At 71.4% G+C, this 57,671-nt stretch carries 44 protein-coding genes (1 of these 44 running past the window's edge); 23 read left to right on the top strand and 21 right to left on the bottom strand.

The window, feature by feature from the left end; all coding sequences use genetic code 11:
• The 11 genes from ACTHNQ_RS01525 to ACTHNQ_RS01475 all read left to right on the top strand — a co-directional run.
• Positions 1-1,707, top strand: partial view of an LLM class flavin-dependent oxidoreductase gene (locus tag ACTHNQ_RS01525; RefSeq protein ID WP_440330680.1) — the 3' portion only. Its footprint begins 522 nt before the window's first position; only the last 1,707 of its 2,229 coding nucleotides appear in the window; its start codon lies off the left edge, out of view; it ends in the stop codon at positions 1,705-1,707.
• 78 nt (positions 1,708-1,785) lie between these two features.
• Positions 1,786-4,149 (top strand): ATP-binding cassette domain-containing protein, encoded by a 2,364-nt coding sequence (locus ACTHNQ_RS01520; protein ID WP_440330679.1) that lies wholly within the window; start codon positions 1,786-1,788, stop codon positions 4,147-4,149.
• 167 nt (positions 4,150-4,316) lie between these two features.
• Positions 4,317-10,385, top strand: a complete 6,069-nt coding sequence (locus tag ACTHNQ_RS01515; RefSeq protein ID WP_440330678.1) for an Ig-like domain-containing protein — start codon at positions 4,317-4,319, stop codon at positions 10,383-10,385.
• A 58-nt stretch (positions 10,386-10,443) separates the two neighbouring features.
• Positions 10,444-11,415, top strand: coding sequence for an AAA family ATPase (locus ACTHNQ_RS01510; RefSeq protein ID WP_440330677.1), 972 nt, complete (start codon positions 10,444-10,446; stop codon positions 11,413-11,415).
• Positions 11,415-12,677, top strand: a complete 1,263-nt coding sequence (locus ACTHNQ_RS01505; RefSeq protein WP_440330676.1) for a DUF58 domain-containing protein — start codon at positions 11,415-11,417, stop codon at positions 12,675-12,677. Before ACTHNQ_RS01510 ends, ACTHNQ_RS01505 begins: the two co-directional genes overlap by 1 nt.
• Complete coding sequence (locus ACTHNQ_RS01500) at positions 12,674-15,058, top strand: transglutaminaseTgpA domain-containing protein (protein ID WP_440330675.1); 2,385 nt, start codon at positions 12,674-12,676, stop codon at positions 15,056-15,058. The genes ACTHNQ_RS01505 and ACTHNQ_RS01500 overlap by 4 nt, the downstream gene beginning before the upstream one ends.
• Positions 15,055-16,515 carry an RDD family protein gene (locus ACTHNQ_RS01495; RefSeq protein WP_440330674.1) on the top strand — a complete coding sequence of 487 codons (1,461 nt, stop codon included), beginning with the start codon at positions 15,055-15,057 and terminating at the stop codon, positions 16,513-16,515. The genes ACTHNQ_RS01500 and ACTHNQ_RS01495 overlap by 4 nt, the downstream gene beginning before the upstream one ends.
• Positions 16,515-17,372 (top strand): PP2C family protein-serine/threonine phosphatase, encoded by an 858-nt coding sequence (locus ACTHNQ_RS01490; protein WP_440330673.1) that lies wholly within the window; start codon positions 16,515-16,517, stop codon positions 17,370-17,372. The genes ACTHNQ_RS01495 and ACTHNQ_RS01490 overlap by 1 nt, the downstream gene beginning before the upstream one ends.
• Complete coding sequence (locus ACTHNQ_RS01485) at positions 17,372-18,745, top strand: FHA domain-containing protein (RefSeq protein ID WP_440330672.1); 1,374 nt, start codon at positions 17,372-17,374, stop codon at positions 18,743-18,745. The genes ACTHNQ_RS01490 and ACTHNQ_RS01485 overlap by 1 nt, the downstream gene beginning before the upstream one ends.
• Positions 18,745-20,433: a serine/threonine-protein kinase gene (locus ACTHNQ_RS01480; RefSeq protein WP_440330671.1), complete on the top strand. Its 1,689-nt coding sequence runs from the start codon at positions 18,745-18,747 to the stop codon at positions 20,431-20,433. Before ACTHNQ_RS01485 ends, ACTHNQ_RS01480 begins: the two co-directional genes overlap by 1 nt.
• Positions 20,430-21,167 carry a hypothetical protein gene (locus ACTHNQ_RS01475; RefSeq protein ID WP_018170416.1) on the top strand — a complete coding sequence of 246 codons (738 nt, stop codon included), beginning with the start codon at positions 20,430-20,432 and terminating at the stop codon, positions 21,165-21,167. Before ACTHNQ_RS01480 ends, ACTHNQ_RS01475 begins: the two co-directional genes overlap by 4 nt.
• An 18-nt stretch (positions 21,168-21,185) precedes the next feature.
• Here the strand turns inward: ACTHNQ_RS01475 and ACTHNQ_RS01470 are convergent, their stop codons facing one another.
• The 3 genes from ACTHNQ_RS01470 to ACTHNQ_RS01460 are packed head-to-tail and all read right to left on the bottom strand — an operon-like array spanning position 21,186 to position 24,618.
• Positions 21,186-21,650: a recombinase family protein gene (locus ACTHNQ_RS01470; protein ID WP_440330670.1), complete on the bottom strand. Its 465-nt coding sequence runs from the start codon at positions 21,648-21,650 to the stop codon at positions 21,186-21,188.
• 46 nt (positions 21,651-21,696) lie between these two features.
• Complete coding sequence (locus ACTHNQ_RS01465) at positions 21,697-23,523, bottom strand: cation:proton antiporter (protein WP_440330669.1); 1,827 nt, start codon at positions 23,521-23,523, stop codon at positions 21,697-21,699.
• Positions 23,524-23,577: 54 nt separating this feature from the next.
• Positions 23,578-24,618, bottom strand: a complete 1,041-nt coding sequence (locus ACTHNQ_RS01460) for a malate dehydrogenase (RefSeq protein ID WP_440330668.1) — start codon at positions 24,616-24,618, stop codon at positions 23,578-23,580.
• A gap of 95 nt (positions 24,619-24,713) precedes the next feature.
• Between ACTHNQ_RS01460 and ypfJ the strand changes: the two genes are divergently transcribed.
• The 3 genes from ypfJ (at position 24,714) to ACTHNQ_RS01445 (ending at position 28,406) form a co-directional block, all read left to right on the top strand.
• A complete protein-coding gene (ypfJ, locus tag ACTHNQ_RS01455; protein WP_440330667.1) occupies positions 24,714-25,589 on the top strand; it encodes a KPN_02809 family neutral zinc metallopeptidase in 876 nt (291 codons plus the stop codon).
• A complete protein-coding gene (gene pip, locus ACTHNQ_RS01450) occupies positions 25,586-26,611 on the top strand; it encodes a prolyl aminopeptidase (protein ID WP_440330666.1) in 1,026 nt (341 codons plus the stop codon). Before ypfJ ends, pip begins: the two co-directional genes overlap by 4 nt.
• A 208-nt stretch (positions 26,612-26,819) precedes the next feature.
• A complete protein-coding gene (locus ACTHNQ_RS01445; protein ID WP_440330665.1) occupies positions 26,820-28,406 on the top strand; it encodes a DEAD/DEAH box helicase in 1,587 nt (528 codons plus the stop codon).
• A 177-nt stretch (positions 28,407-28,583) separates the two neighbouring features.
• Here ACTHNQ_RS01445 and ACTHNQ_RS01440 read toward each other — a convergent pair whose 3' ends face one another.
• The gene (locus ACTHNQ_RS01440; RefSeq protein ID WP_440330664.1) at positions 28,584-29,165 is read right to left on the bottom strand and encodes a TetR/AcrR family transcriptional regulator; all 582 of its coding nucleotides are present in this window, start codon (positions 29,163-29,165) and stop codon (positions 28,584-28,586) included.
• A gap of 106 nt (positions 29,166-29,271) precedes the next feature.
• On the opposite strand from ACTHNQ_RS01440, the gene ACTHNQ_RS01435 reads away from it, so the two are divergent.
• Complete coding sequence (locus tag ACTHNQ_RS01435; RefSeq protein ID WP_440330663.1) at positions 29,272-30,525, top strand: FAD-dependent monooxygenase; 1,254 nt, start codon at positions 29,272-29,274, stop codon at positions 30,523-30,525.
• Positions 30,526-30,729: 204 nt separating this feature from the next.
• On the opposite strand, the gene ACTHNQ_RS01430 is transcribed toward ACTHNQ_RS01435, so the two are convergent.
• From ACTHNQ_RS01430 to ACTHNQ_RS01400, 7 genes are all read right to left on the bottom strand, one after another.
• On the bottom strand, positions 30,730-32,388 hold the full coding sequence (locus tag ACTHNQ_RS01430; RefSeq protein ID WP_440330662.1) for a GMC family oxidoreductase: 1,659 nt from the start codon (positions 32,386-32,388) through the stop codon (positions 30,730-30,732).
• The gene (locus ACTHNQ_RS01425) at positions 32,385-34,166 is read right to left on the bottom strand and encodes an aldehyde dehydrogenase family protein (protein ID WP_440330661.1); all 1,782 of its coding nucleotides are present in this window, start codon (positions 34,164-34,166) and stop codon (positions 32,385-32,387) included. The genes ACTHNQ_RS01430 and ACTHNQ_RS01425 overlap by 4 nt, the downstream gene beginning before the upstream one ends.
• A 164-nt stretch (positions 34,167-34,330) precedes the next feature.
• Positions 34,331-35,743 carry an MFS transporter gene (locus tag ACTHNQ_RS01420; protein ID WP_440330660.1) on the bottom strand — a complete coding sequence of 471 codons (1,413 nt, stop codon included), beginning with the start codon at positions 35,741-35,743 and terminating at the stop codon, positions 34,331-34,333.
• A gap of 34 nt (positions 35,744-35,777) precedes the next feature.
• Positions 35,778-37,034 (bottom strand): kynureninase, encoded by a 1,257-nt coding sequence (locus tag ACTHNQ_RS01415; RefSeq protein ID WP_440330659.1) that lies wholly within the window; start codon positions 37,032-37,034, stop codon positions 35,778-35,780.
• The gene (locus tag ACTHNQ_RS01410; protein WP_440330658.1) at positions 37,021-37,998 is read right to left on the bottom strand and encodes a hypothetical protein; all 978 of its coding nucleotides are present in this window, start codon (positions 37,996-37,998) and stop codon (positions 37,021-37,023) included. The genes ACTHNQ_RS01415 and ACTHNQ_RS01410 overlap by 14 nt, the downstream gene beginning before the upstream one ends.
• Positions 37,998-38,846: a tryptophan 2,3-dioxygenase gene (kynA, locus tag ACTHNQ_RS01405; protein WP_440330657.1), complete on the bottom strand. Its 849-nt coding sequence runs from the start codon at positions 38,844-38,846 to the stop codon at positions 37,998-38,000. The genes ACTHNQ_RS01410 and kynA overlap by 1 nt, the downstream gene beginning before the upstream one ends.
• A gap of 38 nt (positions 38,847-38,884) precedes the next feature.
• Complete coding sequence (locus ACTHNQ_RS01400) at positions 38,885-39,145, bottom strand: glutaredoxin family protein (RefSeq protein WP_018170401.1); 261 nt, start codon at positions 39,143-39,145, stop codon at positions 38,885-38,887.
• Between the two features lie 147 nt (positions 39,146-39,292).
• Between ACTHNQ_RS01400 and ACTHNQ_RS01395 the strand changes: the two genes are divergently transcribed.
• Positions 39,293-40,474: a glycosyltransferase gene (locus ACTHNQ_RS01395; RefSeq protein ID WP_440330656.1), complete on the top strand. Its 1,182-nt coding sequence runs from the start codon at positions 39,293-39,295 to the stop codon at positions 40,472-40,474.
• A 19-nt stretch (positions 40,475-40,493) separates the two neighbouring features.
• Here the strand turns inward: ACTHNQ_RS01395 and ACTHNQ_RS01390 are convergent, their stop codons facing one another.
• Positions 40,494-41,633, bottom strand: a complete 1,140-nt coding sequence (locus ACTHNQ_RS01390) for a polysaccharide deacetylase family protein (protein ID WP_440330655.1) — start codon at positions 41,631-41,633, stop codon at positions 40,494-40,496.
• 129 nt (positions 41,634-41,762) lie between these two features.
• On the opposite strand from ACTHNQ_RS01390, the gene ACTHNQ_RS01385 reads away from it, so the two are divergent.
• A complete protein-coding gene (locus ACTHNQ_RS01385) occupies positions 41,763-42,134 on the top strand; it encodes a hypothetical protein (RefSeq protein WP_440330654.1) in 372 nt (123 codons plus the stop codon).
• Between the two features lie 21 nt (positions 42,135-42,155).
• Positions 42,156-42,671 carry a glycine cleavage system protein R gene (locus tag ACTHNQ_RS01380; RefSeq protein ID WP_440330653.1) on the top strand — a complete coding sequence of 172 codons (516 nt, stop codon included), beginning with the start codon at positions 42,156-42,158 and terminating at the stop codon, positions 42,669-42,671.
• A 21-nt stretch (positions 42,672-42,692) separates the two neighbouring features.
• On the opposite strand, the gene ACTHNQ_RS01375 is transcribed toward ACTHNQ_RS01380, so the two are convergent.
• The 3 genes from ACTHNQ_RS01375 to ACTHNQ_RS01365 form a co-directional block, all read right to left on the bottom strand.
• Positions 42,693-45,521, bottom strand: a complete 2,829-nt coding sequence (locus ACTHNQ_RS01375; protein WP_440330652.1) for an SCO7613 C-terminal domain-containing membrane protein — start codon at positions 45,519-45,521, stop codon at positions 42,693-42,695.
• Positions 45,522-46,544: 1,023 nt separating this feature from the next.
• Positions 46,545-46,799 carry a helix-turn-helix domain-containing protein gene (locus tag ACTHNQ_RS01370; RefSeq protein ID WP_440330651.1) on the bottom strand — a complete coding sequence of 85 codons (255 nt, stop codon included), beginning with the start codon at positions 46,797-46,799 and terminating at the stop codon, positions 46,545-46,547.
• Positions 46,800-47,276 carry a DUF2975 domain-containing protein gene (locus ACTHNQ_RS01365; RefSeq protein WP_440330650.1) on the bottom strand — a complete coding sequence of 159 codons (477 nt, stop codon included), beginning with the start codon at positions 47,274-47,276 and terminating at the stop codon, positions 46,800-46,802.
• 145 nt (positions 47,277-47,421) lie between these two features.
• Between ACTHNQ_RS01365 and ACTHNQ_RS01360 the strand changes: the two genes are divergently transcribed.
• Entirely contained in the window at positions 47,422-47,976 is a 555-nt protein-coding gene (locus ACTHNQ_RS01360; protein WP_440330649.1) for a dihydrofolate reductase family protein, read from the top strand.
• 92 nt (positions 47,977-48,068) lie between these two features.
• Positions 48,069-48,893 carry a lysostaphin resistance A-like protein gene (locus ACTHNQ_RS01355; RefSeq protein WP_440330648.1) on the top strand — a complete coding sequence of 275 codons (825 nt, stop codon included), beginning with the start codon at positions 48,069-48,071 and terminating at the stop codon, positions 48,891-48,893.
• 62 nt (positions 48,894-48,955) lie between these two features.
• On the opposite strand, the gene ACTHNQ_RS01350 is transcribed toward ACTHNQ_RS01355, so the two are convergent.
• On the bottom strand, positions 48,956-49,975 hold the full coding sequence (locus ACTHNQ_RS01350; protein WP_440330647.1) for an aldo/keto reductase: 1,020 nt from the start codon (positions 49,973-49,975) through the stop codon (positions 48,956-48,958).
• 105 nt (positions 49,976-50,080) lie between these two features.
• On the opposite strand from ACTHNQ_RS01350, the gene ACTHNQ_RS01345 reads away from it, so the two are divergent.
• The gene (locus ACTHNQ_RS01345; protein WP_440330646.1) at positions 50,081-50,689 is read left to right on the top strand and encodes a TetR/AcrR family transcriptional regulator; all 609 of its coding nucleotides are present in this window, start codon (positions 50,081-50,083) and stop codon (positions 50,687-50,689) included.
• Between the two features lie 28 nt (positions 50,690-50,717).
• On the top strand, positions 50,718-51,215 hold the full coding sequence (locus tag ACTHNQ_RS01340) for a PaaI family thioesterase (protein ID WP_440330645.1): 498 nt from the start codon (positions 50,718-50,720) through the stop codon (positions 51,213-51,215).
• A 401-nt stretch (positions 51,216-51,616) separates the two neighbouring features.
• Here ACTHNQ_RS01340 and ACTHNQ_RS01335 read toward each other — a convergent pair whose 3' ends face one another.
• Positions 51,617-52,207 carry a helix-turn-helix domain-containing protein gene (locus tag ACTHNQ_RS01335; RefSeq protein WP_440330644.1) on the bottom strand — a complete coding sequence of 197 codons (591 nt, stop codon included), beginning with the start codon at positions 52,205-52,207 and terminating at the stop codon, positions 51,617-51,619.
• Between the two features lie 9 nt (positions 52,208-52,216).
• Between ACTHNQ_RS01335 and ACTHNQ_RS01330 the strand changes: the two genes are divergently transcribed.
• On the top strand, positions 52,217-53,368 hold the full coding sequence (locus tag ACTHNQ_RS01330) for an aminotransferase class III-fold pyridoxal phosphate-dependent enzyme (RefSeq protein ID WP_440330643.1): 1,152 nt from the start codon (positions 52,217-52,219) through the stop codon (positions 53,366-53,368).
• 264 nt (positions 53,369-53,632) lie between these two features.
• On the opposite strand, the gene ACTHNQ_RS01325 is transcribed toward ACTHNQ_RS01330, so the two are convergent.
• From ACTHNQ_RS01325 to ACTHNQ_RS01310, 4 genes are all read right to left on the bottom strand, one after another.
• The gene (locus ACTHNQ_RS01325) at positions 53,633-55,243 is read right to left on the bottom strand and encodes an amidohydrolase (RefSeq protein WP_440330642.1); all 1,611 of its coding nucleotides are present in this window, start codon (positions 55,241-55,243) and stop codon (positions 53,633-53,635) included.
• Entirely contained in the window at positions 55,240-56,787 is a 1,548-nt protein-coding gene (locus tag ACTHNQ_RS01320) for a sodium:solute symporter family protein (protein ID WP_440330641.1), read from the bottom strand. The genes ACTHNQ_RS01325 and ACTHNQ_RS01320 overlap by 4 nt, the downstream gene beginning before the upstream one ends.
• A 2-nt stretch (positions 56,788-56,789) precedes the next feature.
• Complete coding sequence (locus ACTHNQ_RS01315; protein WP_440330640.1) at positions 56,790-56,966, bottom strand: hypothetical protein; 177 nt, start codon at positions 56,964-56,966, stop codon at positions 56,790-56,792.
• A gap of 177 nt (positions 56,967-57,143) precedes the next feature.
• Positions 57,144-57,671 (bottom strand): helix-turn-helix transcriptional regulator (locus ACTHNQ_RS01310; RefSeq protein WP_440330639.1); only part of this gene is annotated, 528 nt, incomplete at its 5' end.

The following is a 57,671-nucleotide window of genomic DNA, read 5'->3' as shown; positions in this document are numbered from 1 at the left end:
GCGTACAAGCCGCGCATGCTCGCCCTCACCGGGCGCAAGGGCGACGGCTGGCTGCCGTCGCTCGGCTACCTCAAGCCGGGCGACCTCGCCCGCGGCAACGCGGCCATCGACGAGGCGGCCGCCGGGGTCGGCCGCGACCCGCGTGAGATCCGCCGGCTGCTGAACATCGGGCAGCTCGCCGCCGACGCCGGCGAGTTCGCCGAGCGTCTCGCGCAGCTCGCGGTCGACGACGGCATCGGCACGTTCATCCTCGCCGGCGACGACCCGAACCTGCTGCAGTTCTACGGCGAGGAGGTGGCGCCCGCGGTGCGGGAACTGGTCGCCGCCGCGCGCAGCGCGACAGGCGTCGCCGTCGCGCCGGCCCGGTCGTCCGTCGCGCTCGCCGCGCGTCGCGAGGGGATCGCCTACGACGACGTGCCCGCCGGACTCCGGGCCATCGAACCGGGCGACTTCGAGTACGGCGACGTGCGCTCCACCTACATGCGCGGGGGTTCCCCCGGGATCGTCCTGCAGCCGGCCACGGCCGCGCAGGTGGCGGAGGCGGTCGGGTTCGCCCGCCGGCATCCCACCATCCCGCTGTCGGTGCGCAGCGGAGGGCACGGCATCAGCGGACGCAGCACGAACGACGGCGGCATCGTCATCGACCTGCGGCTGCTCAACGCGATCGAGGTGATCGACACCGGCCGGCGTCTCGTGCGCATCGGACCCGGGGCCCGCTGGGCGCAGGTCGCCGCGGCGCTGGGCGAGCACGGCTGGGCGCTGTCGTCCGGCGACTACGGCGGCGTGGGCGTCGGTGGACTGGCGACGGCCGGCGGCATCGGCCTGCTCTCGCGCGAGCACGGTCTGACGATCGACCACCTGCGTGCGGTTGAGGTGGTGCTCGCCGACGGGTCGATCGTGCGGGCTGATGCCGAGTCGCACCCGGAGCTGTTCTGGGCGATCCGCGGCGCAGGGGCCAACGTCGGCATCGTGACGGCGTTCGAGTTCGAGGTCGACGAAGTCGGGCAGCTCGGTCACGCGCAGCTCGCCTTCCAGGTCGACGACGTCCCCGCGTTCCTCGAGGGCTACGGGCGCATCGTCGAGTCGTCGCCCCGCGACCTCACGTTGTTCCTGCTCACCGGTGCGCCGCAGCCCGGCCAGCCGCACATCGTGCAGCTGTACGGGATCGTCGACTCAGACGATCCCGACACGATCATCGCCCGCCTGCAGCCGTTCGCCGAGCTCGCGCCGCTCGTGCAGCAGCAGGTGCGGCTCACGACGTACGCGCAGGTCATGGCCAACGCCGACCTCGGACCCCAGCACGGTGCGGGCGAGCCCCACTCGCGCTCGGCGCTCGTCGAGCATGTGACGCCCGCCTTCGCCGAGGCGGTGGATCGGATGCTGCGCACCGGCGCCGTCCCGTTCTTCCAGCTCCGGGCGGTCGGCGGGGCCGTCTCCGACGTGGCCGAGGACGCCACCGCCTATGCGCACCGGTCCGCGAACTTCTCGGTCGCCGCGCTCGGCGGAAACCCCGACCGCCTGGACGCGGCGTGGCGCTCGCTGGCGGCGCATACGCGCGGCATGTATCTGAGCTTCGACTCGTCCGATCGGCCCGAGCGCATCGCCGACGCCTTCCCTCCGGCGACGCTGGAGCGTCTGCGCGCGGCGAAGGCGACGTACGACCCCGATGCGGTGTTCCGCGACAACTTCGCCGTCGACCCGGCCTGACCCCGCGGCCCACCGGCCGCGGGAATCGAGCAGGATTCAGGAAGCAGGATGTCCGGGTTGCCGGGCAGACTGGGGCGCATGGCATCCGAACCCCGCAGCGCCGCGCCCCATATCGCCGACTCCCACGAGGTCATCCGCGTCGTCGGGGCGCGTGAGAACAACCTGAAGGACGTCTCGGTCGAGATCCCCAAGCGCCGGCTGAGCGTCTTCACCGGCGTGAGCGGCTCGGGCAAGTCGTCGCTCGTGTTCGCGACGATCGCGAACGAGTCGCAGCGCCTCATCAACGAGACCTATCCGACGTTCGTCCAGCAGTTCATGGGGCAGTTGAACCGGCCCGACGTCGACGCGCTCGAGAACGTGAGCCCCGCGATCATCGTCGACCAGGAGCGCATGGGCGCCAACGCGCGCTCCACCGTGGGCACCGCGACCGACGCGCACGCCATGCTGCGTCTGCTGTTCAGCCGGATCGGACAGCCGCATGTCGGATCGCCGCAGGCGTTCTCGTTCAACATCCCCTCGGTGTCGGGCGCCGGCGCCGTGACCCTGGAGAAGGGCGGCAAGAAGGTCAAGGAGCGCCGCTCGTTCGAGATCACCGGCGGCATGTGCTCGCGCTGCGAGGGGCTCGGCGAGGTGAGCGACATCGACCTGGACGAACTGGTCGACAAGACCAAGTCGCTCCAGGAGGGGGCCATCCAGGTCCCGGGCTACAGCGCCGACGGCTGGATGGTGCGGCAGTACGCCGAGTCGGGCTTCCTCGATCCGGCCAAGCCGATCCAGGACTACACCGACGAGGAACGCGCCGCGTTCTTCTACAGCGAGCCGATGAAGGTCAAGGTGCAGGGCATCAACATGACCTACGAAGGGCTCGTCCCGAAGGTCACCAAGTCGATGCTGCAGAAGGACCGCGACGCCCTCCAGCCGCACGTCCGCGCCTTCGTCGAGCGCGCGGTGAAGTTCATGGCCTGCCCCGACTGCGGCGGCACGCGCCTCAACGAGGGGGCGCGCTCCTCGAAGATCAACGGGATCAGCATCGCGGATGCCGCCGCCATGCAGATCTCCGACCTCGCGGCATGGCTCGACACGGTGGACGACCCCGCGGTGGCGCCGCTCATGGTGGGGCTGCGCCAGACGATCGCCTCGTTCGTGGATGTCGGTCTCGGGTATCTGTCACTGGACCGCGCCTCGGGCACGCTGTCGGGCGGCGAGGCGCAGCGCACCAAGATGATCCGCCACCTCGGATCGGCGCTCACCGACATCACGTACGTGTTCGACGAGCCGACCGCGGGCCTGCACCCGCACGACATCCAGCGCATGAACGACCTGCTGCAGCAGCTGCGCGACAAGGGCAACACGGTGCTCGTCGTCGAGCACAAGCCCGAGGTCATCGAGATCGCCGACCACATCGTCGACCTCGGCCCCGGCGCCGGGCGCGCCGGCGGAGAGGTGCAGTACGAGGGCGATGTCGCCGGCCTCCGGGCCTCGGGCACGCTCACCGGTCGCCATCTCGACGACCGCGCGAGGCTCAAGGAGTCCACGCGCGCCGCGAAGGGAGCCCTCGAGATCCGCGGCGCCACGCAGCACAACCTCAAGAACGTCGATGTCGACGTGCCGCTCGGCATCCTCACCGTCGTGACCGGCGTCGCGGGCTCGGGCAAATCGTCGCTCATCCACGGCAACGTCCCGGGCTTCGACGACGTCGTGGTCGTCGACCAGTCGCCCATCAAGGGCAACCGTCGGTCCAGCCCGGCGACCTACACCGGCATGCTCGACACGATCCGCTCTGCCTTCGCGAAGGCCAACGGCGTCAAGCCGGCGCTCTTCAGCGCCAACTCCGAGGGCGCATGCCCCGCGTGCCGCGGCCTCGGCGTCATCATCACGAACCTCGGCTTCACCCAGAGCGTCGAGACCCTGTGCGAGCTGTGCGAGGGGTCCGGCTTCAGCGACGAGGTGCTGGAGTACACCCTCGACGGCAGGAACATCGCCGAAGTGCTCGCGATGTCGGCCGACGAGGCATCCGCGTTCTTCACGAAGGGCCCCGCCCACACGACCCTCACCCGCATGATCGACGTGGGACTCGGGTACCTGACCCTCGGACAGGCGCTCAACACGCTGTCGGGCGGCGAGCGGCAGCGCCTGAAGCTCGCGATCTCGATGGCGAAGAAGGGCGCGATCTACGTGCTCGACGAGCCGACGACGGGCCTGCATCTCGCTGATGTCGACAACCTGCTGGCGCTGCTGGACCGCCTCGTCGACGCCGGCAACAGCGTCATCGTGATCGAGCACCACCAGGCCGTGATGGCGCACGCCGACTGGATCATCGACATCGGTCCGGGGGCCGGTCATGACGGCGGATCGATCGTGTTCGAGGGCACCCCCGCCGAACTCGTCGCGGGTGCCCGCACCCTCACTGCGAAGCACCTGCGGGAGTACGTCGGCGGGTGAGCCCGAGGCCCGCGCATGGGTGATTGTCCCCATGCGCGGGAACAGAGGTTCCCAGATGGACCGGCTATTCTGGACCGGATCCCGTCTTCGCTGTGCATGGTGACGCCCCACGTCACCGTCGGCACGGACGACGATGCCGCCGCCGCTCCCCAGGAGGCTGACGTCCCATGAGGTCCTTCGCGTGGTTGCGCGCGCGCCCGCGCACGCTGGCTTCCGCCGGTGTGGTCAGTGCGGCCGCGGTGGCGATCACCACCCTCGCGTTCGTCTACGACGGCCTGCCGACGACCGAGGTCGACCTGCACGACGGCGGTGTCTGGGTCACCAAGCAGTCCAGCCTGCTCGTCGGGCACTTCAACCACGAGTCCGAGGTGCTCGACGGTGCGCTGCGCACGCCGAGCCAGGACTACGACATCCTGCAGTCCGGCGCCACCGTGCTGATGGTGGATGCCGAGAACTCGACCGTGTCGACGGTCGACCCCGCGAACGTCGCGCTCGCCGAGCCGGCCGACCTGCCGGGTTCTGCGGTCGTGGCCCTCGGCGGTCAGACCGTGGCGGTGCTCGACACCGCGAAGGGCGGCCTGTGGGTCGCGCCCGCCGGCGGCAGCCTGAAGGTCAAGGGCGAGGACCCTCTCGCCGAACTCGGCAAGGGCGCCGCCGTCGCAGTCGGCCTGGACGGCACCGTGTACGCGGTGTCGCCCGACAAGGGCGAGATCGTCGTCGTGCGCACCGACGCCGAAGGCGAGCCGGGCGACCCCGAGTCGCGCACGCTCGACGGGCTGAAGAAGGACGCCAAGGCGTCGATCACCGTCGTCGGCGACCAGCCGGTGGTGCTCGACTCCGACAGCGGCACGGTCTTCGTGAACGGCACGCAGGTGAAGGTCCCCGAGGCGACCGAGGTGCAGCAGCCGTCCGCCGCGACGGGCGCGGTGGCCGTCGCCACGAGCAGCGGGCTCGTGCGCGTGCCGTTCGACGGCTCGAAGCCCCAGACGACGGATGCCGGACGCGACGGGACCCCCACCGCACCCGTGTACCTCGACGGGTGCACGTACGCGGCCTGGAGCGGGTCGGGCCGGTTCGTGCGCGACTGCACCGGCGACGCCGACGACCTGAAGAGCGACGTCAAGGGCCTGGAGCCGACGTCGGTGCTGAGGTTCCGCGTGAACCGGGACGTCATCGTGCTCAACGACGTCGTGAGCGGCGCGACCTGGATGGCCGTCGAAGACCTGCAGCGCGTCGACAACTGGGATGAGATCACGCCGCCCGAGGGCGACTCCGAGGACGACGAGCAGACGACCGAGGACACGACGGAGACGACGCTCCCCAAGCGCTCCGAGATCAACACCCCGCCCACCGCGACCGACGACGACTTCGGCGTGCGCCCCGGCCGCACGACGATGCTCGCCGTCCTCGACAACGACAGCGACCCCGACGGTGACATCCTCACCGCGCGCGTGACCGGCGACGGCCCCTCGTTCGGCGAGATCCAGCAGGTCGACAACGGGCGGGCGCTGCAGATCGCGGTGCCCGACGGGGCGACAGGCTCCACGAGCTTCACCTACGAGATCACCGACGGCCGCGGCGGTACCGACACCGCGACGGTCAAGCTCTCGGTCCATGGCTGGGACGTCAACGAGGCCCCGAAGGCCAAGCGCACCACGACCGTCGCGGTCGAGGCCGGTGGCACGGTCACCTACAACGTCCTGCCGGACTGGTACGACCCCGACGGCGACGACGTCTTCCTGAAGTCGGCGTACGCGTCCGACGGCGACGAGTCGGACTTCACGTCGGACGGCCGCGTCACGTTCCGCGCCGTCGGCGGCACGCAGGGCCGCAAAGAGGTGCCGGTCGTCGTGTCGGACGGCACTGACGACGGCACCGGCGGCGTGCGCTTCGACGTGAAGCCGATCGGCTCGACGATCCCGGTGACCAACGCCGACTACGTCGTCGTGCGCGTGGGCAAGACGGCGACCGTGTCTCCGCTGCAGAACGACGTCAGCTCCACGCGCGAGCCGCTGCGCCTCGCGCGGGTCGACGAGGTCGCGGGCGCGACGATCAACCCCGACTACCCCAACAAGACCTTCACGTTCACCTCCGACACCCCGGGCACCTACTACGTGCAGTACCTGGTGGCGGCGGGCGTCGAACCCGTGCCCGGCCTCGTGCGCGTCGACGTCATCGAGGAGTCCGACGTCGACCTGCCCCCGGTGGCGGTGCGCGACATCGCCCTGCTGCCGGCCGGCGGCGAAGTGCTCGTCGACGTGCTGCAGAACGACAGCGACCCGAACGGCGGCATCCTCGTCGTGCAGTCGGTCACCGCCGAGTCCAACGCCGGCATCGGCGTCGCGGTGCTCAACCACGAGACGCTGCGCATCACCGACCAGGCGGCGCTGTCCCAGCAGGTGCGCATCACGTACCGGATCTCGAACGGCTCGCAGCAGGCCGAGGCCGACGTCATCGTGATCCCGGTGCCGGCGCCCGCGCAGCTGCGTCCGCCCGTCGCCAACGACGACCAGGCCGTGGTCCGCGCCGGCGACGTCGTGACGATCCCGGTGCTCGACAACGACTACCACCCGAACGGCGACACGATCCACGTCGCGCCCGACCTCGTCGAGCCGCTCCCCGACACCGAGCGCGGCGAGGCGTTCGTCTCGCAGGACGCCGTGCGCTTCCGCGCGTCCGACGAGCCGGGCACGGCCTACGTCACCTACGAGGTCGTCGACAGCACCGGGCAGAAGGATGCCGGCTACATCACCATCCAGGTCGTGCCGGTGAACCTCGAGACCAACGCCGCGCCGCGTCCGCGCGACATCACCTCGCGTGTGCTCACCGGCAGCCGCGTCCGCATCGCGGTCCCGCTGGACGGCATCGACGCCGACGGCGACTCGGTCGAGCTCGTCGGCATCGACTCTCCCCCGAAGAAGGGCCGCATCGTCGAGACCGGGTCCGACTACCTCGTGTACGAGGCGTTCGGCGACACGTCGGGCGTCGACGGCTTCACCTACCGGGTCCGCGACCGGCTGGGCGCCGAGGCGACCGCGACGATCAGCGTCGGCATCGCACCCGGCGAGGCTGCGAACCAGGCGCCCTACGCGGTGAAGGACGCCATCGTCATGCGCCCCGGACGCACCGTCGCGGTGCCGGTGCTGGCGAACGACTCCGACCCCGACGGCGACCGCTTCGGGCTCATATCCGACGCTCTCGTCATCCCCGACGGCTCGGGCATGAAGGCCAAGGTCCAGGGCGACCGCGTCGTGGTCACCGCGCCCGACAAGCCGATCGAGACCTCGCTGCAGTACTCCATCAAGGACGCCCGCGGTGCGAAGGCCACGGCGGTGCTGCAGATCACGGTGGCCGAGGACGTGCCGCTGCTCCCGCCCGTCGCCCGCGACGACTTCGTGCGCGCGACCGACGTCGAGGACGGCGTGACCGACGTCGAGGTGCTCGCCAACGACGAGGATCCGGACGGCACGATCGAGGCACTGACGGTGACCGTGAAGGATGCCTCGGCCCGCGTGGTGAAGGACGGCAAGGTGCGCATCACGCTCACCGACGCGTCGCAGCTCATCCAGTACACGCTCACCGACGAGGACGGCAACACCGCCTCCGCGTTCGTGCACGTGCCCGGTCTGTCGAGCCTTCCTCCCGTGCTGACGACCGTGAAGCCGATCGAGGTCAAGAGCGGCGAGACGATCGAGATCCCGCTGGCCGACCACGTGCGCGCGGCCGACGGCGGTGCGGTGATCCTGACCGAGGTCGCGAAGGTGTCCGCCGTGCACAACGACGGCTCGGGCCTCGTCAAGGATGCGAAGACGCTGGTGTACACGTCGGCCCAGGGCTACTTCGGTGACGACGCGATCACCTTCCAGGTGACGGACGGCACCGGACCCGATGATCCGGAGGGGCGCGTGGCGACGCTGACGCTGCCCGTGCTGGTGCTGCCACCCGACAACCAGCAGCCGACGTTCGCCAATGGTGCGATGGATGTCGCCCCAGGTGAGGAGCCCACCGCGCTCGATCTGACGTCCCTGACGACCGATCCCGACGAAGACGACCTCGGGGGCATGGCATACGAGATCGTGGGCGGCTCGCCGGCGGGCATGACCGCGTCGATCTCGAAGGGCGAACTGCGCGTGAGCGCGGCTGCCGACACCAAGAAGGGCACCGCCGCGACGATCAGGCTGAAGATCACCGATGGAGTGACCCAGCCCGTCGAGGGCTCGGTCACGGTCAACGTGACGGCATCCACTCGTCCGCTCGCGACAGCGAACGACGATGTGGTCGACGAGGCCCACCAGGGGAAGACGGTCTCGGTGGCCGTGCTCGACAACGACTTCAACCCCTTCGCCAAAGAAGGCAAGGCACTGAAGGTCACCGCAGCCTCGGTAGACACCGGAGACGGGGTGGCGAAGGTGTCGGGCGACAAGGTCGAGGTGACGCCCAGCAAGGACTTCTTCGGCACCATGGTGGTGCGGTACCGGATCCAGGATGCCACCGCCGACGTCGACCGCGAGGTCGAGGGCCGCATCCGTCTGACGGTGCAGGGCCGGCCCGCGACGCCCGGCACGCCGATCGTGTCGAGCGTGCAGGACCGCACCGTCGTGCTGTCGTGGACGCCGCCCGCCGACAACGGCGCCGAGATCACGGGCTACACCGTGACGTCGACGACCGCGGCGTACACCAAGAAGTGCTCGTCGACGACGTGCACCCTCGACGGGCTGACGAACAACGTCAAGTACAACTTCACCGTCGTAGCGACGAACCGGGTGGGCGATTCCGACCCGTCCGCTCCGTCGGCCGAGGCGCGCCCCGACGCGCGTCCTGACACGCCGCAGGCGCCGACGCTGGTGTTCGGCGACTCGAGCCTCACCGTCTCGTGGGTCACGCCGTCGACGCCGGGGTCGCCCGTGGAGTCGTTCAACCTGCAGATCTCGCCGGCGCCGCCCTCGGGCGTCGCCCTCAAGAAGGGCCTGACCGGCAACTCCACGGTGTGGACCGGATTGGAGAACGGCGTCTCGTACCAGGTGCAGGTGCAGGCCGTGAACCTCGCGCCCGAGCCGTCCAGCTGGAGCCCCTGGTCGGTGGCCGAGGTACCCGCCAAGGCTCCTGAGCCGCCGGCAGCCCCCACCACCAACCGCCTGGACTCGCTGGGAACGCAGTCGCAGCTCGAGGTGGTGTGGACCCCGCCTGTCACCAACGGTGCCGCGATCTCCGCATATCAGGTACAGGTCCTGCAGGGCGGCACCATCAAGAACACGATCGACGTGAGCGCGAGCTCGACGCGTCAGGTCGTCAACGTGCCGAACTCCACGACGAACTACACGTTCCAGGTGCGTGCGCAGAACAAGGCGGGCTGGGGCGGCTGGAGCGCTGCATCCGCCGAGCGGCGCGCGTTCGGCGCCCCGGGTGTGCCGACCGGCGTGACCTTGTCGACCCCCACCGGCAACAGCGCAGTCGTGGTCGCCTACAACGACGCGCCCGGCAACGGCGCGACCGCCGACGAGATCGGATACGAGTACTCGCTGAGCGGCGGCAATTGGACCGCGATGCCGGGCAGCAAGACGATCGGCGGCCTGTCCAACGGGACGACCTACACGATCCGCGTGCGTGCGTACACGTCGATGGACGGAGTCAGGTACACGGGCGAGCCGTCGGCGGCCTCCAACGGAGCCATTCCGTACGGCCCGGTGAAGACCCCGGGTGCGAGGGCGACCGCAAGCGGCACGGACATCACGTTCTCCTGGTCGCCCCCTGCCGAGAACGGGCGCGCCATCACGAAGGTCGAGACCAGCATCGACGGCGGCGCCTGGACCAACCGCGGCACCGCCAGCGGCAGCCAGACCGTCGGATACGGCTACAGCCAGACGCACACGATCCGGGTCCGGGCATGGGACTCGGCAGGCCAGGTGTCGGCCATCGCCAGCGACTCGGCCACCACGGTCGCCCCGCCGCAACCGCGGGCGTGGGTCACCAGGGGAGGCTCCGCGCAGGGCCAGGCCGGCTGCTCCAGCGCGGATTGCGCCTACTTCGTGGTCAACACGAAGGACTTCCCCGCCGGGGACTACCGCGTATCGTGCAACGCCACCGGCCCGTACGGAGGCACGCCGTTCGCCGGCGGGTCGACAAGGTCGCTGCCTGCGAACGGTTCCGTCCAGCTCGGCTGCTACTTCGGCGATGCCGGGGAGCAGGTCTGGGTGACGATCTCGGGCTGGGGCGACGGCGAGCGAAGGACCTGGTAGCTGTGCGGCATCCGCTCTTCACGAACACGACACGACGCAACGAGAGAACGAGACTCACATGACGATGACCCCCGAACAGGCGGCCTGGTTCCAGGGCACCTTCGCGCGACTTGTCGACAACGTCGACCAGGCCCTCATGGGCAAGCGCGAGGTGGTGGGGCTGGTGCTGTCGGCGATGCTCGCCGAGGGCCACGTGCTGCTCGAAGACGCGCCGGGCACCGGCAAGACCAGCCTCGCCAAGGCGCTGGCGGCCACGGTGCAGGGCACGAGCACGCGCATCCAGTTCACGCCCGATCTGCTGCCGTCGGATGTGACGGGCGTGACGATCTACGACCAGACGTCGCGCCGCTTCGAGTTCCACCGCGGTCCCGTGTTCGCGTCGATCGTGCTGGCGGACGAGATCAACCGCGCCTCGCCGAAGACGCAGTCGGCGCTGCTGGAGGTCATGGAGGAGTCGCGGGTGACCGTCGACGGCGTGCCGCACGAGGTGGGCCGTCCGTTCCTCGTGATCGCGACGCAGAACCCCATCGAGCAGGCCGGCACGTACAAGCTGCCCGAGGCTCAGCTCGACCGCTTCCTCGTGAAGACCTCGATCGGCTACCCCGACCTCGCGGTCGCCGAGCGCATCCTCGCCGGGGCGGCCGACCGCAACCCGTCGGCCCACCTCCCGGCGATCATCACGACCGGCGCGGTGGCCGACATGGCCGACCTCGCGGGGACGGTCCACGTCGACCCCGCCGTGCTGCGCTACACGGCGCAGCTGGCCGAGGCGACGCGTGATGACAGGGCGACGCGCCTGGGCGTCTCGGTGCGCGGCTCGCTCGCGATGGTGCGCATCGCCAAGGTCTTCGCCGCCGCCCAGGGCCGCCACTTCGTGCTGCCCGACGACGTGAAGGCGCTCGCGGGCCCGGTGTGGACGCACCGCATCGTGCTCGACCCCGAGGCCGAGTTCGGCGCCACGTCGGCCGAGACCGTCATCGCACGGGTGCTGGAGTCCGTCGCGGCCCCGCAGGCGAGGTCCGCGGCCTGATGACGACGGACGCACTCGGGTCGCAGGTCGCGGCGCAGGACCGCAGCGCAGGGTACGGTCGGCTCGCGCTGACGGTGCTGCGCGCGATCGGTCGCGTGCTCGGCCGCGTGTTCGGGGTCGTCCGCCCCGTCGCCTGGGTGCTCATCGCCGCGACGATCACGCTGTGGATCGCCGGGCAGTCCCTCGGCTGGTGGGAGCTCACCGTCACCGCCGTCGTCATCGGCGCCGTGCTGCTGCTGTGCCTGCTCTTCCTCATCGGCCGCACGGCGTACGACGTGTCGCTCGACCTCAACCGCACGCGCGTCGTCGTGGGCGAGCGGGCGGTCGGCGCGCTGACGCTGGCCAACACCGGCTCGCGCGCCATCCTGCCGTCGCGCGTCGTGCTTCCCGTCGGCAGCGGGCGCGGCGTCTTCGACGTGCACCGCCTGGCGCCCGGCGAAGAGGCCGAGGAGCTGTTCGCGATCCCGACGTCGCGCCGCGCGGTCGTGAAGGTGGGCCCGGTGAGCGTCGTCCGCGGCGACCCTCTGGGGCTGTTCGAGCGCGTGCACCACCGCGACGAGCCGGTCGACCTGTTCGTCCACCCGCGGACGGTGCTCTTCGACGGGCAGTCGCTCGGGTTCCTGCGCGACCTCGAGGGCCTGCCCGCCACAGACCTGTCGCCCGACGACGTGTCGTTCCACGCGCTGCGCGAGTACCAGGCGGGCGACGACCTGCGTCACGTGCACTGGAAGTCGACCGCCCGCACCGGGCACATCATGGTGCGGCAGTACGAAGAGACCCGGCGCTCGCACTTCGTGATCGGCCTGTCGACGAGCCCGGCCGACTACCGCGACGACGAGGAGTTCGAGCTGGCCATCTCGGCCGCGGGCTCGATGGGGCTGCGCGCGCTGCGGGATTCGCAGCGTGTCGAGGTGCGCGTCCAGGAGCGCGCGCTGCCGGCGGCCACGGGGAAGCAGTTCCTCGACGCGCTCTCGGGCCTGCAGCACTCGCGTGCGCGCGCGGGCGGCATCGTCGAGCTCGCGGGCTCCGTCGCCGCCACCCTGGCGCTCGCCAGCGTCGTCGTGCTGGTGTGCGGCAGCAGGGTCGATGCCAACGACCTGCGCACGGCGTGCAGCCGGGTGCCGTTCGGCGCACGCGTTCTCGCGGTCGTCGTCGCCCCGGCCGGAACCGCGCCCGCGCTGCGGCGCATCGGCGACGCGGACGTCATCACCGTGGGGGCGCTCGAGCAGCTCCCCCTCGCGCTGCGGAAGGTGCTCGCATGACCGCCCCCGCGCCCGAGGCGAAGACCCGCGCCGCCAAGCCCGTGCCCGAGCCCCTGTCGCGCCGCCGATGGATCCTCGACCTCGTGGCGGTCGCCGTGCTCCAGCTGATCCCGATCGTCGGCTTCTGGCCGACGTTCGACGGTCCCCGCTACCTGGTCGCGGCGCTCGGCGGGCTCGCCCTGGGCATGGGCATCGCGGTGCTGGGCCGCGTGTTCCGGTGGGGCATCCTCGCCGTCGCGGCCGCCACGATCGGGGCCTACTTCCTCTTCGGCGGCGCGCTGGCGCTGCCGGCCACGACGGTGGCCGCCGTGGTGCCGACCGTTCAGACGCTGGGCATGCTGGCGCTGGGGTCGGTCATGTCGTTCAAGCAGCTGCTGACGACGATCGCCCCTGTCGCGGCGGACGACGGCCACCTGATCGTGCCGTTCCTGCTCGCGCTCGTGGCCGCGGTGCTCACGACGTCTTTCGCGCTGCGGCTGCGCAGCGCCGGCTGGGCGCTCATCCCGGCCGCCGCGTTCCTGGCCGCCGAGATCGCGCTGGGCACGTCGCAGCCGTTCGTCCCGGTGGTCCAGGGAGTCGTGTTCGGCCTCGTCTCGGTGGTGTGGCTCGCGCTCCGGCAGGCATGGCAGCCGCAGGCCGCCGCCGTCTCGGTGGGCGAGGCCGCGCCGTCCCGCGCGGCCGGCGTGCGTCGCGTGCTCATGGGCGCCGGCGTCGTCGCGCTCGCGGGCGTCGTCGGCGTCGCGACGAGCGCCTTCGCCGCACCGCAGTCGCCCCGTTACGTGCTGCGCGACGTCGTGATCCCGCCGTTCGACGTGCGCGAGTACGCCAGCCCGCTGCAGTCGTACCGCGCGTACGTGCGCGACCACTCCGACGACACCCTCTTCACCGTCACGGGCCTGCCGAAGGACGCCCGCGTGCGCCTGGCGACGATGGACGAGTACAACGGCATGGTCTACAACGTGTCCGACAAGGGTGCCGGCTCGTCGGGGGCGTTCTCGCAGGCGCGCACGAACATGTCCGCCGAGGCCCAGGGGGTCGAGGCGACGGTGCGGTTCGAGATCGGCGATCTCGAGAGCGTGTGGATGCCGGACGCCGGCGCCGTGCGCAGCATCACGTTCGAGGGCGACGACGCCGACGACCTGCGCCGCACCGCCCACTACAACGAGTCCACCGACACCGGCGTGGTGACCGCCGGGCTCGGGAAGGGCGACGCCTACACGCTCGACAGCGTCATCCCGGCGGTGCCCAGCGACGAGCAGCTGGCGAAGCAGAAGTTCGCGCCCGTCTCGCTGCCGAAGCAGCAGGGGGTGCCCAAGGACCTGGCCGACGTGGCCGCGACCGCGGTGGCCGAGGCATCCACCCCCATCGAGCAGGTGCGGGCGCTGCAGCAGTTCCTGTCGCAGGACGGCTTCTTCAGCCACGGCCTCGAGGGGCAGCCGCTCTCGCGCGCCGGTCACGGCGCCGAGCGCATCTCGACCCTCCTCGGCTCGCAGCAGATGGTGGGCGACGACGAGCAGTACGCCACCGCGATGGCCCTCATGGCTCGCGAGCTCGGCATCCCCGCCCGCGTCGTGATGGGGTTCTACCCCGACGAGGACCAGGCAGGCGGCGGCGTCTTCGAGGCGAACGGCGACAACCTGCACGCGTGGGTCGAGGTCGCCTTCGAGAAGGCCGGCTGGGTGCCCTTCGACCCCACGCCGCCCGAGGACCAGGTCCCGAGCGACCAGACGACCAAGCCCAAGGCCGATCCCAAGCCGCAGGTGCTGCAGCCGCCGCCTCCGCCGCAGGAGCCCGTCGACCTGCCGCCGACGGCAGCCGACGACCGCGGCTCCGAGGACGAGGACGGGTTCGACGCCACCCTGCTGTGGATGATCCTGTCGATCGGCACCGGTGCGCTGACCGTGCTCGCGGTGCTGCTGGCCCCGTTCATCGTGATCGGCGTGCTGAAGGCCGCCCGTCGCCGCAGGCGCCGGCAGGCCGAGCGCGCCGCGGACCGCATCAGCGGCGGCTGGGACGAGCTCGTGGACCGCGCGTCGGACCTCGGCGCCCCGGTGCGTCCTGGGGCGACGCGGCAGGAGGATGCCGGCATCCTGACGTCGGCGTTCGCCGAGCCGCGCGTGGCCACGCTCGCACACCGCGCCGATGTCGAGGTGTTCGGCCCGACCGAGCCCACACCTGCCGATATCGATGCATTCTGGGCGGAGGTGGATGCGCTCGTCGGGGGGATGGGTCGCAGCCGCTCGTTCTGGCGCCGCCTGCGGGCGCGCCTGAGCATCCGCACGCTTCTCGAGGGCACGAGGTTCGCACTGCCGCCGCGCAGCGCCGCCGACGCCCACCGCGCACCTGAGCGCACCGACCCCGCAGCACAGGAGAACGAATGACCAACAGCCCGTCAGGCGTCGAGGCCGCGGCGTCCCTCGGGCGCCGCGTGGGCGCTTTCGCGATCGATCTCGCGATCGCGTACGCCCTGGGCGCACTGCTGATCGGCGTCACGATCGGCATCGTGCTCGGCGTCGGCCCGGGGTGGCGCCCCGAGGCGCTCGCGTCGTTCGTGCTGCTGGCGTACGCACTGATCAGTCTGCTGCTGCTCGCGTGGGCGCTCGTGTACTCCGCGATGCAGGGCGGTCGCGGCTCGATCGGGCAGCGTGCGCTGCGCGTGCGGCTGCAGGATGCCGCGACGGGCGGGCCCATCGGCTTCTGGAGGGCCGTCTGGCGCAACATCGTGCTCGGCGCGAGCTGCGCGATCGTCGTCGGGTACTTCACGCCCCTGTTCGACCACAGCGGTCGACGCCAGGGCTGGCACGATCTGGCCGCGGGGGCCGTCGTCGTGGATGCTGCCACCGAGGGGGCGGCTCCGGTGGCGTTCGGCGCACCTTCGGCGCGCACGGCCCCGATGGCGAACCCCTATCTTCCGGCGCCGACGGGGATGCCGGCGGCCGCGGCCGCGCCGGCCTCACCGGCCCCGGCGCCCGCCGGCGGCTTCGCGGCCTTCGACGACGCCGGCGCCACCGAGCTGCGCCCATCGACCGCTCCGGCCGCGGGCTGGACGACCCAGAGCGCCCGTGTGGCGGGCGTGACACCGCCGGCGGCCGCCGCACGCCCCCCGGTGCCCTGGGGCGTCATCGCCCAGGTGCCGTGGCACACGGCATCCCCGGTCGACGCCGCGATCGCGAAGGCGACGCCGGAGTTCCCCGAAGAGACGACGCCGTTCCCCGCGGCGACGACCACCGAGCCCCTCGATCCGATGTCGGCGCTCTTCTCGACCTCCACCGGGCACGTGTCCGACCCGCCCGTATCGCCCGTGCTCGCGCAGCGCGTGGCGCCGCCGCCCCCTTCGCCGCCGACGGTCGCCCCGCCTCACCTCGCGCCGGTCGTGCAGCCTGTTCCCGCTCCGGCGCCGTCGCCGGTCCTGGTCGCGCAGGCGGCATCCGTCTCGCCGGCATCCGGTGATGACGTCGAGGCGACCCGCATGGCCGTCGCGCCGCCGGCCCAGCGCGCCGCGCTGTATCCCGAGGCTCCGGTGATCGCGGTGCTGACGTGGGACGACGGCACCCGCATGGCCGTGTACGGCCGCACGCTGTACGGCCGCAACCCCGCCGGCGAGGAGGGCGCCGTCGCGATCCCGGTGCGCGACGAGACGCTGTCGCTGTCGAAGACGCACTTCGAGGTGGGCGGCGACCCGGCGGCCGCGTGGATCGTCGACCGCCACTCGACGAACGGCACGATCCTGGTGCGCGACGGGGCACGCATCCCGCTCGTCGCCGGTGTGCGCACGAACCTGCGCGTCGGCGACCGGCTCGAGTTCGGCGACCGCGCCGTGACGGTGGGTGCCGCATGATGGCCGAACTGCCCGCGCCGATCGTCACGGCCTTCGGCGCCGCCACCGACCCGGGGCTGCGCCGTCGCATCAACGAGGACTCGTACCTGGCGCAGGCGCCGCTCTTCCTCGTCGCCGACGGGATGGGCGGCCACAATGCGGGCGAGATCGCCAGCGCGACGGTCGTCGAGGTCTTCGAGGGACTGGTCGGGCGCCAGAGCGTCACCCAGGACGACATGCACGCGGCGCTGGCCTCGGCCCGCCGCCGTGTGGCCGCACTCCCCGCAGGAGGGGGCGCCGGCGCCGGTACGACGCTCGCCGGGGTCGTGGTCGCCGACATCGACGGCGACGGCTACTGGCTGGCCGTGAACCTCGGCGACTCCCGCACCTATCGCCTCAGCGACGGTCACTTCGAGCAGGTGAGCGTCGACCACTCGTTCGTGCAGGAGCTCGTGGATGCCGGCGAGCTCGCCGCCGACGATGCCCACCGCGACTCGCGCCGCAACGTCATCACCCGCGCGATCGGCGCCGGCAGCGACGCCGCCGCGGACTATTGGCTGATCCCGGCCGAAGAGGGAGACCGCATCCTGGTGTGCTCCGACGGACTGTCGGGCGAGCTCGAGCAGGACGCGATCCACGGCATCCTCCTCGCCGAGACGGATCCTCAGGCGGCGGCGACGCGCCTGGTGCACGAGGCGATGGTCCGTGGCGGCCGCGACAACATCACGGCGATCGTGGTCGACGCGCTGGCCGTGCGCAGCAGGACCGACCGTCCGAACGAGCGCGATACGGTTCCGGTAGGACCGCCCGCCGTTCCCGCCGATTTCGACATCGACGCCGACACCCTCCCCCGGGCAGCCGTCACTGGAGGTACCTGATGCCGATGCTGTACGCCCCCGGCACGACACCCGTCGCGGTGACGCCGCGCGGATTCGCGGTGTTCGAACACGGCGCGTCCGCCGCGCTGCTCGCCCGTGTGAGGTCGGTCGTGGCGGACGGGCGGGGCCTCGGAGGGGTCATCGAGTCCCTCACCGGCGCCTACGGCGCATCGCTGACCGCGATCCCGGCCTTCGCCGTCGCCCTCGTCGAGGGCGATGCCCTCCGCATCGCGGTGCGCGGCGACTTCGTGTTCGACGTCGATGCGGACGCCCCCGAGCAGGTCTCGGGTGCCGGGGTCACGACGTGGACCGAACGGGTCGTGCGCGGCGTGCGCCGCGTGACCCTGCAGTCGGGGGTGGGCGAGGGCGCCGACCCCGCCGAGCTGCCCGTGGCCGACGGCGTCGTGCTGGCCTCGACGATCGTGTGGGATGCCGCGACCGCCCCCGCTCCGGCCGCGGCGGCCGCCCCTCCGGCAGCGCAGCCCGTCCGGGCCCCGCACCCCGTCTCCGCTCCGCAGCCCGTTCGGGCCGCCCAGGCGCCGGTCACGGCTCAGCAGCCCGCCGCGGCCACCGATGCGACGCCCCACCCGGTCGCGGCGCCGAAGGCGGACGTGCCCGCCTCAGCGGCGGCCGAAGGGCAGGTGCCGCCGGCATCCGCTCCGCGCGTCGCGGCGCCGCAGCCCGGACCCCGGCCTCTGGGCCAGGTGCCGGGGCTCATCGACTCGAGCACCGTGCAGACCGTCGCGGGCGACGAGACGCTGCTGCCCGAGGACTCCGAGCTGTCGCAGTCGCGTCCAGAGGCGACCGGGGCCGAGGACGTGTCGTCGACCGTCGGCAGCGACCCGCTGTGGGGTGCGACCGTCATCCGCCCCGTCGACGGTGCGGCGGGAGCTCCGGCGGCACCCGCGCCCGGCGATCACGACGGTGCCACGATCTCGCTCGCCCAGGCCCGCGCGCTGCGCGCGGGGCGCGCGGCGGCCGAGCAGGCTCCGTCGTCGACCACGCCGCCGCTGGCTCCGCCGCGTCCCCCGGCGCCCGGGCGCATCCGCGTCTCGACGGGCCAGGTCCTGCTCCTGGACCGCACCGTCGTGATCGGACGGCGTCCGCGCTCGACCCGCGTGAGCGGCACGGACCTGCCGCACCTGGTCGCCGTCGACAGCCCGCAGCAGGACATCTCGCGCAGCCACGTCGAGCTGCGGGTCGAGGGCGAGAGCATCGTCGCGACCGACCTGCGCACCACGAACGGCACGACGCTGCTGCGAGCGGGCTCCGACCCGGTGCGGCTGCATCCCGGAGAGGCGACGGTCGTCATCGCGGGCGACGTGCTCGACCTCGGCGACGGCATCACGGTGGCGATAGAGGGGCTCGCCTGATGGCCAAGCGTGCGCCCATGGCGCCGCCCGAGCTTCCGGGCTTCACCTACGTGGACCTGCTCGGCTCCGGCGGCTTCGCCGACGTGTACCTGTACGAGCAGGCGCTGCCCAAGCGCCGCGTCGCGGTCAAGGTGCTGCTCACCGACCGGATGTCGAGCGACTCGGTCGAGGAGTTCACGGCAGAGGCCAACGTCATGGCCATGCTCTCGACGCATCCCGCGATCGTGACGATCTACCAGGCCGGCGTCGCCCGCGATGGGCGCCCGTATCTGGTGATGGAGTACTGCCCGCGGCCCAACCTGCAGGTGCGCTACCGCCGCGAGCCGTTCTCGATCGCCGAGTCGCTGCGCGTCGGCGTGCAGGTGGCGGCGGCCGTCGAGACGGCGCACCGCGCGGGCGTGCTGCACCGCGACATCAAGCCCGCGAACATCCTCGTCACCGAGTACAACCGGCCGGCGCTCACCGACTTCGGCATCGCGTCGACCACCAGCGCGGCCGCCGAGTCCGCGGGCCTGTCGATCCCCTGGTCGCCCCCGGAGTCGTTCGCCGACGTGCCGCGCAGCGACCCGCGCTCGGACGTCTACGCGCTCGGCGCGACGGTGTACACGCTGCTCGCCGGCCGGTCGCCGTTCGAGCTGCCCGGTCAGCGCAACAGCGCGGCCGAGCTCATCTCCCGCATCGAGACGATGCCGCTGCCGCCGCTCGGCAGGCCCGACGTGCCGGCATCCCTGCAGCGGGTGCTCGACCGGGCGATGTCGAAGTCGTCGGCCGACCGCTACGAGAGCGCCCTGGCGTTCGCCCGGGCGCTGCAGACGGTGCAGATCGAGCTGTCGCACTCGGTGACGCCGATCGACATCCTCGACGATCAGGCCCCCGACGACATCGAGCGGAACGAGGACGACGGCCTCACCCGCGTCCGCGGGGTCGTGAGCATCGACCCCGAGACCACGCCGGCTGCCGGCATGACCCGCCCGTCGGCGACCACCGCCCCGGTGGCGCCGCGCTTCTCGGCGCCGCCTGCGACGACCGGCTTCGCTCGCGCGACCGCTCCGACGTTCGAGCCCGCCGACGCCGCGACCGTCCTGCGGGCGAACCCTTCGGCGACCGCCGAGACGGTGCGCCGAAACGACGTGGCCCTGCCCGTCTCGCTCGACGAGACGGTGATGCGCGCGCCCGTCCCGCTGTCGACGGCTCCCGTGGCCGCTGAAGAGGCAGCGGACGCCTCGTCTGGCTCCGCGCTCGGCGAAGCCGCCGACCCCCGCCGCCGCCGCACCGGACTGTGGATCGGCGTCGGCGCCGCCGCGCTCGTGGTCGTCGCGATCATCGTGGGCGTCTCGCTGCCGGGGATGCTGGGCGGCACGCCCGAGCCGCAGGCGACCGAGGACGTGACGAAGCCGCAGGATGTGATCGGCCTTGCGGTGCCCGCGGTGGAAGACGTCGTGGGTACCCCCGTCGACGGCGGTGTGCGGTTCACGTGGACGAACCCCGATCCCCAGGACGGCGACCACTTCATGGTTCAGCAGGTGTCGTTGACGGATGCGAACCCCGAGGAGCAGCGGATCGACGTCGCCGAGGTGACGGTGCCCGCCGACCCCTCGGGAACGACGTGCATCGATGTGCTGCTCGTGCGTCACAACGGCAAGCAGCACGATCCCGACGACCCCACGCGGGGGTGCTTCCCGTCATGACCGCACAGAGCGCCGACCAGCTGAGCGTCGAGTTCGCCGGCGAGGAGTTCGAGGTCGCACCCGACCAGGTGTTCACCGTCGGGCGTGAGGGCGACCTCGCGATCGACGACAACCTGTTCCTGCACCGCAACTTCCTGACGATCCAGAACGTCGAGGGGCTGTGGCTGCTGTCGAACGTCGGCAGCCGCCTGTCGGCGACGGTGACCGACACGGGCGGCCGGGTGCAGGCGTGGCTCGCGCCGGGCGCGCGCCTGCCGCTGGTGTTCGCCGCCACCACGGTCATCTTCAGCGCCGGACCCACGACGTACGAGCTCACGATCCACGCGGCCGAGCCGACGTTCCGCGAGACGCAGCCGCCACTCGACGACGATGACGACGGTCTCAGCACCATCGGCGAGGTGCCGCTGACGCACAGCCAGAAGGTCATGATCCTGGCGCTCGCCGAGCCGGTGCTGCGCCGGGAGGGCACGGGCATGAGCGAGCTGCCGACCTCGGCGCAGGCCGCCGAGCGGCTCGGCTGGACGCTCACCCGCTTCAACCGCAAGCTCGACAACGTCTGCGACAAGCTCGACCGCTCGGGCGTGCCGGGCCTGCGCGGCGGTGTGCGCTCCTATGCCACGAACCGCCGGGTGCGCCTGGTCGAGCATGCGATCTCGGCCCGCATGGTGACCCGCGACGACCTCCCGCTCCTCGACCTCGAGAAGGAGAACGCGCTCAACGGCGCAGACGACTGAGTCCTGCCGCGCTCGGCGTCAGCGCCCCGCGTCGTAGAGGTGCCGACCGCCGTGGCTGACGACCTTCACCACGATACCGCGGCGGTGCAGCTCCGAGACGGTGCGGGTCTCTTCGTCGATGTCGCGGCCGAGCGCGTGCACGTTCGCCACCACGACGACATCGCCCCGGGTCAATCTGCCGAAGAGGCGAGTGAGACGTTCCTCCCACGACTCGAGCGTCTCGGGAGCAGGATGCCGGAACCCCTCGATCGGCACACCGAAGCGGGTCAGGTCGCCCCGCTGCTCGACCACCGACGGCATGTCGTCACGGGCGATGACGAGACCCACCAGCCGCGACCCGGCCGGTCGGGCGAGCCACCAGGTGCGGTCGCCCTGCAGCTCGGTGAAGCACTTCGGGCACTCGGCCGCGGCGTGGGGAAGCGTGAGCGGCGCGGTGTCGGGCGTGACGGCATCCACCCGCGTCTTCGGTGTCGTGTCGCTCATGTGAGTGCCCCCTTGCTCGGCCCCCATTGTCTCATTCGGCCGGCGGTCAGTCGTCGCCGAGGCGCAGCTCGACGCTGAGCTGGTCGGCATCGAGCTCTGCCAGTGCGTGCCGCAGCGCGGCGGTGCTGTAGGCGCCGCCGTGGCTGAGCTGCTCCAGCTCGGCGCGCATCGCGGTGATCGACGCGAGCCGCAGCTCGAGCAGCTCGGCGGGGTCGATCTTGCTCAGCTCCTCGCGGGGCGGCTGTGCGAACCGTGCGCGCTGGGCCATCAGCTCCGGCGAGAACGGGCGTCCGTCTCGGCGCTTCAGCTCCGGATCGTGAAGAGCGGATGCCGCCGCCACGCGCAGCTCGTCGTCCAGGCGCTCGATCTCGCGCTGCAGGGCTCCGTCGCCGGCGGCGACCGGGAACTTCAGCGCCTTCACGAGCCACGGCAGCGTGAAGCCCTGGATCGCGAGGCTGCCCGCGGCGACAGCGAAGGCGATGAGCACCAGCAGCTCGCGGGACGGGGTGTCGCGGGGGAGGGTCTGCGCGGCGGCCAGGGTGACGACACCGCGCATGCCGGCCCACACGATGACGGTGCCGTGCTTCCATCCGAGCGGTTCGGACTGGTAGTAGTCGATGTCCTGCAGCGCGGTGGTGACGCGACGCCGCATCGACGACACGCGCCGCTGCATGCGCTCCTCGTCCATGGGGCCGCCCGGTCCTCCGCGGCGGCCGCGACGCGTGTCGCCGCGAGCGCTCCCGCCAGGGCCGCCGCGCGGGAGGGTCACCGTGCCGTCGGCGATCTGGTCGAGCCGGTCGTTGAACGACTCCAGCCGCTCCTTGGACTTCTGCTTGCGCGTCGCGCGGCGGCTCTGCAGCCACACCAGCAGCGACACATATGCGGCGCGGGTCAGCATGATGACCGCGAACGCCAGCGCCGCGATCGCGAGACCGGTACCCAGCCCGTTGTGCTTGGCGAAGTTGTCGGAGACGATCTGCTTGAGCTCCAGGCCCATGATGAGGAACACGGCCCCTTCGAGGACCAGTTCGACGGTGCGCCAGGTCAGCTCGTCCGACCGGCGCTGCTCGGGCGAGAACCGGCGGGCGGCTCCCTGGCCGGTGACGATGCCCGCGACGACGGCGGCGACCAGTCCCGAACCCCCGAAGTGCTCCGTCGGCAGGTAGGCGACGAACGGCACGACGAACCCGATCGCCGTGTTGGCGGCGGCGTTGTGGACCATGGCCCGCAGCCGCAGGTTGAGCCAGCCGACGATGCCGCCGACGACGAGGGCGATGAACACACCCCACGCGAATGCGGGCAGAAAGCCGTAGGCGGCGTCGGTGGCCTCGACGCCGGCCTCGCCCGCGGTGCCGCTCGACACCGCGAACGCGGCCGAGGCCACCATCGTGCGCATCAGCACCAGGGCGGTGGCGTCGTTGAGCAGGCTCTCGCCCTCGAGCATGGTGACCACGCGCCCCGAGATGCCGAGGCGCTTGACGATCGACGTCGCCACGGCATCGGTGGGGCTCAGGATCGCGCCTAGCGCGACGCCGAGAAAGATGTCGACGCCCGGGATCAGCCAGTGGAACAGCAGCCCCAGCGCGGCGGCGCTGACCAGCACCAGCACGAACGAGAGCCCCGCGATCGCACCGAAGTCACGACGGAACTCGATCGCGGGGATGGCGACCGCCGCCGAGTACAGCAGTGGCGGCAGCACGCCGACGAGGATCCACTCGGGGTCGATCTCGGGCACCTCGACGAAGGGCAGGAGCCCGACGGCGATGCCGACGACGACGAGGATCAGCGGGCCGGCGATCCGCACCTTCGGGGCGATGGCCGTGGCGACCGCGATCGCGATCACGGCCAGGATCACGACGACCAGCGGTTCCATGGCTGAGAGCCTATTGGGCGGCGCGGCGCCGGGTGCCTCGAGTCCGGACGGGTGTCAGCCGAGCACGCCCAGCGCCCGCACCGCGTCGCGCTCGGCGACGAGCTCGGCGACGGAGGCATCGATCCGGGCACGCGCCCGGTCGTCGAGGTCGAGTCCTTCGACGATCTCGTACCCCTCGCCGTGCGCGTGCACGCCCTTCGAGCGCACGGGGAACGAGCACACGAGTCCCTCGGGCACGCCGTACTCTCCGCGCGACACGACGGCGGCCGAGGTCCACGTACGGTGCGGCGTGCCGAGCTGCTCGTCGCGCACATGGTCGATCGCGGCGTTCGCTGCGGAAGCGACCGACGACGAGCCGCGCACCTCGATGATCTCGGCGCCGCGCTTCGCTACGCGGGGGATGAAGGTGTCGTCGAGCCAGCGGACGGCGGCGTCGCGGCCGCCCAGCCGTTCGGCCAGCGCGTCGATCACCATGGTGTCGTGCTCGTCCACGACGGCGTGCGCGACGTCGGGGAACTGCGAGGCCGAGTGGTTGCCCCAGATCGCGACGCCCTCGATGCGGTCGGGGCCCAGCCGCAGCACCTCGGCCAGCTGCCCGACGGCCCGGTTGTGGTCCAGCCGCGTGAGCGCGGTGAAGCGGTCGGCGGGGACGTGCGGAGCAGCGGATGCCGCGGCGATGAGCGCGTTCGTGTTGGCGGGGTTGCCCACCGCGACCACGCGCACGTCGTCGGCGGCGACTGCGCCGATCGCCTTGCCCTGCGGGCCGAAGATGCCGGCGTTCGCCGCGAGCAGGTCGGCGCGCTCCATCCCGGCGGTGCGGGGGCGGGCGCCGACGAGCATCGCGATCTGCGCCCCGTTGAAGGCGGTCAGCGGGTCGTCGGTGACGTCCACGTCGATCAGCTGCGGGAAGGCGCAGTCCTGCAGCTCGAGGGCGGCGCCCTCGGCGGCCTTCATGCCCTGCGGGATCTCGAGCAGCCGCAGCCGGACGGGCCGATCCGGTCCGAGCATGTCTCCCGCCGCGATGCGGAACGTCAGCGCGTAGCCGATCTGCCCGCCGCCGCCGGTGATGGTCACGGTCGTGGGTGCGCTCGCCATGACCCGAGCCTATGCCCCTAGCATCCTCCGCCGGATCGCGCCATATCCCGGCCCATTCCGTGCCGTGATCGGGCTGCCGCGGTACCGTGACAGACATGACGTTCAACGAGAACGCCAACGTCGGGGGGAACACGGCGAGGCGTCGCGGGGCGGGCGTGGCTGTCGCAGGCGGCGGGGTCGTGGGCCTCGGCGCCATCGCGGTGCTGCTCCTGCAGCTGTTCACCGGCCAGGATTTCTCCAGCGTCCTGCCCCTCGGCCCTGGCACAGACGCCTCAGGCGGCGGCGACACCGAGATCGCCCAGTGCGAGACCGGTGCCGACGCCAACGCGAACGACTCCTGCCGCCTCGCGGCGGGCAGCGTCGTGCTCGACAAGTACTGGCAGGACGAGGTGCAGGGTTATCGCGCACCCACGCTCGTGATCGTCAACGGGTCCGCCTCGTCGTCCTGCGGGACGGCATCCAATCAGACCGGCCCGTTCTACTGCCCGCCCGACGAATCCGTCTACGTCGACCCGACGTTCTTCGGTCTCATGCGCGACCAGTTCGGCGCGTCGGCGGGCGACCTCGCCCAGCTGTACGTTCTGGCGCACGAGTACGGCCACCACGTGCAGTACATCACCGGCATCATGGACCAGCACCCGAACGACGGGGCCGGCGCCACGAGCAACGGGGTGCGCACCGAGCTGCAGGCCGACTGCTTCGCCGGCGCATGGGTGGGCGCCATGACCCAGGAGGTCGACGAGAACGGCGTCCCGTACCTGCAGCCTCCGACCCAGGCGCAGATCGCCGATGCGCTCAACGCGGCCGCAGCCGTCGGTGACGACAACATCCAGGAGCGCTCCTCGGGCTTCTCGAATCCCGAGACCTGGACCCACGGCTCCAGCGAGCAGCGGCAGCGCTGGTTCCAGCTGGGCTACCAGGGCGGCGTCCCGGCCTGCGACACCAACGGCGTTCCGGGGGGAAGCCTGTGAACGAGCACCTCGACGAGATCCTGTACCCGCCTGTCGAGCCGTACGACACGGGCACGCTGATCGCCGGAGAGGGCAACCGGCTCCATTACGAGCAGGTGGGCGATCCCGACGGCAAACCCGTCGTCTTCCTCCACGGCGGGCCGGGCGCCGGCATCTCGGCCTGGCACCGCCGCTTCTTCGATCCCACGGCGTACCGCATCATCCTGCTCGACCAGCGCGGCTGCGGCCGGTCCACCCCGCACGCGAGCGAGCCGGACGCCGACCTGCGTCACAACACGACCTGGCACCTCGTCGCCGATCTCGAACTGCTGCGCCGCAACCTCGGCATCGCGAAGTGGCAGGTGTTCGGCGGATCGTGGGGCAGCGCCCTCGCGCTCGCCTACGCGCAGGCGCACCCCGACGCGGTGAGCGAGCTCGTCCTTCGCGGCATCTTCACGCTGCGACGGCACGAGCTGGAGTGGTTCTACGAGGGCGGTGCGGCATCCATCGTCCCCGACCTGTGGGAGGACTTCATCGCCCCCATCCCGATCCTCGAGCGCTCGCGCCTGATGCAGGCGTACCACCGCCGCCTCACCGACCCCGACCCCGCCGTCCACGTTCCCGCGGCCGTGGCCTGGTCGCGATGGGAGGCCTCCAACCTCACCCTGCTTCCCGACCCGGCGCTCGTCGAGGCGATGACGTCGGAGCGCGAGGCCGTCGCGTTCGCGCGCATCGAGAACCACTACTTCCTGCACGACGGGTGGTTCGAGCCCGAGCAGCTCATCGCCGGCGTGGACCGCATCCGCCACATCCCCGCCGTCATCGTGCAGGGCCGGTACGACCTCTGCACCCCCGCCATGACCGCCTGGGACCTTCACCGCGCGTGGCCCGAGGCCGACTTCGTCATGGTTCCGGATGCCGGCCACGCAGCCTCCGAGCCCGGCATCGCCGCGGCACTGCGCGCCGCGACCGACCGCTTCCGCGCGACGGCGGATGCCGGTGCCGCGGAGGCCGAGGAGCCGGAGCCGGCCGCAGTCGACTGACCGGTCGCGGGGAACGCCCAGCCGCCCACTGGTAGGGTGGATAACCTTGCAGCGCCTCTGTGCGCTTCTCGCGTCGTAGAACGCTTCCCTCGCCGGCATCCGGATTCCCGATCCGAAGAACCGCGCTGACATCTTTCGTACGGCGACCCGAGGGCGAGATCCGCCCCGGCCACCGACAGGGCACCGCTGTGCCCAGAGACAGACACTCATGACAGACATGACCTTCGGCGCGCTCGGCGTGCCTCAGCCCCTTGTCACCGCGCTCGCCGCGGCCGGCAAGACCACTGCGTTCCCCATCCAGGTCGACACGCTCCCCGACACGCTCGCCGGCCGCGACGTGCTGGGCCGCGGCAAGACCGGCTCGGGCAAGACGCTCGCCTTCTCGATCCCCATGGTCGCGCGCCTGGGCACGACACTCGCCGGCGGTCCCCGCCGCAAGGGCCGTCCGCTCGGCCTCGTGCTCGCCCCGACCCGCGAGCTCGCGACGCAGATCGACGCGACCCTCGCGCCGCTCGCGAAGGCCTACAACCTCACCACGACGACGATCTTCGGCGGCGTGAACCAGAACCGCCAGGTGAACGCGCTGAACGCCGGCGTCGACATCGTCGTGGCGTGCCCCGGCCGCCTCGAGGACCTCATGAAGCAGGGCTTCGTGCACCTCGATGCCGTCGAGATCACCGTCATCGACGAGGCCGACCACATGGCCGACCTCGGGTTCCTCCCGGGCGTCACCCGCATCCTGGGCGCGACGCCGTCCGGCGGCCAGCGCCTGCTGTTCAGCGCGACCCTCGACAACGGGGTCGACAAGCTCGTGAACCGCTTCCTGCAGAACGAGGTGCTGCACTCGGTCGACGAGGCCCACTCGCCCGTCGCCGCGATGACCCACCACGTCTTCACGCTCGCCGACGCCGACGCCAAGAAGGACGTCGTGAAGGCCCTCGCCTCGGGCATGGGCCGCCGCATCCTCTTCATGCGCACCAAGCACCAGGCCAAGAAGCTCGCCAAGCAGCTCACCGCCGACGGCATCCCCGCCGTCGACCTGCACGGCAACCTGTCGCAGGCGGCGCGCGACCGCAACCTCGCGGCGTTCTCGTCGGGCGAGGTGAAGGTGCTCGTCGCCACCGACGTCGCCGCGCGCGGTGTGCACGTCGACGACGTCGAGCTGGTCATCCACGTCGACCCGCCCATGGAGCACAAGGCGTACCTGCACCGTTCGGGCCGCACGGCCCGTGCGGGGGCGGAGGGTGCCGTGGTCACGCTCGTGCTCCCTGACCAGAAGCGCGACGTGTCGCAGCTGCTGCGCAAGGCGGCCATCTCGGTCGAGCCCGTCGCCGTCACCGCGACGTCGCCCGAGGTGACCGCGCTCGTCGGTCAGATCGCGCCGTACGTGAAGCCGGTGCCCGTCGCCGCTCCCGCCCGCGGGACGAGCCAGGGCGCCAACGCCCAGCGCAAGCGCGCCGCGCGCGAGGAGCGGGATGCCGGCGGCCAGGGCCGCGGTGCAGGCTCCGGTCAGCACGGATCGGGTTCTGGCGGCCGTCGCCGTCGCGGCGGGTCGGGTCAGGCGGGTCAGGGCGCAGGTCAGCAGGCGTTCGGCGGTCAGCGCCGGGATGCGGCATCCGCTCACGAGAAGGCGTCGCACCAGCGTCACGACCAGAGCGCCGGGCACGGCCGCTCGGGTCAGCCCGCGGGAAACCCGCGCACGCCCGGCCGTCGCGCCTCGTCCGGCGGCACCGGCAAGCTCATGGTCGGCTCGGTGGTCCGTCAGAACGGCGGCAACCGCCGCGGCGGCCGCTGACCCGCAGCATCCACCTCTCGGAACGCCCCGTCCGCCTCGCGCGGCCGGGGCGTTCCGGCGTTAGGGGCCGTCGTGGGCTCGGGGTGCCGAGAATTCAGGAGAAGCGGCCGTGCGCGCGGCGTCGCCGGACAGCGGCCCTGCGTGTCTCCTGAATCCTCGACGCCGCAACCACGGAGCTCAGCGAGCGGCGCCGCCATCGCCGGCGATCGCGGTCACTGCGCGGGCCAGCTCATCGCCGTTGGGGAGCGAGTCGGGGCTGATGATCCACAGCAGGCCGAGGCTCTGCACCAGCACGAACTCGAGTTTGGCGATCGCGTCGAGATCCTCGGCGGAGAGATCGGGGCGGGCGGACTGCAGCACGTCGACGATGCCGAGGTGGGCCTCTTGCATCGCGCCGGCGAGGGTGCGGCTGGCGGCCGCGTCCCGCCAGACCATCACGGAGTTCTCGAAGCTCGCGACGAGGGCTTCGCGATTGTCGGCGAAGATCCCGGGCATGCGGTCGAACAGGGCCGCGAAGCCGTCGATGAGGGGGAGTGACGCGGTCTCTTCGACGACCGCCTCCATGGCGTCGCCGATGCCGCTGCCGAGTGACTCGGTGAGAGCGGCGCTGATCAGCTCGTCCTTCGACCCGAAGTGGTAGCCGATCGCGGCGAGGCTGACCCCGGCCGCCGTGGCGATGTCGCGGGCGGTCGCTCTGGCGACGCCGCGCTCGAGGATCACCTGTCGTGCACCGGCCAGCAGGTCTTCGCGATTGCCCATGCGTCCATCGTATCCAGACGTCTCAGACACATGTACTAGACAAGCGTCTGAATCGTCTGTTAGACATATGTCTCACACAAACGTCTCATCTCAGATCGGATGCCTCATGAACGACCGCGACCGCGCAGACCGCGCACACCGCGCACCGAACGTCCTCGTCTCGGGCGGGGGCATCGCCGGCCTCGCCCTCGCCCTGCAGCTCGTCCGTGCGGGGGTCCCCACCACCGTCGTCGAACGCGCCGACGCTCCGCGCCCCGGCGGCCAGGCCGTCGACCTGCGCGGGGCGAGCCGTGAGGTCGCCGAGCGCATGGGCATCATGCCGGGGATCGACGGCCTGCGCGTCCACGAAGAGGGGATGTCGTACGTCGACGGAGAGGGCAAGGTCTTCGGCCGCATGTCGATGGCGGACTTCGACGGCGAGGGCGCGGTGGCCGAGATCGAGATCGCCCGCGGCGACCTTGCACAGGTGCTGCTCGAGGCGCTGGAGTCCGCCGCCGATGCCGCCCCCGGGCTGCTCGACCTGCGCTTCGGCGACCGGGTGACCGCGCTCGCGCAGGACGCGGCCGGCGTCGACGTCGAGTTCGAGCACGCGGCGCCGGCCCGCTTCGTCGTCGTCGTCGGCGCCGACGGCGTGCACTCGGCCACCCGTCGCCTGGCGTTCGGGCCCGAGGAGCAGTTCGCGACCTACCTCGGCGGCTACGCGGCGTTCTTCACGATGCCCACGCCGTCCGGCCTCGAAGAGGGCTGGTTCGCCATGCGGTTCGTGCCGGGTGCGACCTTCGGCATCCGACCCGACCGTGATCCGTCGACCTCGAAGGCCATCCTCACGTTCCGCATGGACCGCGACCGGTCGCTCCGCGGCGACCGTGCCGCCCAAGAGGCGCTGATCCGCGAGCGCATCGCGGGAGCGGGCTGGCACGCGCCGGCCCTGCTCGAGGCGCTGGGTGCGGCATCCGATCTGTACTTCGACGAGCTCGTGCGCATCGACGTCCCCGACGTGGTGAGCGGCCGTGTCGTGCTGCTCGGCGACGCCGCATCGTGCGGATCGCCGATGACCGGCCAGGGCACGGCGACGGCCCTCATCGGGGCGTACCTGCTCGCGGCACGCCTCGCGGCGACGCCCGGCGACGCGCCGGGGGCCCTGCGTGCCTACTCGGCCGACATCGCGCCCTTCGCCGAGAAGGGCAAAGAGATCCCCGGCGGCGGCATCAAGCGCATGGTGCCGGCGACGCGGGCCGAGGCGGCGATGTCACGGGCGCTGACCCGCGTCATGTTCTCGCGCGTCATGCTGCCCCTCGTGCGTCGCATGTTCGCCGGCGGCACCTCGCTGCCGCTGCCCGAGGCCGCGGTCGCGGCGTGACCCTCCGAGCCCAGACCGGTGCCGAGCCGTCGCATGTGGTCGCCATGGGCCGCGCCATGCGGCGTGCTGCGACGGTTCGCTTTCGGGCCGGGATGCTGCCGGCCAGGCGCCGAGCCATCGCATGTGGTCGCCATGGGCCGCGCCATGCAGCGTGTTGCGACGGCTCGCCTGCGAGCGGACTGCGAACGGCCCGGACGCGAGACGTCAGCGGCGGCCGCGCAGCAGGTCGGCTGCGACCTCGCCGATCACGATCGCGGGCGCGTTCGTGTGGCCGCGGATCACCGTCGGCATGATCGACGCATCGGCCACGCGCAATCCCGCGACGCCGCGGACGCGCAGCTCGGGATCGACGACGGATCCCTCGTCCGTGCCCATGCGCGCGGTGCCGACGGGGTGGTAGAGGGTGTGCGAGTAGCGGCGCATCGAGAGCTCGGCGCGTTCCTCAGGCGTCATGCGCTCGCCGCCCTCGGGCTGCACCCACCCCCCGGTCGTGATCGTGCGCATCGCATCGGTGTCGATGAGGCGTTCGCACTCCGCGAGGCCCGCGAGCATCGTCGCCGCGTCGACGCCGTCGGCATCCGAGAGGTACGCGGGGTCGATCACAGGAGGCGCCGCGGGGTCGGACGACGCGAGCCGGATGGTGCCGCGGCTGTGCGGTCGCAGCAGGATCGCCCCGACCGTGAGGCCGTGGCCCGGTGTCGGAACAAGCCCCTCGCCGACGTACGGCACGGGCGCGAAGATGATCTCGATGTCGGGCAGCCCCGGGGCCATGCCCGCGCTGTCGGCCACCGCGGTGCGGACGAACCCGTAGGCCTCTGCGACGTTGGAGGTCAGCATCCCCTTGCGCGAAGCCAGGTACCGCACGAGCTCCGCGGGCTTCTCGGCGTCGTACAGCGTGCCGCCGGGCGCGGCCGGGGCCAGACCGGCGACGAGATGGTCCTGCAGGTTCGCGCCCACGCCCGGGGCGTCGACGAGCACGTCGATCCCGTGCTCGGCGAGGTGGTCGGCCGGTCCGATGCCGCTCAGCATGAGCAGCTGCGGTGTGTTGATCGCTCCGCCCGACAGGATCACCTCGCGACGCGCCCGCACATGGCGGGTGACGCCGTCGACATCGACGTACACGCCGGTGGCGCGCGGCTGCGCGCCGTCCGCCGCGGTGTCGAACGTCACGCGCCGCACGTGTGCGCCGGTCAGCACCCGCAGTCCGGGCCGGCCCTTCGCGGGCCGCAGGTAGGCGTCGGCAGTCGAGGCGCGGCCGCCGCGGCGCTCGCTCACCATCGTCTGCGAGAAGCCCTGACCGGTCGGCAGGTTCGCGGGAGTGACGGGATGACCCGCCTCGCGCGCGGCCGCCAGGAACACCGCCGTCTGCGGCCGGGGATCCCGCTGGTGCTCGATGGGCTGCGCCCCGTCGCGGCCCTGCGTCGCATCAGCGGGGTCGGCCGTGTGCTCGACGCGGCGGAAGTAGGGGACCAGGGCGTCCCACGACCAGCTCGGGCCGGCGGCATCCGCCCACTCGTCGTAGTCGGCGGCGAAGCCGCGCACCCACATCATCGCGTTGAGCGACGACGAGCCGCCGAGCGTCTTGCCCCGCGGCCAGTACACCGTGCGGCCTTCGAGGTGCGGCTGGGGGACGGTGTCGTAGTTCCAGTCGTAGGCGCCGCGGAACAGCTTGGAGAACGCGGCCGGGACGTGCAGCTCCATCGCCTTGTCGGGGCCGCCGGCCTCCAGCAGGAGCACCGACACGGTCGGGTCCTCGCTCAGGCGGGCCGCGAGCGCTGCGCCCGCGGAGCCCGCGCCGACGACGACGTAGTCCGCTTCGAGCCCGTCGCGTCCGAACCGGCCCGAGCGGTCCCGCCGGCTCATGCCTGCATGGCCTTGGTGAGCGTCGCGACGAGGCCCGGCAGCCTGCCGTCCACGAGGTAGCGGGTGAGTCCCGCGCTCACCTCGGCGCCGGTGCGCGAGCTCACGAACCACGGCGGCGTCGGCAGGATCGTGAACACGCCCTTGCCGACCGACCGCGGGAAGGGCCGGAACGGTCCGCGGGCGACCGACCGCTCCACGCGGTCGAGCAGCAGCGCGTTGTGCACGATCCCGATGCCGCTCGACACGTCGGCGAGCGTCGCGCCGGGGTAGCCGCCCCAGGTGAGGCGGGCAGTCAGGAAGTTGAAGGCGGTCCAGGTGTTGATCGCGATGTCGCCGTACCGCAGCTCGGCGATCGCCCGCTCGAAGCCGTCGCCGAGCGCGGCCTCCGTGGCGGGGTCGATGAGCACGTTGGCCCCGAGGGTGCCGGTGAGCTTCTCGTTCGCGTGCGCGACGGCCGCGTCGAGGAACTCCTGCCCGGTGCCGCCCACCTCGACGACCCCGAGGACCGGCGCGAAGTATTCGATGGTCTCGACCGGCGCCGGGTCGTCGCCGTCCTTCACCTCGACGATCGCGCGTGTGTGGTCGGCGCACCACACGGCATCGGGATAGCTGGATGCCGCCGCCCCGAGCCGCTCGTCGCTGCGGGGGTACCAGACAGGGCGCTCCGGCGCCGCGGCGTAGGCCTCGTGCAGGCGGTGCAGGAACTCCGCGCGCTGCGGCCAGTCGGAGCTCACGATGACGACCTGGCCGGCGATGCAGTTGTGTCCGGCGTTGACGAGCCGCATCGTGGCCACGTGCTCGGCCTGATACTTCAGGTCGGCGGACGACCAGACCCCCGGCACGACGATGATGGGCGAGACGCCGCCGAGCTCGGCGGTGATCGGCACCTTGAGCTTCGGGGTCTCGCGATCCGCTGCATCCGGTCCCCACACGATCGCGTCGAACGTCGCCGCCGATCCGGTGATGTGGACGTGGGCGATCCGCGGGTGCGACGTGAGGTACGCGCCGGTGGCGGCGCCGCCACGCACGATGCGCACGAAGCCGGGCTCGATGAGGGGCGCCAGGGCGCGCTCGAACACGGGCACGAGCGAGTCCTGGGTGGGGTTGACCTTCAGCAGCGCGACGCGATTGTGGGCGAAGAGCTCGTACAGCACGTCGGCGACGGGGATCGAGGTGACGTTGCCCGCGCCGAGGACGAGTCCGACGCCGCCCGAGTCGGTGGGGGTCAGCTGTGCGAGGCCGGCCGCGCGGCGGGCCTCGTCGGCGGTGACGCCGGGCTCGAACCACACCTCGCCGGTGAAGCCCGACAGCAGGAACTTCTCGGTGCCGTTCAGCGGAAAGGTGTGCGCCCGCAGGCGTCCGCCCGGCGCGGCGTCGAACTTCACGCCGTCCAGCGGGCTCTTGCCCTTCGCGAGCGCCTCGAGCGTCTCGCGCAGCGCGTCGAGCAGGCCGATCACCGCGTAGGGGCCGCCGAGCCATTCCTCGCCCGACAGCGCGTGGCCGGGCTCCAGGCCCTTCGAGATCGTCGCGGCGTCGGCCCATTCCTGGGCGACACGTCCGAGCGCGTCGCGGACGCGTCCGAGCAGGCGCGCCCGCTGGTCGAGGGTGAGGGCGACCCAGACGCGTGCGCCCTCTTCGAGGCGGTCGATGTCGGCGTCGAGGGCCGCGCGCTCGTCGTCGGGCAGAGCCGGGGCGCCGTCTGCGGCAGCCTTCTTGGTGCGGGCCTTCGCGGGCGTCTTCGCGGCGGTCTCGGCAGCGGCCGAAGAGGTGGGGGACATCTCGTTCTCCTTCGAACCGGCACCCGGAACTCGGGTCGGGTGAGTCCGTCACCGGGCATCCTATGTCACCGGATCACCGGTGCGATACGCAGTCCCAGCGGCTTCGCGACTGAGTCTCAGGATTCGCCGTCCACGGACGGAGGGCGGATGCCGCAGCCTCGGTGTCAGGACGCGTCGATGTCGGCGCGGCGCAGCGGGTAGCGGGTGAGGGTCACGAGGCTGAGCGCGATCAGCACGGCCGGAGCGAGGCTGAAGCTCACGACGATGCCCGTGACGGCGGCATCCGGCTGCTCCACGACCTGCCCCGCTGCGCGGGAGACGTATCCGGTGAGGGCGAGGATCAGCGACAGGGTCGTCGCGCCCAGCGCGAAGCCGACCGTCTCACCGGCGGTCCACACGCCGCTGAACGCACCGGCCCGCCCTGCGCCGGACGCGGCGGAGGGGTGCGTGCGCTCGTCGTGCGAGATCACGTCGGGGAGCATCGCCATCGGCAGCGACTGCATGCCCGCGTAGGCGATGCCGGCGATCCCGACGGGCACGTAGATCCAGTCGCCGGGCACCCACAGCACCCCGAGGATCGTGAGGGCTGCGATCCCGAAGACGACGCTCGCGATCTCGAAGGTGCGTTCCTTGCCGATGCGGCGCGCGATCGCGCCCCAGCACGGCGCGGCCAGGAGCGCGGGCGCGATGAGCGCGACGAACAGCAACTCGACGGCGGCCTCCGAGTGCAGCACCCAGGTGGCGACGTACTGCGCTCCGGCGAGCATGAGACCGGTCGCGAGCGCCTGCAGCACGAAGGTGGCGAGCAGCAGCCGGAACGGCCGGCTGCGACGCAGCGCCCGGATGCCGGCGGCGTAGTGCTCGCGGATGCCCGTCTTCTCGGCGGCCGGGTCAGCGACCGCGGCGGCGGGTGCGGGCGGGGTCCGCTTCGCGACCGTCGTCGAGACCAGCATCCCGATCCCGATCGCGAGACCGCACACGATCCCCATGACGAGGTAGCCCACGACGGGGTCGTCCGACACGCGGCGCAGCGCCGGGCCGCCCGCGCCGAACAGCAGGATCGCGAGGGTGAGCACGACGACCCGCCACGTGAGCAGTCGCGTGCGCTCGTCGTAACGCGGCGTGAGCTCGGCCGGCAGTGCGATGTACGGCACCTGGAAGAGGCTGAACGCGGTGGCCGTCAAGGTGAAGGCGAGCAGCACCCAGATTCCCGCCGCGAGAGGTCCGAGCGCCGGGGGCACCGCGAACGTCAGGGCGAACAGCACCGGAAGTGCGCACGCGCCGATCAGCATGAGACGCCGGCGGCTGCCGTGCCGGGCGAGGTCGCGGTCGGTGAGCGCCCCGATGACGGGGTCGATGATGACGTCCCACACCTTGGCGATGGTGATGACCGCGCCGGCGGCGAGCGCCGCGACGCCGAGCGAGTCGGTGAGGTAGTAAGTCAGCACGAGTCCGGGCAGCGTCGCGAATCCGCCCGTCCCCAGGGATCCGGTCGCGTAGCGCGCGATCGTCCCGGCGCTCAGGCGCGAAGAAGGATATGCCGGGGCTTCGGGTGCCGCCGGAGCCTCATTGCTCATCGCGCCAGTGTAGGTCAGTGCGGGCCCTCGCCCGTCAGGCCTCTGCCCGCACGGCCGCCTCGACGGCGCGGAGCCCTGCGAGCGTCTCGGCGAACGAGGTCGAGAGGGGTGAGAGCCCGATGCGCAGTCCCCCCGGGTCGCGGTAGTCGGGGATGACGTCCTGCGTCCACAGTCGTGCGGTGACGGCGCGCATGGCCGGGTGTGACAGGGTGACGTGACCGCCGCGCTCGCCCGGGTCGCGCGGTGAGGCGACGACCGCTCCGAGCGGGGCGAGCAGCCCATCGGCGACACGGACGGCGAACTCGGTGAGCGCCACCGACTTGGCACGCACGGCGTCGATGCCGACCTCGTCCAGGAGCGCGATCGTGTCCTGCATGGCGAGCATGCCGACGATCGGCGGAGTGCCCGACAGGAAGCGGCGCATCCCCTCGGCCGGGCGGTACTCGGGACTCATGGCGAACACGTCGGCCGCGCCCATCCAGCCCTGGATCGGCTGAGCGAGGCGGTCCTGCAGCCGCGAGGCCACGTAGGCGAACGCGGGCGACCCCGGGCCGCCGTTCAGGTACTTGTACGTGCAGCCGACGGCCAGGTCGAAGTCCCAGGCATCCGCCTGCACGGGCACGGAGCCGGCGGAGTGGCACAGGTCCCAGACGATGAGTGCGCCGGCGTCGTGCGCGATGCGGGTGAGGGATGCGGCATCCGCGAGATACCCGGAGCGGTACGCGACGTGCGACAGCAGCACCACTGCGGTCGAGGGTCCTACGGCGCCCTGCAGCGCCTCGGCGGTCACGCCGCCGGCCAGGTCCACGTCCACCCAGCGCACCCGCCCGCCGCGCTCGGCGGCGATGCCCTCGACGAGGTAGCGGTCGGTGGGGAAGTTGTCGCGATCGACGACGATCTCCACACGCGCCGGGTCGGCGGCCACGGCGGCGTCGAACGCGGCGCGCACGAGCTTGTACAGCAGCACGGTCGTCGAATCGCCGATCACCGTCTGCCCGGGGGCGGCGCCGAGCGCCGCGCGGCCGAGCGCGTCGCCGATGTCGAACGGCAGCTGCATCCACGACTCGTCCCAGCCGCGGATCAGGCGCCCTCCCCACTCGTCGCGCGCGAACCGCTCGAGGCGCAGGACCGAGGCCTTCAGCGGCCGGCCGAGCGAGTTGCCGTCGAAGTAGACGAGCGGCGTCTCGGCGCCGACGAACAGGTCGCGTCGCTCGCGGAGCGGGTCGGCGGCGTCGAGTGCGGATGCCTCGCCGTCGAGCGCGACGGCGGGCATGGCGTCAGCACTCGTCATGGATGAGCTCCTCGCTGGGGACCACGGTGGCACCGCGCAGCCACTCGGCGACCTCGTCGAGGTGCGTGGGCGGATCGCCCGGCACGAACGTCGTCACCCCGGACGGCGGTGCGGCAGCCGGCCAGGGGTCGGCCATCGCGGCGATGAGCGCGGCACCGCGAACCCCTGCGCGATCGAGGGCGGTGACCTCCTCGGCGATGACGCCGACCGGCCGGTCGCCGTTGCCGAGGTCCGTCCCGTACAGCACGCGGCCGCCGGCCGCTGCGAAGCCCGCCAGGTTGACACGGGCGGACTCCGCCGCGTCGGGGTCGTCGGGGATCGCGAGCGTCGAGATCCACACCTGCCCGGCCGCGACGGCGTGCGCGATGAACGCGCGGCCGACGTACCCGCTGAACGGCGTGTGGGCGAAGGCGTCGGCACCGGCTTCGGCGGCGAGCTGCGGCATACCCTCGCCCTCGGCGTGCGCGACGACGGGAAGCCCGCGCTCGCGGGCCGTGGCGACGATCGCCGCGAGCGCGTCGGCGTCGGGGATCGGCCCCGTCGTGCTGTTGAGCGCGATCTTGATGACGGATGCCCCGAACGACGCCTGCTCGTCGACGGCCGTCGCGGCACCGCCCGGGACGCCCGGATGCGTCGACGCGTCGGTGATCTCGCGGACGATCTGCGGCGGCGCCCACGGACGGCCGGCGGGGTAGCCGCCGGGAGCCGTGAGGAACGCGCCCGCGTAGGCCACGCGGGGGATGGCATCGGCGGGACGCTGGGCGAGCGCCACCGGGTCGCCGCCCAGGTCGAGCACCGCGGCGATGCCGCCGGGCGCGAGCGCCCGCTCGTCGATGAGGTGCAGGTGCACGTGGTGGTCGGTGAACGGCGGCAGCGAGACGCCGTGCTCGCCGGTGATCGCCCGGCGACACAGGGCGGCGTCGGGGCCGAGGAGCTCGCGCAGCGCGAACGGGTCGCCCGGCATCACAGCTCCGTCCGCACGGCGTACAGCTCGGGGAAGAAGGTCAGGTCGAGCGCGCGCTGCAGGAACGGGACGCCGCTGGATCCGCCGGTTCCCGCCTTGAGCCCGATGATGCGCTCGACGGTCTTGAGATGGCGGAAGCGCCACAGCTGGAAGTTGTCCTCCAGGTCGACGAGCTCTTCGCACGTCTCGTACGCCGCCCAGTGCGTCTGCGGGTCGCGGTACACCTCGGTGAACACCGGCACGAGCTCGGGCGTGTACGTCCACGCCGTCGTCACATCGCGCTCGAGCACGGACTCCGGGATGGGGTATCCGCTGCGGGCGAGCAGCCGCAGGAACTCGTCGTACAGGCTCGGCGCGTTCAGAGCCGCCTCGACGAGCGCATGGGCGGCGGCATCCGACGAGAAGACGCGCAGCATCCCCGCGTTCTTGTTGCCGAGCGTGAACTCCACCGCCCGGTACTGCGCCGACTGGAAGCCGCTGGCGTTGCCGAGCACACCGCGGAACTGCGCATACTCGGCGGGCGTCAGCGTCGCCAGCACCGACCACTGCTCGGTGAGGGTCTTCTGGATGTGCTTGACACGCGCGATGCACTTCAGCGCGGGCGCGAGCTGGTCCGCACGCAGCAGCCGGCATGCCGCACCGAGCTCGTGGAGCACGAGCTTCAGCCACAGCTCCGTGGTCTGGTGCTGCACGATGAACAGCAGCTCGTCGTGGTGCTCGGGGTCGCTCAGCGGCCGCTGGGCCGACAGCAGGGTGTCGAGATCGAGGTACCCGCCGTAGCTCATCCGGTCGCGGAAGTCCGTGACGACCGATCCCTCGATCTCGCGGGTGTTGCGTTCGACGCTCACGGCCTCAGCCTAATGAGAGTCGATGCCGTCCCGTCAGGTCAGATCAGCTCGAGCTCGCGCAGCTTCGCCTCGACGTCGGCGTTCGAGGGCTCGACGTGGTGCGACGAATCCGGGTACACGACGACGGGGATGTTCGTACGACCCGAGATGTCGCGGGCGACATCGGCGGCGGCCGGGTCGGCGACGAGGTCGACGTAGGTGTACGAGATGCCGAGCTCGTCGAGCTGCTTCTTGGTGCGGATGCAGTCACGGCACCAGTCGGCGCCGAACATGGTGATGCTCGAGGGGGAGGAGGTCATGCGTCCATTCTCTCCCGGCCCGCCTGGACGGGCGCCGGGCGAGACCTCGGCACGGCCCGCCCGACCTGATGCGCAGGCCGCGGATATTCCCAGGGTTGGCTGAACGTCCCTCACTTCGTTCAGGTGGCCGTGGAAAGATGTGGCGCGATGGACCTGTCGATCGTGGTTCCGACGTTCAACGAAGCTCCCAACATCGAGGAGCTCGTTCGTCGTGTCGCATCGGCGGTCGACCGCGCCGGCATCGAGGCCGAGATCGTGTTCGTCGACGACTCGACGGATGCCACGCCCGACGTCATCCGCGAGGTCGGCGAACGCCTCACCGCCGAGCGGGCCGAGGATGCGGCATCCGCGCCCCTTCCCGTGCGGCTGATCCACCGCGAGCAGCCGACGGGCGGGCTGGGCGGCGCCGTCATGGCGGGATTCGCCGCCGCCGAGTCGGACGCGTGCCTCGTGATGGACGGCGACCTGCAGCATCCGCCCGAAGAGATCCCCCAGCTGTGGCGGCGCTTCGCCCGCGGCGACGTGGATGTCGTGATCGCATCCCGGTACGCCGGCGGCGGCACGTCGGAGGGCCTGGCCGATCGCACCCGGGTGCTCGTGTCGAAGGGGGCGACGGCGCTCACCCGGGCGATGTTCCCCATCCGCCTGAAGGATGTGTCCGATCCGATGACCGGCTTCTTCCTCGTGGACCGGCGCACCGTCGACGACGCGCAGCTGAAGCCGCGCGGATTCAAGATCCTGCTCGAGATCCTCGCCCGGCGGCCGATGCGCGTCGCCGAGGTGCCGTTCGACTTCGCCGACCGCCACGCGGGCGAGTCGAAGGCGTCCGTGCGGCAGGGCGTGCACTTCCTCACGCAGCTGACCGCGCTGCGCTTCGGCAAGATGTCGCTGTTCGCCGTGATCGGCGGGCTCGGCGCCCTCGCGAACATCGCGATCGTGTGGGCCCTGACCCACGTGGGCGTCGGCTACATCGTCGCCGCGGTGATCGCCGCCGAGGTCACCATCATCGGCAACTTCCTGCTGCAGGAGCGCTTCGTCTTTCACGACATGCGCGACAGCGCGTCGGGCGTGTGGCAGCGGTTCGCGAAGTCGTTCGCGTTCAACAACGCCGAAGCGGTCATCCGCATCCCGATCGTCGCACTCATGGTGTCGAGCGGGCACATCTCCGCGGTCGTCGCGACGGCGATCACGCTCGTCATCGCGTTCTTCGTGCGCTTCGTGTTCCACTCGCTCGTGGTCTACGCGCCGCGCAAGGCCGGCGCCGAGAGTCCTGCGCGTGCCTTCATCGACGAGCTCGACGCGCAGGCGACGGCGCCCGGCGAGCTCTGACCGCGCGCACGCACTCGCGTCAGCCGATCATCCCCACCAGGGCGTCGAGCCCCATGCCGTAGTTGACCCGCTGCACCGGCAGCGCGAGCTTGTCGGTGCCGATCGTGACGTACCCGGGCTCGATGGTGCGCGCCATCTCCCAGCCAGCCTGGCGAAGTCCCTCCTTAGCGGTGTCGTTGTAGTGCCCGTACGGGTACGCCATGACCTCCTTGACGCCGAGCACGGCGGCCGAGGCCTCCATGTCGGCGGCGATCTGGTCGGCCGTCCAGTTGACCATGCGCCCCTTGCCGTTGTCGCCGGCCTGGTGCATGTCGTGGGTGTGCGAGCGGCGCAGCACGTACAGACTCGGGGCGGGGTCCTGTCGGTACGCGGTGATCATGAAAGACGTCGAGAGCACCTTGTACTTGTCGACGACCGGCACCGCGAGGTCGAACCACGACTGATCGGCGTCGTCGTCAGTGACGATGACGGAGTGGTTCGGCAGGAACAGCCGCCCGTCGATGAACGCCGACAACTCGTCCCACGTGGGCAGGTAGAAGCCGCCGGTCGCGATGTGGTTCATGTGCGCGTCGAAGTCGCCGATGTAGGCGTAGTTGCCGCGCAGCCAGCCAGACTCGCCCTCGGGCTTCGTCGTGAACTGGTGGTACATGAGGATCGGGATGCGGGCGTTCTCGGCCGCGTTCTGCTCAGGGCTCATCCACGCGCCGTACAGCGTCACGCGGCGATCGACGCACACCACGGGCTCCGACCCGTTGACGCGGCCGGGGATCGAGAGAGCGGCCGCGTCGGCCGGGGTGGCGTACCAGCCCGCGAACACGAGGCCGTCGCGCGCCGGGATCGGCAGGCCCGCATACAGCCCGCCCTGCGTCTGCAGCTGCGGCGCGTCGGTGACGCCGTCGCCGGTGAAGCTGACCGCGCAGGCGGCGGGGTCGGTGGCGGTGGCGAGCAGCTGCTCCTCGGGAGTGAGCGGGGTCGGCGTCGGGGTGGGGGAGGGCGTCGGAGTGGAGACGGCGGCGGGTGCGGCACCCGCTCCCGCCCGCGCCATCGCGATCGCCCCGATCGTGCCGGCCACCGCGGCGACCACGACGACGGCGATCGCGACGCCGGCGAACACGCGTCGCCGCCGGCGCCTGGGCGCGGCCGAACCCCTACTGGACATGTGAATCCCCAGATCCGGGCCGCGATTCCCCACGCGGCCGTCTTCGTGCAGAATACCCGGATGCGGCGCCCCGGAGCGGCCAGCCCGCCGGGCTGTGGAGAACCCGGCGTGCCGCGCTAGGCTCGGCGGATGCTGCCCGCGGACTGGATCGAGCACCGGCGCCCCGACGGAGAAGTGCTCGGCTGGATGCTGGCCGACGGCGAGGGGTTCCGGGTCTTCGACCTGCTCGGCCGCGAGCGCACCCCGGGCGGTGCGGACGGCGACCCGCTGGAGTGGCTCGACGCCGAGGAGCTGCTGGAGGATCTGGGCATCGGCTACCTCGCCGACCGGTGGACGCTGCGGCTGCCCGACGGCTCGGAGCGCCCCGTGCGGATCGGCGAGGCGAGCCCCCGGGGCATCGTGGTGGTCGCCGACGAGTACGGTGCCGCATCCGCCGTGGGAGCGAACCCCGAGCGCTTCCCACTGCCGTTCCCCGTCGGCGACGCCCTCGCTCCGCGGTGAGCGCGTGGGTACAGTGAGCGCATGACGACGCTCGTGCTCACCGTGGTCGGCGACGACCGTTCCGGACTCGTCGCGGCGGTCGCCGATGTCGTGCGCGCGCACGACGGCAACTGGGAGAACAGCCAGCTCGCCGAGCTCGCGGGAGCGTTCGCCGGCATCATCGAGATCTCGGTGGCCCGCGAACGGGCCGACGATCTGCGCGCCGCGCTGTCGTCGCTCGACGGGCTGCTGAAGGTCACGGTGCACGCGGGTGCCGAAGGCGAGACGGATGCCGCACCCGGCCGTCCCCTCACCCTCGAGGTGGTGGGCAACGACCGCGCCGGGATCGTGCGCGACATCAGCGCGGTGCTGAGCGCCCACGGCGTGACGATCGACCGGATGGCCACCCGCACCACCGACGCCGCGATGTACGGCGGCCGCCTCTTCGAGGCGACGGTCGCCGCCCGGGTGCCGGCATCCGTCGACATCGACGCCCTCACGGCCGAGCTGGAGCGCCTCGCGACCGAGATCCAGGTCGACGTGACGCTCGGCGCCTGACGCGCCGGCGCCGAGGACGCCTCACGTCAGGTCGCGCAGCCGCGCGGTCAGGCCCGACCTCTCGTCGGCCCGCCGTTCGTACGCCACGGCGATGATGAGCAGCACCGCACCCACGACCGACAGGGTGATCCACCACGGCATCGCCTCGATGCCCCGGCCGAGCTGCACGACGAACGCGAGCACGTTCTCGACCGGCAGCACCACGATGCCGATGAAGAAGGGGGCGGCGAGCCGCAGCGTCGCCCCGACCAGGATCGCGACGAGCGCGATCGCCATCACCAGGATCGCCCGCCACGTGCGCGGGTCGGTGTAGGTCGCGGCGACCGAGGCGCTGAGGGTCACGACGAGTCCCGGCGCCAGGAGCGCCCACGATCCGCTCCAGCCCGCCGGCCAGGCCGTCAGCGACGCCTCGCGTCCGGCCGGCTGCCGCATGCCCAGCGCCCCCGCGGCGAGCAGGAACAGTCCGAGCGGCAGCGAGAACCACTCCACCCGCAGGTCGCGGGGGCTCCACGCGACGACCGCGGTCACGAACGAGACCGCGAACAGGAACCACACCGGAGGCAGCGCGGTCACGCACCGCAGGCCGCGCGCGGCGACCACGACCATGAGCGCGAGCAGCGCGACGGCGAGGCCCCACATGGTCCAGATCGCCACCCAGTCGCGCTCGATGGCGGGCCACGTCGCGACGCCGACGATCAGCACCGCCGGCGCTCCGAGCCAGCGCGTGCGGGCGGCGACGGTGCCGGCCTCCGCCTGGCGGTGCAGCATCCGGGCGGCGCAGGCCGCGGCGCCGGCGCCGGCGAGGCCGAACGCGAGGCAGCCGAAGATCGCCGGATCGGTGGGCGCGGCATCCATCCCGGTTCCCCAGCGCACCCCCTGCACCGCGGCCGCCGTCGACGCCGCGACGGCGAGTATCAGCGTCGGTGTGGCGAGGGCCCGCAGCCGGCGCAGGCGCGGGGTGTCCGCACGCGCGACGACGAGGGATGCCGCGGTCAGCAGCCATGCGGATGCCACGAGCGCGGCGGTCCGGGGAGTGGATCCGGTGTCGCCGGCGAGCGCGAGCGGGCCGGCACTTGTGCTGAGCGACAGAGGTGACGAAGCATCCCGTCCCGCCGCCGCGATGACCAGCACCGAGAGCACGGCGACGCCGAGTCCGGCCCCGTAGAGGCCGGTCGCCCGGCGGCCGCGTGCGGTCAGCACCGCGCCGACCGCCGCGGCGCCGAGCGCCGGCGGCAGCACGTACGGCTCGAGGCCGGTGACACCCGCGAGCCCCCACGCGCTCCAGAGGGCGCCCGTGAGGGCCGCGCCGGCGAGCGGCCACGCGTAGCGGCGCGGCGCGAGCACGGCGGTCGCCGCGAATCCCGCGCCGAGGATCAGCAGCACGAGGAGCGTCGTCGGCAGCCCGGCGGCGGTGCGGACCAGCGCCAGCCCCACCGTGATGACGCCGGTGAGCAGGGCGGACGCCTCGATCGCGAGCCCCGCGGCCCGCGCCGACACCCGCGCAAGCCGGCGGCCGAGGGCAGCGCCGATGAGGTCGCCCGCGGCCAGCGCGGCGCCGACGAGGGCGGCGATGACGGGCAGCACGACCGGGGATCCGCTCATCGGCAGCTGCGCGCCCAGGCACACGACCACCACCGACACGGACGGCACCAGCGTGGCGGCGGCCAGCGTGCGGACCGGTACGCCGAGCCCCGGCCGCGTGGTCGCCACGAGCGTGAGCGCGAGACAGAAGATCACGGCCGTCGACAGGGCGGTCCAGCCGCTGCGCTCGAACAGCACCTGAGCGATGCCCACCGCGAACGGCACGGCGGTGACCGTCAGCACGGCGTACCACTCGCGCAGGGGCACCCGCCGTGCGAACGTCACGGCGATGCCGGCGACGCCGGCCGCGCACGTCGTGAGGCACACGACGACGATCGGGTCCGCTGCGGTGCGGCCGAGCGCGGTCGCCAGCACGACCAGCGCGTACGCGAAGCCCAGCCCGACGTGGACGAACCGCGCCGCGCGCGGCACCGTCAGCATCAGCACGCCGACGCTCGCCACGACGGCCGGACCCGCCACGACGGCGAGATCGGCGTCTGCCCACGACAGCACGGCCGCGTACGCGACGGCCGCGTGCGCGCCGGCCACGAGCGGCATCCGGACCGAGGCCGAGGCATCCCGCAGCACCGTCATGACGACGGCGCTCGCGCACACGGCCGCGCCCAGGGCCAGCGCGATCCGCGCCCATGCAGCGACTCCGGGAAGCGTCAGCACCGTGAGGAACGCGAGCACGGCGTACCACGCACCGAGGAACCCGAGCCAGCGCGTCCCGAGCGGCAGCGGCGTCACGGCGTCGCTGTCCGCCGCCGTCTCTGAGGTTCGGGGCGCACCCTGTCCGGTCGGGGCGCGCCCCGTGCGTCCCGAAAGGGCATCGCCCGCCCCGAACGGGGAAGAGTCGGATGCCGCCACCTCGCCGTCCGCATCGTCGCGGGTGATCCCGGCGAACGACGCGAGAGTGAGCGCCAAGGCGAAGAGCCCCGCGGGCAGGCCCCACTCGCTGCCCAGCGGCAGGATCGACCCGAACGCGCCGGGCCGGGAGATCGCTGCCGCGAGTGTCAGCAGGGCGATGAGCGTCGGCGCCGCCGCGACCACCGCGACCAGCATCACCGCGCCGGTGAACAGGGCGCCTCGCGGCACGAGACGATGGAGCGGCGTGAGCACGCCGACCAGCACGAGCCCGGCGCCCGCTGAGGTGGGCAGCAGCGCGAACCACACGCCGACCGACGTCGTGGTGACGGCGCCGAGGGTCAGCGACGTCACCGCACCCACCACGGCCGCTCCGGCGATGCCGCTCCACAGGCCGCGCACGGGCGCATACGTGCAGCTCACCGCGACGGCGGCGACCGCGAGCAGCGTCGGCGCCGCGATCCACGCCGGGCCGAGGCCGGTCTCGCCGATCGATGCCGGGATGAGGGCGACGGCCGCGGCGGCGAACCCCAGTTGCCCGACCGTCAGTGTGACGCGCTCGCCGCTCCCGCTCGTGCGGGCGACAAGGGCGCTCGCGGCGGCGGCCGAGGCGAGGCATCCCGCCAGCGCGCCAAGCCGAACCCGCGCCGAGCGCGAGCAGCAGCGGCGCGGAGGCGAGAGCGACCACGCCGCACCACAGCCATGCCCGGATGCCCGCGCGCGGGCCGAGCAGCGCCAGCGCTCCGCCGGCGACGAGGGCCACGACGCCGGCCGACACCCAGCCGTCGGCTGCGAACGGCAGCGCCGCGGTCACCGTGAGGGCGAGGAACGCCACTCCGAGCGCGCCGATCGCCTCCGCCGACAGCCGCAGCCGGCGGCGGGCCAGGAGCGGGGCACCGCCGAGGAACGCCGCCGCGATCGCGCCGACGATCCCGGTGCGCACGACCGGATCGTCGAGGTCGGGGTTGAAGAAGGTGAACACGAGCGCGGCGACCGCGACGAGCCCCGCGCCCGCGACGGCCAGCACGGACTGCACCGAGGCAGACGCGCCGGGTGCCGGAGCCTCGCCGGTCGCGGCAGCGGGTGGGAGCGGAGCGCCCCGTCCGGCGTGAGGGGAAGTGGATGCCGCCGCGGGCGCCGCTGCGCCCGCGCTCGCCGCCGCCGACGCCTCCGACGCCGACTGGGGCGGGGGCCCCGCCGGCACCCGATCGAGGACGGCCTGACGCGCCTTGAGTGCCTCGACGGCACGCTGCGACGCCAGCCAGAGGTCGCGCCCGATCGGTCCGGCGAAGTCGGCGCCGCACGCGGGGCAGCGTCGTTCCGACACGATGCCGCCTGCGCACACCGGGCAGCGCACGACATCGAGCAGTTCGGCGATGGCCCTGTCGTTCCACGCCGGCGACCGGCGCTCGTGCACGGCAGTGCTCATCCGTCGCCCTCGGACGCCGAGCCGGCGGCCACGGCGGCCGGGTGGTCGTCGGGCACCCATTCGAGGATGTCGCCGGGCTGGCATTCGAGCACGCGGCAGATTGCGTCGAGCGTCGTGAACCGGACCGCCTTCGCCCGGCCGTTCTTGAGCACCGACACGTTGGCCGGCGTGATGTCGATGGCCGCGGCGAAATCGGTGACCGACATCTTCTTCTTCGCCAGCTGCACGTCGAGGTTGATGATGATCGGCACTCACACCACCTCCGACAGGTCGGCTTCGAGCTGCGACGCCTTGCGCAGCAGGCCGCGCAGGACGACGACGAGCAGCGACAGCCCAGCGCCCACCACGACCCCCAGCAGCAGGAGCAGCGTGATCGACGGCGTCATGAACCCCGTGAAGCTCAGGGCGACGAGGGCGATCAGCACGAGGAACGTCGCGAACGCGACGGCCGCGAGGCTGACGTCGACGTCGGGGAACGCGCTCTCGCTGAAGATGCTGTCTTCGCGCACGAGCGACAGCAGCCGCCAGACGCAGACCAGCACGACCTGGACGCACAGCAGGAAGAGGATGCCCACGATCGTGCCCGGGAACTCGAAGTAGGCGATCTCGGAGTAGCGCACGGCGGACTGTGCGGCGACGGCCGGCACGACGAAGATCTGGCAGAACAGCAGCAGGGCCAGCAGGCCTGCGATCAAGACCTTGAGAGCGACGATCGTCGTGCGTTGCATGTGCCCACCTATCGATAAACGGCATGTACCTATCGAGAAACAATAGCCTTGGCATCCGCCCCTCTCACAAGAGGGCGAACCTGGGGATCGGCCGCGAACCGCAGCGGGGTTATGCGAACGCGCGGCGGCGCGTAGCGTGCCCGGCGTGGGTTCGCTGATCTACTTCAACTCCGCGTCGCTCGACGGCTACATCGCCGGACCCGACGGCCGCTGGGGCTGGGCGGCGCCCGACGCCGAGGTCCATTCCTTCGTCAACGACCTGCTCGCGCCGGCGCGCACCCACCTCTACGGGCGCAAGGTGTACGAGGTGATGAAGGTGTGGGACGACCTGCCGCTCGACGACCTGCCGCCCGCCGAGCGGGAGTTCGCGCTGCAGTGGCGCGACATCGACAAGGTCGTCTTCTCGTCGACGCTGCAAGCCGTCACGACCCGGCGCACCGACCTGCGTCCGGTGTTCGACCCCGCCGAGGTGCGAGAGATGGTGGATGCCGCACCCGACCCCGTCGTGATCGGCGGCGGTCTGCTCGCCTCGGCCGCCGCGCGCGCCGGCGTGCTGGACGAGGTCCACGTCGTGATGGCGCCGGCTGTCGTGGGCGGTGGCGCCCGCTTCCTGGACGAAGGACTGCACCTCGAGCTCGGGCTCTTCGCCGAGCGCCGCTTCGCGAACGGATTCGTCTACCTCGGCTACCGGGTGGAGTGATCCGACCCGCCCTGGGCGATCTTCGGAGCGCTGCCACACACGTGAGGCGCGGATGCCCGAAGATCGAGGTGACGTCGACCCAGGGGGAACCGATGACGGATGCCGCACCCGCTCAGAACCGCTGGCAGAGCTTCTGGAACAAGGGCGGCTGGTGGCGCTCGCTGCTGCTCGTCGTCTCGTACTACGTGCTGTACCAGCTGGGGTCGCTGCTCTTCGGGCCGCCGGTCGTCTCGACCGACGACCCCGCGTTGGAGGTCCTCTACGGGACGGCGCTGCCCATCGCGCTCGGCGGCGTGATCCTCGTCGTCTTCGCGCTGTCGACCGGGTGGCTGCGCGAGCTCTTCGCGCCGCAGCCGATCCGCGGCAAGGGCTGGATGTGGATCGCCGTCGCGGTCGTGCTGTTCTTCAACGTGCTCCACTTCGCGGCGGTCGACTACGCCGAGGCCGGCGCGGGCGTCGTGATCGCATGGCTGGTCGCCGGTCTGTTCATCGGCTTCGCCGAAGAGGTGCTCACCCGGGGCTTCGTGGTGAACATGATGCGCAAGGCCGGATACCGCGAGATCGTCGTCGCCGTCGTGTCGGCCGCGCTGTTCGCCCTGCTGCACTCGGGCAACCTGCTGTCGGGCCAGTCGGTGCTGGCGACCGGGATCCAGCTCGTCTACACGTTCGCGTTCGGTCTGCTGATGTATCTGTCGCTGCGCGTGACGGGCAACCTGATCTGGCCGATCCTGCTGCACGCGTCGACCGACCCGTCGATCTTCCTGCTGACGCTCTACCCTTCCAGCAGCGCATTGACGGGCGTCGCGAACCTCGGCAACTTCGCGGTCATCGTCACCGGGCTGGTGCTGCTCATCTTCATCCGGGGTCGCGTCGAGCGGACTGCGACTCCCGAGCTCGGGGACCCGATCGCGGCCTAGCGGCCGCGGCTGACGGAGCGCGCGGGAGCGCCGCGCGCCCCGCCGCCTGGGGCGGAAGATCCTTACGCCGCGGCCCTCTCCTCGGCGACTCGGCGACGCAGCGCGGGGGAGGTGATGGGCGGCGTGTTGTACTCCTGGTCCATGCGCCCGACGCCCGTGCCCGGCGGGACGATCTCGTCGACGCGGTCGAGGATCTCGTCCGTGATCTCAACGTCGGCCGCCGCGAGCAGGTCGTCGAGCTGCGCCATGGTCCGGGGGCCGATGAGCGCCGCGGTCACCCCGGGGTGCGCGATCACGAAGGCCAGCGCCAGGTGCGTCAGCGGGATGCCGGCGTCCTCAGCGAGCGTGATGAACTGCTCGACGGCGTCGATGCGGCGTTCGTCCCGCAAAGCGGCGAACATGCGGGTGCGCCGCAGATCGCTCTCCTGCCCGCGGCGGACCCGGCCGGTGAGCATCCCGCTCGCGAGCGGGCTCCAGATCACGGTGCCCATCCCGTACTTCTGCGCCATCGGCAGCACCTCGCGCTCCACCCCGCGATCGAGCAGCGAGTAGTGCGGCTGCTCGACGCGGAAGCGCTCGAATCCGCGCCGCTCGGCCATCCACTGCGCCTCGACGATCTCGGAGGCGGGCATGTCCGACGACCCGATGGCGCGCACCTTTCCGCTCCGCACGAGGTCGGTCAGCGTCGAGAGTGTCTCGTCGATGTCCGTCGCCGGGTCGGGGCGGTGCATCTGGTAGAGGTCGAGGTGGTCTGTCTGCAGGCGGCGCAGCGAGTTCTCGACCGCCGTCATGATCCAACGGCGTGACCCGCCCTGGTGGTTGGGGTCGTCGCCGATCGGGCGCGAGAACTTCGACGCGAGGATGACGTCGTCGCGGCGACCCTTGAGCGCGCGCCCGACCATCTCTTCCGAGTCGCCGTAGGCGTCGGCGGTGTCGATGAGGTTGATCCCCGCATCCAGCGCGCGGCCGACCATCCGGTCGACCTCCTGCTGGTCGCTGTTGCCGAACGAGCTGAACATCATGGCGCCGAGCGCGAAGGGGGAGACCTGGATGCCGGTGCGACCGAGTGTGCGGTGCTTCATATGTCCTCCAGTCGATGTCCTCGCCTCGAGCCGGTAGGCTCGACCTAAGCGGAACACCTTTCCGCAAGTATACGGAACATCGTTCCGCTTTCAAGGAGGTGTCGGTTGAGCGTCGAACAGGGAGCCAGCGAGCCTCGGCGCAGACGCGCCGACGCGGTCCGCAACACGGAGACGGTGCTGCAGGCGGCGAAGTCCGCGTTCGCCGAGCTCGGCGTCGACGCTCCGATGCGCGAGATCAGCGCTCGGGCGGGAGTGGGTGTCGGCACCATCTACCGTCACTACCCCCAGCGGTCGGACCTTATCATCGCGGTCTTCCGTCGGGAGCTGGAGGCGACCGCGGCCGAGGCCGATCGGCTGGCCGCAGAGCTGCCACCCGCAGAAGCCCTGCGCCGGTGGGCCGACAGTCTCGCCCGCTTCGTGGGCACGAAGCGCGGCCTTGCCGCCGCGCTCCACTCCGGAGATCCCGCCTATGCCCCGCTGCCCGAGCAGTTCATCGGCGTCCTCGGTCCGAAGGTCCAGCGGATCCTCGACGCCGGAGCGGCCGACGGCACGATCCGCCCCGGGGTTCCCGCCAAGGATGTGATCTACGCGCTGAGCCGCCTCGCTGACACGCGCGCCGACTCTGGCGAGCAGGACGGCCTCATGGTCGCCGTCCTGCTGGACGGGCTGACGGCGGGCTCCGTCGGTGCGCCACCTCCGGCGGCCGCCATCTGAGAACCCGGGCCGGGTCTATCGTGTGGCCATGACAGCGAATGCCGACCGCACGAGGACCATCACCTGGGACGACCCGGCACCGCCGCTGGCGGCATCCCGCGATCTCGATGGGCTGAGCTACCTGCGTGCGATCGTCGCGGGCGACTTCCCGCCGCCGCCGATCGCCCGGCTCATGGGCTTCTGGCTGGCGTCGGCGGATCCCGGCGAGGCCGTGTTCGAATGCGACCCCGACGAGTACCACTACAACCCGCTCGGACTCGTGCATGGCGGGCTGGCCTGCACGATGCTCGATTCCGCGGTGGGGTGCGCCGGGCACACGACGCTCCCGGCGGGCATCGGGTACACGTCGATCGATCTCGACGTCTCGTACCTGCGCCCCATCCTGGCGTCGTCTGGCCGACTTCGCGCACGGGGGTGGGTGGTCAAGGGCGGCCGCCGGGTCGTCTTCGCGCAAGGAGAGCTGACGGATGCCGCCGGCCAGGTGCTCGCGACGGCCACGAGCTCACTGCTGGTGCTGCACCCGTAGCTGGTCGCGCACGACATCGGGCTCGACCGCGCCTGCGTCATCCCCCTCTGCGAGCGGGGACGTAGTCCGGAAAAGACGAAACCCCCGCGATGTAGAAGCTACGCGAGGGTTCCTGGGGTGACTGTAACGATCACCCTTGTGGCTCCGACCGGCATCGATCCGGTGACCTTTCGATTTTCAGTCAACATCGGGGGCATCCGTCTGGGTCTGTTTCGACCCAGAATCCGCGGAATCACGCGGATCGACGTCATTGCGAATCGGCGTCGATCGGGCCCAATCCGCGCGGTTCGTGGGCAAAATGTGGGCAGGGACCGCCCGGCGCTGTGCGATGCATCAGGACATCACTGACACCTTCGTAAACTCCACGTCACCTCACCCGGCGGGCGCGTGATCCGGGGTGGTTAGCTGGCGGGTGGCCGGCCGACGTTCGAGGTGAGGCCGGTGAGCCAGCCGGATGCGCGGGCTTTCTGGATCCAGTCCGACGCGGTGCGCTCGGGGATCCCAAGTTCGGACGCAATGAGCTTCACAGGTGGCAGGTCAGCCAGGGCGGCCGTGCCGTAAAGGATCTCGATCACCTGCCACCGTTCATCCTTGATGCCGCGCTTCACGACAGCCTCAGCCATCCAGGGAGGGATGATCCGGCCGTCGGCGCTGGTGAGGTCCGCGACGGTCGTCCAGTTGGCGCCAGGGCTGTCGTCGAGTTGGAGGGCGACGCAGTGGGGGATGGCGGTCTGCACGAGCGATTGCGGGGCGGTGTGCTTGAGGCGGTCTTCACTGAACTCGTCGGCGATCGCACGGTTGGTGATGGTGGTGATGAGGTAGCGGCCCCGCTGCGGCGTGTAGTGCGCCTTGATGGTTGTCTCCACGCCGGCGTCGTCGTCGACCGCGGTGGCGACGAACGCGGGCGCGATGCGCAGCGCGGACCCGACGGAGAGGGCGGCGCTCGCCGCCGACATCTTTGAGCCGTCAAGAGTCCTCACGTCGACCTTCACGCCACCAGTTTGTCTTACTTCTCCAGTGTTCCGCAGATACCTCTTCGGCTCGCCGCCGCGGTCGCCGATCAGTGGCGCATCCTGAACACCAACTCCCGGTTCCACTACCGGTCGGTGGTCGACTTCTCCGAGCGGCTGCTCGCGACCGTCCCCGATCCTCTGGACACCGTGTTGCTGGTCAACAGCGGCACTGAGGCCGTCGACCTGGCTCTCCGCCTCGCCCGCGCATTCACCGGTCGTGAGGATGTCGCCTGCGTCAGCGAGCCGTATCACGGCTGGTCGGTCGCCGCCGACGCCGTCTCGACGAGCGTCTCCGACAATCCGCTCGCCGGTCAGACGCGCCCGCGGTGGGTGCACGTGGTCGACGCTCCGAACGCCTACCGGGGTCGCTATCGTGGCGAGGGTGCCGGAGCGCGCTACGCGAGCGACGGGGTGCGGCAGCTCAGTGAGTGGGCTGCGGCCGGAACCCCGATCGGCGCGTTCATCGCGGAGCCGCGTCATGGCAACGCCGGCGCGGTCGAGGTGCCAGCCGGCTATCTCGGTGAGGTCTACGAGGCGGTGCGCGCCCAGGGTGGCATTGCGATCGCCGACGAAGTGCAGGTCGGCTACGGCCGGCAGGGTGATGTGTTCTGGGGTTTCCAGCAGCATCCGGGCGTGGTGCCCGACATCCTGACCGCGACGAAGGCCATGGGCAACGGGCATCCGCTCGGCGCGGTAATCACCCGCGCCGACATCGCACGGTCGCTCGCGGAGCAGGGCACGTTCTTCTCTTCGGCGGGCGGCAGCACCCTCAGCGCGCGGCTGGGGACCACGGTGCTCGATGTCATCAGGGACGAGGGGTTGCAGCAGAACGCACTAGCGATGGGAGAGCGCCTGCTTGCGGGCTTTGCCGCGCTGGCCGAGCTCCACCCGCTCGTCGGCGCTGCGCACGGGCGCGGGCTCTACCTCGGTCTCGAACTGGTGCGCGACAGACGGACGCTGGAGCCGGCGACCGCCGAGACCCGCGAACTGTGCGAGCGGATGCTGCGCCGCGGCGTCATCGTGCAGCCGACCGGCGACCGTCAGAACGTGCTCAAGATAAAGCCCCCGCTGTGCATCAGCGCGGACAGCGCCGACTTTTTCCTCGACGCCCTCGACGCCGTGCTGACTGAAGGTCTGTAGCATTCCGCCGCGGGAAGCGGGCCGTCGCGTTCGGCTGCTCCGGAGCGTTCGCGCGCGAACCAGGAGCCGTCAGCAGTGTCAGTCCGAACAGACCGGATCTTCTCAGCGAGTCGAGCGGGCCAAAGTCGCGAGATTCAGCCCTGATAGACCGGCTTCGCGGGGTGAGCCCTGCGTGAGGCCTGGGCGACTGACGCGAGGAGGGTCCGCTCGGAGGTGTCGATGTCGAATCCCGAGCTCGCCCTGCCCGAGATGGAGGCGCCGGGATCACATGGCTGCCGGCAGTGAGGTGTAGGCATCAACACCGTCGATCACGGTGAAGATCACGGGCACAGCGGGAAGATCGTCGGGTGCGACTCGACGGATGTCCGCGCCGAAGGCCGTCAGAGTGGCGCGGTTGCCGACCGTGATGACCCCCTCCTGGGTCTGGCCTGCGGCCACCGCAGGTGAGCGGGTGTACGCCTCAAGTGCCTCGATCAAGCTCAACCGTTGAGCTGGGATCACTGGCGCGCGGTCCGTGCGGGCCACGGGTCGCCGCAGCTGTGCGATGGCCATGATTTCGCGAGCGTCATACGGACCGATCGGCCAGTCGGACCCGAGCACGAGAAGTCCTCCCGCCTCGATGATGTCCTTCTGCGCGAAACCGCGGGCGGCCCGGTCTCCCAGACGCTGGGACCAGTTGTCAGAATGGTCTGCCTGCACCGAGAGGCAGGCGTGGGCGGGTTGCATACTTGCCGCCACCCCGAATTCGGCAAACAACGGGACCAGGTCGGTGGGCAAGACTTCGATGTGCTCGATGCGATGTGTCCCGTGTTGGGGCCGTGGAACGGCGCCGAGCGTGAGCAGCGCGAACCGTATCGCGGCGTCGCCGATGGCGTGGGTGAAGGTGGGAATCCCGCGCTGCGCGAAGAACCCGATTGCTGCGGCGTACTCATCGGTGTCGTGCCATATCGAGGTCGTCGACTCGCCGTGCGCATCGGGCGTCTGCAGCCAGGCGGTGCCGTTGTCGACCGTGCCGTCGAGGAAGAACTTGACCCCCTGGATCCGCCATCGCAGCCCTCGCCGCGACTGCAGCTGGGCAAGCCGTTCCCAGTCCTCCCGTGTTGAGCCCGGCTCGCAGACGGGCGCGGCGAGGTACCGCAGTGGCAGCGGGGCGATCCGTTCGGCCTTCTCGAGCAAATCGATCTCGGTCTCGTCGAGGATCAGCGAGTGTGTGAGTGTGAGTCCGGTGGCTGCCATGTCCCTGAGCAGCGTGTGCAGCTCTTCGGCCTGAACGGCCAGAGGCGGCTGGGCGATGGCGCCTTCGATGAGCGCGACGGCGTCCATCTCCCAGACGGCACCCGTGGGCCTGCCCTCGTCGTCGCACTCGATCCGGGCATGCGAGGTGAACTCGACGGGCCCCTGCACGCCCGCCCGATCGAGTGCTTCGCGAGAGACGAACGCTGCGTGGTAGTCGAATGTCTTAAGGAAGACCGGTCGCCCGGGCAGGATTCGGGCGAAGAAGTCCACGTCGATGCCGGGCTGGGCGTAGGCCTCCGGGCTAAGGTTCCAGCCCAGCACCCAGCCCGAGCCGGACGGAGCATTCGTCCGCAGAGCTCGGGCGAGACCCTCCAGGTCCCGGACCTCGCTGAGGTCGATGCCGCGCACGGTGCGCATCCCGATGACCGGGTGAGAGTGCGAATCGGCGAAACCGGGGGTTATCGTTGCGTCGCCCAGTTCGACAACCGCTTTCGCGGCCCACAGCTTCGCGTCGTCACGGTCTCCCACTGCGACAATATGTCCGTGGTCGAGGGCGATGGCTTGCGCGACGGGATGCGCCGGATCGAGGGTCAGGATCGTGTCAGCAAGGATGACGCGGTCGTATGCATGAACCGTCATCGGGCGGGCTCCGTCGTCGGCTCGGCATTGGGCAGGGAGGTTCCCGAGGGGGCGACCGCACCGACCGTCGCCGCATCCGGGGTGCGAAGCACGGCGTACAGCCCGTCGACCCGTGCACGTTCGACCGGCTTCGCCGGGAACAGGACCGCTACTGCGACATAGACGGCGGCGTTCACGATCAACGCGACGACGCCGGACGTGAGTCCGCCGAGCGCCGGGATGGAGATGGGGTAGAACCATTGGAGCGCAGCGGCCGTGGCGAATCCCACAAGCATCGAGCTCGCGGCTCCCGCTGCGGTGCCGCGCCGCCAGAAGATCCCGAAGAACAGGGTCGGCGCCAGCTGCAGGATTCCCTGATAGGAAATGAGCGCGAGCACGATGAGGTTGTTCGAGGTTGTGGTGAACACGGCGAAGACAGCCGCGACGATGGTGATGACCGCGACTGTGATCTGTCCGACTCGGGGGTTGTCGACGCGACGGTGCCGCATCACGCCGACGATGTCGTTGGCGGTCTGCGTGCCGAGGGCTTGCAGGTTGGCGCCGACGTTGCCCATCGTCGCGGCGAGCACGCATAGGCCCGCGATCGTGACAGTGACGACCCCGCCGATGCCCGCGGTGATGAACCAGACCGAGTCGGGGGCCTCCGCAACACCAGGATAGGTCGACGCGGCGATGGCGAGGAGGGTGAGGGCCGTCCCGAACACGAGGAGGATCGGAGCGGCCTGCGTCGCGGCTCGCTGGATGGTGCGGGTGCTGCGGGTCGAGAACAATCGCACGAAGATGTCCGGCCAGCACCAACCGCCGAGCGTTCCAGTGAGGAGAAGCGAGAAGAAGTACAGTCCGCCCACGTCGGAACCCGGTCCGGGGATAGCGAAGAACGCAGGGTTGACCTCGTCGAATCCATGTCCGTTCGTGACGAGCCACACCAGCAGCCCGACGGCGATGAGGGTGCCGATGAAGTAGGAGAGGACCCCCTGCACCAGATCGCTGATGATGATGCCCCGTGCTCCGAAGCGGACGGTCCAGATCTGCCGGACCGCGATGACGGCGATGCCGATGAACACAGCCGCTCCGGCGCTCACCGCACCGAACGACAGCGATGAGAACACCAGCGCGAGGGACTGCATCCCAAGCACGACCCATGGGAACGACGCGATGATGCCGATGACTGCGGCGATCACTCGTACAGCCTTGGAGTCGTACCGTTTGCCGAGCAGATCCGCCTGCGTGCGGAGGTCGAAAGTGCGACCCCAGACGCTCACCGGCTTGGCGAGGAGGAACATCAGCACCGTTGCCAGCAGTGAGTACGGCACGAAGTAGTAGCCGATCACGCCGGCGGCGGCAGCGAAGCCGGCGAACGAGATGAAGATCGTGCCCGGCAGCCAGGTGTTGAGAAAAGCCATTGTCGAGTAGAAGCTGCCGAACGATCGACCCCCCGTCGCGTAGTCGCTGAAGGAAGCAGCCTTGGGGCGCGTTCGTTCGAGAACGAAGACGATGAGAAGGAAGAGCAGCACGACGGACCCGTAGCCAATCAGGATTTCCACGCTCAGGCCTCCTTCGCGGTCAATGCGAGTAGGGCGGGAAGCGAGAGCACCACGAGGGCGCTGCCACCCACCAGGTAGCCGAGACTGGACAACGGGTCGCCCGCGGTCGCGAACGCCCAATGCAGCGGCGGCGCGAGTAGCAGCAGAAAGTCGAACGCGACGATCAACCTGATCCACACAGCTCGTGAACGTGGTCGGGTCGGGGGAACGAGGGGTGTCGTCTGATGCCTCATCTTTGGGCCTCCAGCCAGGAAGGAAGCGCCTCGATGCGCTTCTGACAAGGCGACGCTAGAGCGTGATCGCCCGGCTGGTCTCAGCATGAATACTGATATCCGGTTGCTGGCGCTGCTGTCTGCTTACTGCAGCAGATTCCGGAGCGAGGCTTCCGGTGTGGAGTCGGGCAGGAAGAGGGCGTTGCGGATCGCAGACGCGACGGCTTGGCCCCGCCTGTCGCAGCCGAGTTTTCCGAGAATGTTCGAGACATGCGTGTGAACGGTGCGCACGCTTGTGCCCATCGCGGCGGCGACCTCGTCGTTGGTGGAACACGTGATCATGCGCGTGAGCACGCGCACCTCGGTGAACGTCAGGCCGTAGGGTCGCTCTCCCGGACTGTCGATGATGACCAGATGGTGTTCCCCGTCCACCGACTCATCGGCCTGCCGCCGCACCAGCACGCGATGCCAGGAGCCGTCGGCGACCCACAGGAAGGACACCTCCGCCTGCGGGGTCGAGAACATGGGGCGTACAACGGCGATGAAGTCCATTCGAGCGGGCAAGGTACTCAACTCGCGACCCTGAAGAGAGGTCGCGGCTCCGGCTGCGTCGATCACCGCAGCCCGGGCAGCCGCCGGCACAGTCTCCAGTTCGTGCGCGATGCTGCTGAC

Origin of the sequence: Microbacterium sp. (assembly GCF_051953575.1) — a bacterium.
Taxonomy (GTDB): Bacteria; Actinomycetota; Actinomycetes; order Actinomycetales; family Microbacteriaceae; genus Microbacterium.
Note: the sequence above shows the minus strand (reverse complement) of the source record. Positions and strands in the feature narration are given on the sequence as shown.

Coding starts and splice junctions, on each gene's coding strand:
- ACTHNQ_RS01355 (WP_440330648.1), top strand. CDS start 48,069: ATGACGGATGCCGCACCCGCTCAGAACCGCTGGCAGAGCTTCTGGAAC.
- ACTHNQ_RS01390 (WP_440330655.1), bottom strand. CDS start 41,633: ATGTCCAGTAGGGGTTCGGCCGCGCCCAGGCGCCGGCGGCGACGCGTG.
- ACTHNQ_RS01420 (WP_440330660.1), bottom strand. CDS start 35,743: ATGAGCAATGAGGCTCCGGCGGCACCCGAAGCCCCGGCATATCCTTCT.
- ACTHNQ_RS01490 (WP_440330673.1), top strand. CDS start 16,515: ATGGCCGAACTGCCCGCGCCGATCGTCACGGCCTTCGGCGCCGCCACC.
- ACTHNQ_RS01340 (WP_440330645.1), top strand. CDS start 50,718: ATGACAGCGAATGCCGACCGCACGAGGACCATCACCTGGGACGACCCG.
- ACTHNQ_RS01425 (WP_440330661.1), bottom strand. CDS start 34,166: ATGTCCCCCACCTCTTCGGCCGCTGCCGAGACCGCCGCGAAGACGCCC.
- ACTHNQ_RS01350 (WP_440330647.1), bottom strand. CDS start 49,975: ATGAAGCACCGCACACTCGGTCGCACCGGCATCCAGGTCTCCCCCTTC.
- ACTHNQ_RS01460 (WP_440330668.1), bottom strand. CDS start 24,618: ATGGCGAGCGCACCCACGACCGTGACCATCACCGGCGGCGGCGGGCAG.
- ACTHNQ_RS01500 (WP_440330675.1), top strand. CDS start 12,674: ATGACCGCCCCCGCGCCCGAGGCGAAGACCCGCGCCGCCAAGCCCGTG.
- ACTHNQ_RS01480 (WP_440330671.1), top strand. CDS start 18,745: ATGGCCAAGCGTGCGCCCATGGCGCCGCCCGAGCTTCCGGGCTTCACC.
- ACTHNQ_RS01520 (WP_440330679.1), top strand. CDS start 1,786: ATGGCATCCGAACCCCGCAGCGCCGCGCCCCATATCGCCGACTCCCAC.
- ACTHNQ_RS01495 (WP_440330674.1), top strand. CDS start 15,055: ATGACCAACAGCCCGTCAGGCGTCGAGGCCGCGGCGTCCCTCGGGCGC.
- ACTHNQ_RS01440 (WP_440330664.1), bottom strand. CDS start 29,165: ATGGGCAATCGCGAAGACCTGCTGGCCGGTGCACGACAGGTGATCCTC.
- ACTHNQ_RS01510 (WP_440330677.1), top strand. CDS start 10,444: ATGACGATGACCCCCGAACAGGCGGCCTGGTTCCAGGGCACCTTCGCG.
- ACTHNQ_RS01410 (WP_440330658.1), bottom strand. CDS start 37,998: ATGCCGGGCGACCCGTTCGCGCTGCGCGAGCTCCTCGGCCCCGACGCC.
- ACTHNQ_RS01380 (WP_440330653.1), top strand. CDS start 42,156: ATGACGACGCTCGTGCTCACCGTGGTCGGCGACGACCGTTCCGGACTC.
- ACTHNQ_RS01415 (WP_440330659.1), bottom strand. CDS start 37,034: ATGACGAGTGCTGACGCCATGCCCGCCGTCGCGCTCGACGGCGAGGCA.
- ACTHNQ_RS01465 (WP_440330669.1), bottom strand. CDS start 23,523: ATGGAACCGCTGGTCGTCGTGATCCTGGCCGTGATCGCGATCGCGGTC.
- ACTHNQ_RS01385 (WP_440330654.1), top strand. CDS start 41,763: ATGCTGCCCGCGGACTGGATCGAGCACCGGCGCCCCGACGGAGAAGTG.
- ACTHNQ_RS01485 (WP_440330672.1), top strand. CDS start 17,372: ATGCCGATGCTGTACGCCCCCGGCACGACACCCGTCGCGGTGACGCCG.
- ACTHNQ_RS01475 (WP_018170416.1), top strand. CDS start 20,430: ATGACCGCACAGAGCGCCGACCAGCTGAGCGTCGAGTTCGCCGGCGAG.
- ACTHNQ_RS01430 (WP_440330662.1), bottom strand. CDS start 32,388: ATGAGCCGGCGGGACCGCTCGGGCCGGTTCGGACGCGACGGGCTCGAA.
- ACTHNQ_RS01470 (WP_440330670.1), bottom strand. CDS start 21,650: ATGAGCGACACGACACCGAAGACGCGGGTGGATGCCGTCACGCCCGAC.
- ACTHNQ_RS01400 (WP_018170401.1), bottom strand. CDS start 39,145: ATGACCTCCTCCCCCTCGAGCATCACCATGTTCGGCGCCGACTGGTGC.
- ACTHNQ_RS01435 (WP_440330663.1), top strand. CDS start 29,272: ATGAACGACCGCGACCGCGCAGACCGCGCACACCGCGCACCGAACGTC.
- ACTHNQ_RS01365 (WP_440330650.1), bottom strand. CDS start 47,276: ATGCAACGCACGACGATCGTCGCTCTCAAGGTCTTGATCGCAGGCCTG.
- ACTHNQ_RS01515 (WP_440330678.1), top strand. CDS start 4,317: ATGAGGTCCTTCGCGTGGTTGCGCGCGCGCCCGCGCACGCTGGCTTCC.
- ACTHNQ_RS01505 (WP_440330676.1), top strand. CDS start 11,415: ATGACGACGGACGCACTCGGGTCGCAGGTCGCGGCGCAGGACCGCAGC.
- ACTHNQ_RS01445 (WP_440330665.1), top strand. CDS start 26,820: ATGACAGACATGACCTTCGGCGCGCTCGGCGTGCCTCAGCCCCTTGTC.
- ACTHNQ_RS01395 (WP_440330656.1), top strand. CDS start 39,293: ATGGACCTGTCGATCGTGGTTCCGACGTTCAACGAAGCTCCCAACATC.
- ypfJ (WP_440330667.1), top strand. CDS start 24,714: ATGACGTTCAACGAGAACGCCAACGTCGGGGGGAACACGGCGAGGCGT.
- ACTHNQ_RS01325 (WP_440330642.1), bottom strand. CDS start 55,243: ATGACGGTTCATGCATACGACCGCGTCATCCTTGCTGACACGATCCTG.